The 44317-nt window shown below is 55.9% G+C and carries 41 protein-coding genes; 16 read left to right on the top strand and 25 right to left on the bottom strand.

All coding sequences use genetic code 11. From position 1 onward, the window contains the following. On the top strand, positions 1 to 1592 hold a 1592-nt coding region (locus RDV48_01000; GenBank protein MDQ7821348.1), incomplete at its 5' end, for a hypothetical protein. Positions 1593 to 1615: 23 nt separating this feature from the next. Continuing rightward, the gene (locus tag RDV48_00995; protein ID MDQ7821347.1) at positions 1616 to 2278 is read left to right on the top strand and encodes a zinc ribbon domain-containing protein; all 663 of its coding nucleotides are present in this window, start codon (positions 1616 to 1618) and stop codon (positions 2276 to 2278) included. 231 nt (positions 2279 to 2509) lie between these two features. Here the strand turns inward: RDV48_00995 and RDV48_00990 are convergent, their stop codons facing one another. After that, positions 2510 to 2689, bottom strand: a complete 180-nt coding sequence (locus RDV48_00990) for a hypothetical protein (GenBank protein ID MDQ7821346.1) — start codon at positions 2687 to 2689, stop codon at positions 2510 to 2512. 664 nt (positions 2690 to 3353) lie between these two features. On the opposite strand from RDV48_00990, the gene RDV48_00985 reads away from it, so the two are divergent. The 4 genes from RDV48_00985 to RDV48_00970 all read left to right on the top strand — a co-directional run bounded on the left by RDV48_00985 (position 3354) and on the right by RDV48_00970 (position 6563). Continuing rightward, the gene (locus RDV48_00985) at positions 3354 to 4145 is read left to right on the top strand and encodes a hypothetical protein (GenBank protein ID MDQ7821345.1); all 792 of its coding nucleotides are present in this window, start codon (positions 3354 to 3356) and stop codon (positions 4143 to 4145) included. Between the two features lie 90 nt (positions 4146 to 4235). Then, on the top strand, positions 4236 to 4559 hold the full coding sequence (locus RDV48_00980) for a hypothetical protein (protein ID MDQ7821344.1): 324 nt from the start codon (positions 4236 to 4238) through the stop codon (positions 4557 to 4559). Positions 4560 to 4565: 6 nt separating this feature from the next. Then, a complete protein-coding gene (locus RDV48_00975; GenBank protein ID MDQ7821343.1) occupies positions 4566 to 5078 on the top strand; it encodes a hypothetical protein in 513 nt (170 codons plus the stop codon). Between the two features lie 432 nt (positions 5079 to 5510). After that, the gene (locus tag RDV48_00970) at positions 5511 to 6563 is read left to right on the top strand and encodes a hypothetical protein (protein MDQ7821342.1); all 1053 of its coding nucleotides are present in this window, start codon (positions 5511 to 5513) and stop codon (positions 6561 to 6563) included. A gap of 257 nt (positions 6564 to 6820) precedes the next feature. Here the strand turns inward: RDV48_00970 and RDV48_00965 are convergent, their stop codons facing one another. The 6 genes from RDV48_00965 to RDV48_00940 form a co-directional block, all read right to left on the bottom strand. Then, the gene (locus tag RDV48_00965) at positions 6821 to 7534 is read right to left on the bottom strand and encodes an ankyrin repeat domain-containing protein (protein MDQ7821341.1); all 714 of its coding nucleotides are present in this window, start codon (positions 7532 to 7534) and stop codon (positions 6821 to 6823) included. Positions 7535 to 7809: 275 nt separating this feature from the next. Continuing rightward, entirely contained in the window at positions 7810 to 9027 is a 1218-nt protein-coding gene (locus tag RDV48_00960; GenBank protein ID MDQ7821340.1) for an ABC transporter permease, read from the bottom strand. Further along, positions 9024 to 9785, bottom strand: coding sequence for an ABC transporter ATP-binding protein (locus RDV48_00955; GenBank protein ID MDQ7821339.1), 762 nt, complete (start codon positions 9783 to 9785; stop codon positions 9024 to 9026). The genes RDV48_00960 and RDV48_00955 overlap by 4 nt, the downstream gene beginning before the upstream one ends. A gap of 40 nt (positions 9786 to 9825) precedes the next feature. Further along, the gene (locus RDV48_00950; protein ID MDQ7821338.1) at positions 9826 to 11409 is read right to left on the bottom strand and encodes an efflux RND transporter periplasmic adaptor subunit; all 1584 of its coding nucleotides are present in this window, start codon (positions 11407 to 11409) and stop codon (positions 9826 to 9828) included. A gap of 22 nt (positions 11410 to 11431) precedes the next feature. Then, entirely contained in the window at positions 11432 to 12985 is a 1554-nt protein-coding gene (locus RDV48_00945; protein ID MDQ7821337.1) for a TolC family protein, read from the bottom strand. Positions 12986 to 13118: 133 nt separating this feature from the next. After that, positions 13119 to 14756, bottom strand: a complete 1638-nt coding sequence (locus RDV48_00940; protein ID MDQ7821336.1) for an IPT/TIG domain-containing protein — start codon at positions 14754 to 14756, stop codon at positions 13119 to 13121. A 171-nt stretch (positions 14757 to 14927) separates the two neighbouring features. On the opposite strand from RDV48_00940, the gene RDV48_00935 reads away from it, so the two are divergent. Next, a complete protein-coding gene (locus tag RDV48_00935; GenBank protein MDQ7821335.1) occupies positions 14928 to 15626 on the top strand; it encodes a rhomboid family intramembrane serine protease in 699 nt (232 codons plus the stop codon). A gap of 16 nt (positions 15627 to 15642) precedes the next feature. Continuing rightward, positions 15643 to 17715 carry a CFI-box-CTERM domain-containing protein gene (locus RDV48_00930; GenBank protein MDQ7821334.1) on the top strand — a complete coding sequence of 691 codons (2073 nt, stop codon included), beginning with the start codon at positions 15643 to 15645 and terminating at the stop codon, positions 17713 to 17715. Here RDV48_00930 and RDV48_00925 read toward each other — a convergent pair. Together RDV48_00925 and RDV48_00920 are read right to left on the bottom strand one after the other, a co-directional pair. Further along, positions 17633 to 17923 carry a hypothetical protein gene (locus RDV48_00925; protein ID MDQ7821333.1) on the bottom strand — a complete coding sequence of 97 codons (291 nt, stop codon included), beginning with the start codon at positions 17921 to 17923 and terminating at the stop codon, positions 17633 to 17635. The two genes, RDV48_00930 and RDV48_00925, sit on opposite strands and share 83 nt — an antisense overlap. Before the next feature lie 101 nt (positions 17924 to 18024). Next, positions 18025 to 19029 carry a protein-glutamine glutaminase family protein gene (locus RDV48_00920; GenBank protein MDQ7821332.1) on the bottom strand — a complete coding sequence of 335 codons (1005 nt, stop codon included), beginning with the start codon at positions 19027 to 19029 and terminating at the stop codon, positions 18025 to 18027. Between the two features lie 310 nt (positions 19030 to 19339). On the opposite strand from RDV48_00920, the gene RDV48_00915 reads away from it, so the two are divergent. Continuing rightward, the gene (locus tag RDV48_00915; GenBank protein ID MDQ7821331.1) at positions 19340 to 20575 is read left to right on the top strand and encodes an amidohydrolase family protein; all 1236 of its coding nucleotides are present in this window, start codon (positions 19340 to 19342) and stop codon (positions 20573 to 20575) included. A 69-nt stretch (positions 20576 to 20644) separates the two neighbouring features. On the opposite strand, the gene RDV48_00910 is transcribed toward RDV48_00915, so the two are convergent. The 3 genes from RDV48_00910 to RDV48_00900 all read right to left on the bottom strand — a co-directional run bounded on the left by RDV48_00910 (position 20645) and on the right by RDV48_00900 (position 23751). Continuing rightward, positions 20645 to 22297, bottom strand: a complete 1653-nt coding sequence (locus RDV48_00910) for a M48 family metalloprotease (protein MDQ7821330.1) — start codon at positions 22295 to 22297, stop codon at positions 20645 to 20647. A 98-nt stretch (positions 22298 to 22395) separates the two neighbouring features. Beyond that, positions 22396 to 23559 carry a M20 family metallopeptidase gene (locus RDV48_00905; protein MDQ7821329.1) on the bottom strand — a complete coding sequence of 388 codons (1164 nt, stop codon included), beginning with the start codon at positions 23557 to 23559 and terminating at the stop codon, positions 22396 to 22398. 69 nt (positions 23560 to 23628) lie between these two features. Beyond that, positions 23629 to 23751, bottom strand: coding sequence for a hypothetical protein (locus RDV48_00900; GenBank protein ID MDQ7821328.1), 123 nt, complete (start codon positions 23749 to 23751; stop codon positions 23629 to 23631). A 108-nt stretch (positions 23752 to 23859) separates the two neighbouring features. On the opposite strand from RDV48_00900, the gene RDV48_00895 reads away from it, so the two are divergent. Together RDV48_00895 and RDV48_00890 are read left to right on the top strand one after the other, a co-directional pair. After that, entirely contained in the window at positions 23860 to 23982 is a 123-nt protein-coding gene (locus tag RDV48_00895; protein ID MDQ7821327.1) for a hypothetical protein, read from the top strand. Between the two features lie 36 nt (positions 23983 to 24018). Beyond that, complete coding sequence (locus tag RDV48_00890) at positions 24019 to 24654, top strand: PHP domain-containing protein (GenBank protein ID MDQ7821326.1); 636 nt, start codon at positions 24019 to 24021, stop codon at positions 24652 to 24654. On the opposite strand, the gene RDV48_00885 is transcribed toward RDV48_00890, so the two are convergent. Then, positions 24564 to 26777 (bottom strand): FHIPEP family type III secretion protein, encoded by a 2214-nt coding sequence (locus tag RDV48_00885; GenBank protein MDQ7821325.1) that lies wholly within the window; start codon positions 26775 to 26777, stop codon positions 24564 to 24566. The two genes, RDV48_00890 and RDV48_00885, sit on opposite strands and share 91 nt — an antisense overlap. A gap of 617 nt (positions 26778 to 27394) precedes the next feature. On the opposite strand from RDV48_00885, the gene RDV48_00880 reads away from it, so the two are divergent. Next, positions 27395 to 28123, top strand: a complete 729-nt coding sequence (locus RDV48_00880; protein MDQ7821324.1) for an HNH endonuclease signature motif containing protein — start codon at positions 27395 to 27397, stop codon at positions 28121 to 28123. A gap of 71 nt (positions 28124 to 28194) precedes the next feature. Then, the gene (locus RDV48_00875; GenBank protein MDQ7821323.1) at positions 28195 to 28644 is read left to right on the top strand and encodes a YrhA family protein; all 450 of its coding nucleotides are present in this window, start codon (positions 28195 to 28197) and stop codon (positions 28642 to 28644) included. A 16-nt stretch (positions 28645 to 28660) separates the two neighbouring features. Here RDV48_00875 and RDV48_00870 read toward each other — a convergent pair whose 3' ends face one another. From RDV48_00870 to RDV48_00860, 3 genes are read right to left on the bottom strand one after another with little or no spacing between them, the layout of a single operon-like run. Further along, complete coding sequence (locus RDV48_00870; GenBank protein ID MDQ7821322.1) at positions 28661 to 30199, bottom strand: glycosyltransferase family 39 protein; 1539 nt, start codon at positions 30197 to 30199, stop codon at positions 28661 to 28663. Further along, positions 30196 to 30918: a class I SAM-dependent methyltransferase gene (locus RDV48_00865; GenBank protein ID MDQ7821321.1), complete on the bottom strand. Its 723-nt coding sequence runs from the start codon at positions 30916 to 30918 to the stop codon at positions 30196 to 30198. The genes RDV48_00870 and RDV48_00865 overlap by 4 nt, the downstream gene beginning before the upstream one ends. Further along, positions 30915 to 31868 (bottom strand): glycosyltransferase, encoded by a 954-nt coding sequence (locus tag RDV48_00860; GenBank protein ID MDQ7821320.1) that lies wholly within the window; start codon positions 31866 to 31868, stop codon positions 30915 to 30917. The genes RDV48_00865 and RDV48_00860 overlap by 4 nt, the downstream gene beginning before the upstream one ends. Before the next feature lie 384 nt (positions 31869 to 32252). Here RDV48_00860 and RDV48_00855 point away from each other — a divergent pair, with 384 nt between their 5' ends. After that, a complete protein-coding gene (locus RDV48_00855; GenBank protein MDQ7821319.1) occupies positions 32253 to 33008 on the top strand; it encodes a YrhA family protein in 756 nt (251 codons plus the stop codon). Between the two features lie 80 nt (positions 33009 to 33088). On the opposite strand, the gene RDV48_00850 is transcribed toward RDV48_00855, so the two are convergent. After that, positions 33089 to 33457, bottom strand: a complete 369-nt coding sequence (locus RDV48_00850; protein MDQ7821318.1) for a hypothetical protein — start codon at positions 33455 to 33457, stop codon at positions 33089 to 33091. Between the two features lie 196 nt (positions 33458 to 33653). Between RDV48_00850 and RDV48_00845 the strand changes: the two genes are divergently transcribed. Then, positions 33654 to 34355: an NUDIX hydrolase gene (locus RDV48_00845; GenBank protein MDQ7821317.1), complete on the top strand. Its 702-nt coding sequence runs from the start codon at positions 33654 to 33656 to the stop codon at positions 34353 to 34355. Further along, the gene (locus RDV48_00840) at positions 34352 to 35239 is read left to right on the top strand and encodes an ROK family protein (protein ID MDQ7821316.1); all 888 of its coding nucleotides are present in this window, start codon (positions 34352 to 34354) and stop codon (positions 35237 to 35239) included. The genes RDV48_00845 and RDV48_00840 overlap by 4 nt, the downstream gene beginning before the upstream one ends. Here the strand turns inward: RDV48_00840 and RDV48_00835 are convergent. From RDV48_00835 to RDV48_00800, 8 genes are read right to left on the bottom strand one after another with little or no spacing between them, the layout of a single operon-like run. Further along, a complete protein-coding gene (locus tag RDV48_00835) occupies positions 35204 to 36514 on the bottom strand; it encodes a hypothetical protein (protein ID MDQ7821315.1) in 1311 nt (436 codons plus the stop codon). The genes RDV48_00840 and RDV48_00835 overlap by 36 nt on opposite strands. A 1-nt stretch (position 36515) precedes the next feature. Continuing rightward, positions 36516 to 38345, bottom strand: coding sequence for a V-type ATP synthase subunit A (locus tag RDV48_00830; GenBank protein ID MDQ7821314.1), 1830 nt, complete (start codon positions 38343 to 38345; stop codon positions 36516 to 36518). Continuing rightward, positions 38314 to 39003, bottom strand: a complete 690-nt coding sequence (locus RDV48_00825) for a DUF2764 family protein (GenBank protein ID MDQ7821313.1) — start codon at positions 39001 to 39003, stop codon at positions 38314 to 38316. Before RDV48_00825 ends, RDV48_00830 begins: the two co-directional genes overlap by 32 nt. A gap of 1 nt (position 39004) precedes the next feature. After that, positions 39005 to 39670, bottom strand: a complete 666-nt coding sequence (locus RDV48_00820; protein MDQ7821312.1) for a hypothetical protein — start codon at positions 39668 to 39670, stop codon at positions 39005 to 39007. Positions 39671 to 39726: 56 nt separating this feature from the next. Further along, positions 39727 to 40173 carry an ATP synthase subunit C gene (locus RDV48_00815; protein ID MDQ7821311.1) on the bottom strand — a complete coding sequence of 149 codons (447 nt, stop codon included), beginning with the start codon at positions 40171 to 40173 and terminating at the stop codon, positions 39727 to 39729. Further along, entirely contained in the window at positions 40174 to 41949 is a 1776-nt protein-coding gene (locus RDV48_00810; protein ID MDQ7821310.1) for a hypothetical protein, read from the bottom strand. It lies immediately after the preceding gene. Continuing rightward, complete coding sequence (locus RDV48_00805; protein MDQ7821309.1) at positions 41946 to 42563, bottom strand: V-type ATP synthase subunit D; 618 nt, start codon at positions 42561 to 42563, stop codon at positions 41946 to 41948. Before RDV48_00805 ends, RDV48_00810 begins: the two co-directional genes overlap by 4 nt. Positions 42564 to 42569: 6 nt before the next feature. Further along, positions 42570 to 43904 (bottom strand): V-type ATP synthase subunit B, encoded by a 1335-nt coding sequence (locus RDV48_00800; GenBank protein ID MDQ7821308.1) that lies wholly within the window; start codon positions 43902 to 43904, stop codon positions 42570 to 42572. Positions 43905 to 44317 lie beyond the last annotated feature (413 nt).

Below are 44317 nucleotides of genomic sequence, written 5' to 3'. Positions count from 1 at the left end.
AGGAGAAGGCCGAGAAGGAGAAGGCCGAGAAGGAGAAGGCCGAGAAGGAGAAGGCCGAGAAGGAGAAGGCTGACAAGGAGAAGGCCGACAAGGAGAAGGCCGACAAGGAGAAGGCCGACAAGGAGAAGACGAAAACTGAGAAAGAAAAGACTGACAAGGAGAAGAAGACTCCCAAAGAAGAATATAATGACAAAATCAAGGAGACCAAAGAAAAGTCCAGGAGCAAGGCTGACGACATCATAGAGAACACCAGGGACAAGGTGGACAAGCCCCAGAAGGAGGCTTTCGAGAGAGGCCGGGAGGTGGGAGAGAAAAAGGTCAAGAATCTCGAGGAGGCTTATGAGAGGTTAAAAAAGAATCCAAATGATCCCGAGGCAAAGAAAGCTTTTGATGATGCATCGGAAGCAGTGCAGAAGGACAAGCATGCAATGCATGTCATCAATGACATCGATCCCGGGAAGCCCCACCCGCTCAGGGAGGCTTTCAACAAGAACTGGCGCGACACCTATGATGTGGCCGATAAGGGCGCAAAGCAGCGGATAGCCGACAAGATGAACCAGGAATACTACGAGAAGCACTCTAAAAGCGAGGTTCCACGCTTCGAGGATGGAAGAGTGGACCAGGGAGCAGTCAATGATTTCTGCGAGAAGAAGGGGCAGCGCCGCACCGCCGATGATATCGAGGTCCTCAAGATCTCCAATACTCCCGTCACCGACGTGGTGCCAAGCGAAAAGTCAACCTATGACCGCGATGTCACCTACCGTGACAAGAAGACGGGAAGCGACGTGCCCACGGAGATCTCGAAGGACATTTATCATGAGGAATTCTACAAGGCTCGCCACGACGGCGAACTGCCCCGCCGCCCTGACGGCTCCATTGACAGAGAGGCCATAAATAAATATGCAAAGGAAACAGATCAGACCGTCACGGACCTCCATGCACCCGATGCCTACGGGGCAAGCAAGAAAGATGGCAAGACGGCCCTGACGCCGGAGCTGAAAGGGAGGGCTTTCGACGACATCGAGGCCACCACCAAGGCGATGGAGTTCAAGACAAAAGAATGGTATGAGCAGGCGGATCACTGCGAGGCCAATGCAAAGAAAGCCGAATCGAGCGGCAACCCCAGGGAAGCGGCAGAGCAGAGATCAAAGGCCGAAGGCCTCAAGGAGGAGGGGATGCGCCAGCTCACCAAGCAGTTCGGTAACCAGGTTGAAGCGCTGGTGAACAAGGTGAATGAGATAACAGGGTACCCGGAGCCTTCCACTGCCCATGTCCCCGAGGACCTGAGGGTGGCCGTGGACATCATGAACAGGGTGGGGAAGAAGGGCCCGGACGGAAAAACCTTTACCACCGCCGATGCCGAGGCGGCGCTGAAGAGAATGCAGGGCCGGACGCCTGAAGATGTGGCTCACCAGATGTCGGGAGTCGTCGAAAGCCTCCAGAAGCATCTCCCTTCAGAGGTGAAGAAGAAAGTGGACGCCCACTTCAAGAAGATCGAGGCCGAGATGGCGGCAAAAGAGGCAGCCGAGGCGATGGCGAGAGAGCAGGCCGGGTTCGCGGCTGAGAGGAAGCGACGCTATACCCCTGAATAATTCAGGATTTTAGGAGGTCTCCCATGGCAGCACCATTGAAATTCTGCCCCAGGTGCGGTGCGGGGCGCGAAGGCCAGCGGCCCTTCTGCACCAAGTGCGGCTTCAGGTTCGACGAGAAGGCCGATGGCGCTGATTCAGCGAAGAAGGCTGCCGAGACTGTGCAGAAAGTGGCCTCAACGGTCGCCTCGGTGCAGTCAACCGTTGCTTCCGTCTCTTCTGCAGTCAGGTCCGCGGAGAGCATTGCAAAGATTGTCGTGGACGGCACGCCGCCGCCGGTCTGGCACGTTGTCGTGGGAGAGACCCTTCCCCCTGTGCAGCAGATCCTTGCGCAGAAGGTCGTTGAGGCTGTCCAGCAGAAAGTGATCTCCACGGTGCAGCAGAAAGTGGTGGACGAGGCATCGAGGCAGGTGGGGAAGCTCGTCTCGGGCCCTGGGAGCGGCGCTCCTCATGGGCATGAAATGCCGCCGCAGGCACCGTCTTCATCGGCAGAAAGCCTGCCCTGCTCCTCATGCAAAGCTCCCATCCCTTCAGGCAGCAAGTTCTGCCCCAAGTGCGGCACCAGGGTGGGCCCCCGGCAGCAGGCCCCGGCGCCTGCCCCGCCTCCTGAGGGGCTCACCTGCGGCAAATGCGGCACCAGTCAGGAGCAGGGGAGAAAGTTCTGCACGAAGTGCGGCACCAGGCTTTGACTCCATGGCTATTCATGGCGGAGCGCCTCGATGGGATCGAGCCTGGAAATCTCCCGGCGAAAAGCGATGAAAGGGGGCAGAGAAAGATTTCGGCAAGCGGTGCGCCAGTGCGGGGAAAATGGCGGGATATCGGATTGAAAGCCCTGATGCTGTTCGCGCAGAACCAGATCTCATCAGCCTCCACGAAGTATAGATCGCCTGCCGAGTGGCAGCTTAACATTCCTGCTTGTCTTATCTTCCCCCTGCACTGCTCCTGGTATCTTCACCCTGGGTGCCGCCGGAGGGTGTGGATATTATCACTGTAACTGCTGCAGTATTTACATTGGGAGGGAGGTTGGGATAGGCATACCAGGTCCCGGCCTTGAGAAAGGTGCCGACTGCTTTGCTCGCAGGGGAGAACCTTACAACCATACTGCTTACTTTAATATAATAAATGACAGCACAGAGAATATCAATGAGCCTGATTGACTCATCGAGCAGGAGCCCAAAGAGAGAGGAATTACTGGAAGCGTTGTGTCAGAGCGCCGAAAAGGTGGGGAAATGATTGGAACCCCAGACGACCCTCCCTTTGTCACACTTAACCGATGCTGTAGGGCGGCGAATTATCTCATGGAAGGTTCAAAGACTATGTTTTCAGTATGCAGCAGGCCACTGTGTGGAGATAGCGAATGAGTGATGAAAGCCGCCTTCCGCCTGGAGCCAGCACCCTGGACAGCTCAGGTGCCAGCGCCTGTTGGAATAATCTCGCTCTGGTGAACCATAAGGCGCTTGAGAAAACCTCCATAAATCATGTGCTGATGTATTGAGCCAGGAACTCTCCTGTGTTACAATCTGCATGATATATGTAAAGAAGAGGTGAGGGCCTGAAATTGCAGAAGGTGGTGATGAGATGAAGAGAACCTGCGGGCATCTGTGCTTATGCCTTACGAAGTCACTGGTGATAGCTCTTCTATGCTGCTGTGTCAGGGTGTGTGCAGCCACTGAGTGGAAGATTCCCTTCGGTCCCCCCGAAAGCCACGGGGTATCCCGATGTGGCCAGAATTTCAATGGAAGAATTGCCGTGGGGATCACAGCAATGAAGGCTCTGGATGATGGCAGTGTGCTGCTTCTTGACAGCACCTATGAAAGGATCGTGGTACTGACACCTCAGGGCTCCTGGAAAGAGGCGGTGCCTATTCCGAGGCCTGTCTCTGAGTGGATAAGCTGGATAGATCTGGTCCCGCTGCAGGATGGAAGGTACCTGGTGCTCAACTGCCAGGGGAAACTCTATCTGCTCGAGCCCGGAAAGCCTGCACTGGAAAAATTCCCTGATGACAACTTTGATCTGGAAAGTGCTCGGTTCATAGCTGCCGGCTCGTCGGCAGATGACTTCTTTATCAGCTGCCCGGGATATTATTACTGGGCGGACATCAAGGGCAATGTACTGGGTATGGTTGATCATGTTTTGAATTACCCCGCCTTCTACCCCGAGGCGCACGCCCTTTTTGGGGTAGGCGAGAAGAATCTGTCCAGCAGCCAGGGAGCCATTTTGGTCATCTCCTTTGATGACAAGGGGAAGAATGTAAGGAAAATCATATGGAAGAAGCGTAATCAGAATCTTACTCTGCAATCCCTCTCAGTGTTGAATATTGAATACTCCGGCTCCCTTTGGATTGTCGCCGCCGAGGGAAAAACGGGCAACTATGAGGGGATGGTCCGCTATGTCGCGAGGATTGACGGCAATGGGAAGGCATCCACCACTTTTGCCATTCCCCTTTCCTATGAGATGAACAATAACTGGAAAGAAGATGTAATCGCCAACAGGAAGGGGAATGTGTACAGATTTCATACTGACGACAGGAACCTGTACATCGTCAAATACAGGTAACTCAGAAGGATATTGAATTCAATAGTACCATTCCTCTCTGCTTTGCCGCTTGGTTATAAGAGACTTTTGCGAGTAAGGGAGTTGAAAGCCATGAAAAAAAGTACCCGGTTGCCGCTTTGCCTCATGATGTGCGGCTTCGTATTAATTGTAGTGCTGACAGGAGTTTTGGATTCCGGAGCAGCCGCTGCCGGGGATCCCGGGAAATCGGGCCCGGAAGACCTTCTCATAGCACAGCGCATGTCCAGGAGCACTACTGCCTGCTCTGTCTATAAGTTCAAAGCCAGTGAGCTTTACGCGGTACCCAGCTCAACACAGCCAGCGTTTCTGAAGTTTGAAAACAGCTGGAGCGACCTCCCCGACGAGCTTATCCCCGGTCAGCCTTTCAACATCAGGCTCGCTGTCGATATGCTGTAGCGCCAGGTGCCTGACAAATTAATCCCCATCGGGGAGATGCGGTGGACCACGGGAGTCATGGTCACCGCGGGAAAGGAGTGGGTTACCAGGATCATCACCGAAGTCAGTCCATTGAGGATAGAGGGAGGCACCTACAGCATCCCCACCCCGTCTTCCCAGCTCCTGATCACAAAGGAAGTCTCCGCGGGATACCTCATCGAAGACTCAGGGAGGGAGAGAACGACAAAATGGGTCTCTGCAGGCAAGGGGACCTTCACCGAGCCAGTCCCTGATAAGATCCCCGACAAGAACACCTTTGTGAAGCCAGCGGAAAATGTCAAGAATGAGCTGATGCTGATCATTATTTACGCCCTGGGTCTGAACGCAAGGGTCTACGTGGATTCGAATTATCTTTACCTCTACACGAAGAACGCAGGCGGCAGGGCGGTGTGGAAGCTGAAAACCCAGTTTAATACGAGCAATTTCGTCTTTGACGACAAAACAAACGAGGGCTCCTGCACCTTGGAGCTGGCGAAGTAAGGATTTCGCGGGAGCGAAGGGCATCGCCCCTGGCGGTAGAGAATAAAAGGCTTTCTCAATGGACTTCCCGTGGATCAAATATAATTCAATCCCCTCGAGAGCCTCTTGAATCCTCACTCTCGGCAGCGACCCGATTTTTCGTCAAGATTTGATTTATTGGTAGTGAAGACCTGAGAGATGTTCACCACGCTTCTTGCGGGGAGAGAGGCCGCTCCACGTCCAAGAGCGCGTCTCCGGGTGCCAGGGCCCTTTTCAGATTCGATGTCGGAGTGCATATTGCCGCGGTTGAGAAAGCAGACTGCTATCCATCAGGGAAAAGGAAGTATGGAATTTTCATCGAAATCCTGTTGCATGCCGGCTAAAACAAGAACCCTATAAGAGTTTGGTGACATTTGTTGCGTTGGATAAAGAGATAGTCTGAGGAGGTGTAACATGGCTTCTACAACAGTAAAGATTCTGGCAACTACATTGCTTGTGCTTGTCCTTACCTCATGGGCATACGCAGGGTACTGGGAACGGCAGGGGGGAGGAGTGGTGACCGACCGTCCGACGGATCAGAAATTTCCCAGCGGAACGGCACTCAAGGTAGATGATGCTTCACAGAATGTCTACTCTGCAACCCTTATATCAGGCAATTGGGGAACCACAAAGGCGGTTATGAAATGGTCAGATCCCCCGAAGATAATTATTCCCGGACAGGTTGTTCCGGTGAGTGCCCAATCAGCCTGTCAGTCTACAGGAAACCCCTACAATCCTTCCCTTACCATTGCCATTGATATGCCAGGGATGAACGCCTACAGCGCTACAGGCTCAATTATAAGGCTTTTGACTATTTCAGGAACTACTTCTGCCACAAACAGGAGTGTAAAGTCTGATCTTACCGGCAGCGGCGACCGGTGTGTTTATGTCCGGGCAGGATGGGGAGAAGGATCAATGCTCCAGGTGGCTTATAAATATATATGGAAAGAGGGTACCCCTCCTGCATCGGTCTCGACGACGACCACCTCAGGAACCAGTACCCAGGGAACAAGCACCGGTTCAACAGCCACAGGGAATACTGCGCAAACTGCCGGCGCCAGTAACGCTCCCAGCCAGAAAGTGGCCGAGCAGGCCATGGCCATGGAGATGGGAGCTCCCGAAACAAACACGATATTTTATAACGGCAACCTTGGCGGAGTCAGCAATGGGGGAAGGCCACCCTCATTTACCATCAACCGGGCGGCACAGATCCATTTTCTCTGGACCTACCACTATAACTCCGGCAGAGGGACAAATGCCGGCACTCTTGCCCTCAAAAGCTCCACCGGGCAAGTGTACGGGCCGTGGAAGGTGGCTTGTGTCAGAACTGTCTATTGGGTGACGATTCCCAATGTGACCATACCCCCGGGACGCTATACGGTTATTGACTCTGATTCTTCCACATGGTCGCAGAACAGTGAGTCAGGGGGAAACGGCCATACCATGGTTAAGGGCACGTATAAATAGATCTCAACCTTTCAGCCTTCGGGCTGAAATTCCTGATGCTTTACACACAGAACCAGAGCCAATCCTGATACATGAATACTATTGCCGTGCCCCTCTTCATCGGCCATGGGAAATGCTTCTTGCAGCGGAATGAAACATTTCATTTCTGCCTGCCGGGAGAGCTGCCTTGCCCTGCGCCCGATGCTCCTGCAATGAATTGCTCAGGCTCCCCCGGATTCCCCAGGACATGCAGGCAGATGATGTGATTCATGTGACGCTTAGTGTGCTCCTTGGCGTTTGAGGAGCTCAACGATTTCCTTGTAATCTCTCTTTTTTGCTACTTTCAGAGGTGTGTCGCCGTTCATGCCTTTGGCATTGACATTGGCGCCCTTAGAGATCAGAAATGTAGCGAGTTTCTTGTTGCCACTCGAAATTGCTGCGAGCAGAGGTGTTGTGCCGTCAGCACTTTTCATATTGACATCGGCACCCTTTGAGATGAGTAACTGAGCAAACGCATAATGGCCATCAGAATCTGTTGCATCAATTGCCGCAGTGAGGAGAGGTGTATGGCCGATGATATCCTTTGCGTTGACATCGGCGCCTTTGGAGATGAGTAATTTTGCCATTTCCAGAAGGCTGTTCTGAGCTGTCCAATGTAACGGCGTCCACCCATTGTCGTCACGGGCGTTGACTTGAGAGCCCTTTGATATGAGAAGTTTCGCGATTTCCAGATAACCTTTGCTTGCTGCATAATGGAGAGGCGTCTGCATCAAGTCATTCTCGGTATTGACAAGCGAGGGAGTCCTGTTCACCATGGCTTCCACGGCCTTATAATCATTTGCCTCCACTGCTTTGAAGATGTCAGAATATTTTTTTTCGTTGCTTCCCGCACTGGATAACTGAGAAAGCGCAATCAGGAAGATCAATGTGAGCACAAGGGAAGTCGTACCCCGCCGAATGCAATCCGGCCTGTTCTTTTTCTCGTTTTTCATGGCAATCCCCCCACTTTCCTATGATGCAGAATATTTCTTCCACACTGAGAAAGGGTCCTGCAATTCATCCAGATTCATATTGCCACGTAACGAGACGATTTTATTGATAAGGATCCCAGTCTCATATTAACACCAAAAGGCCGGGGCCTCTCAGAACAGCGGAGCGCCGCCTGCTCGGGAGGCTGAATGGCTGTGGCGGGATAAAGGGCCTGGCAAAATGCGATCCGGTCCATGAAGTTCTGCACGAAGTGCGGCACCAGGCTTTGACTCCATGGCTATTCATGGCGGAGCGCCTCGATGGGATCGAGCCTGGAAGCCTTGTACGCGGGGTAGAAGCCGAAAAAAATTCCCACTGCCGCCGAGAAAAGGAATGCAAGCAGTATTGACTGCACCGTGATGAGGGTGTTCCATTTTGCAAAGTACGCGATAGCCCTGGAGAGCGCTATGCCCAGCATGATTCCTGTAAGGCCGCCCAGCAGGGAGAGCACCATTGACTCGGTGAGAAACTGCATGAGGATATCATTTCCCCGGGCCCCCAGCGCAAGCCTGATGCCGATTTCCCTGATTCGCTCCGTCACCGATACGAGCATGATGTTCATGATGCCTATGCCCCCCACCAGAAGTGATACTGCAGCAATGGCGGAGAGAAATATGGTGAAGATCCCCGTCGTTTTGGCGGCGACGTCGGCAAGGTCTGCCTGCGTGCGGATAGTGAAATTGTCCTCCTCTTTATTCAGCAGGTTATGGCGCTGCCTCAGGAGAGCCGTCAGCTCCCGCGTCGCCCGATCGGTTCTTTCCTTGGAGACTGCCGAGCAAAGAATCATATTCAGGTGGTTGACCCGCGCAATCCTTGTCATTGCCGTCGTGTAGGGAATAAAGACGGAATCGTCCTGGTCGCCGCCGAAACCGGACTGCCCCTTGGCAGAGAGGACGCCTATGACGCGGAAGGGGATGTTCTTGAGGCGCACTGTTTCTCCCAGGGGGTTCTGGCTGCCGAAAAGGTTGTTCACTACGGTCTGCCCCAGCACGCAGACCTTGGCGCCCGAGCTGATTTCCTGGTGGGTAAAGTAGCTTCCTGACAGGACGGGCCAGTTTCTTATCTTTTCAAAATCCTCGTTGACCCCCATGCACGTGGTGCTCCAGTTCTGGTTGCCGAACACGGCCTGCACCATCCTGCGCACCAGGGGTGACACGTATTCTACCGAGGGACACTCCGCGGCAATGGCCTTGAAATCCTCAACGGTGAGAGTCTGGGAATCAAGGGCGCCCTGGCGCACACCGCCCACTGCCATCTGGCCCGGCATGATGATGAGGGCATTGGTGCCCATGGAATTGATGCTGTCCGATACTGAAGCCGAAACACCCTGGCCGATGCTCAGCATGGTAATCACCGAGGCCACGCCTATTATGATGCCCAGCATGGTGAGTATGGTGCGGAGCTTGCTGCTGTTCAATGCTTTGAGGGCTATCCTTATGGTGGCAAGAAAGCTCATGACTCCTCCTCTTCCTCATCTACAGGCATTTCCTTGAGGGCCTCTTCGGCAATGAGGCGGTCCGGCACCGGCCGGTCATCCCTGATCCTCCCGTCACGGAAGACTACCAGCCTCTTGGCAAAAATGGATATCTCATCACTGTGGGTTACCAGCACAATAGTGATGCCTTTCACCCTGTTCAGGTCCTGGAATATCTTTATTATCTCGAGGCTCGTGCGCGTATCCAGATTTCCCGTCGGCTCGTCGGCCAGTATCAGCGAAGGGTTGTTGACAAGAGACCTGGCGATGGCCACGCGCTGCTGCTGGCCTCCCGAGAGCTGGTGGGGCTGATGATGAGACCTGTCTTTGAGGCCCACGGCGTCGAGAGCCTGAGAGGCCATCTCGTATTTTTCCTTCGTGGAGTAATTATGCTCCCTGTTGTAATAAAGAGGGAGCTCCACATTCTCGAGGGCTGTCGTCTTGGCCAGCAGGTTGAATCCCTGGAATACAAAGCCTATTTTCTTGTTGCGCATATCGGCCAGCTCGTCGCCCGCGAGCTTTGACACATCATTTCCCTCAATGAGGTACTGCCCTTTGGTGGGGCGGTCCAGGCATCCCAGGATGTTCATGAATGTTGATTTTCCAGAGCCCGAGGGGCCCATGATGGCGACGAACTCGCCCTCGCCGATTGACAGCGATACCCCGCGGAGCGCATGGACATGCACCTCGCCGAGAAAATAGGTTTTCTCAAGATGGACGACTTCCAGGAGTCTGTTCATTCTCTGGCCACACTCATTTTCTGCCGGCCTGCGCCGTTCACTAGAAGCGCATGCGGCCCCCGCCCGGCCCCCCTCCCGGCATTCCCGGCGGGCGCATGCCCGGTGCTGACGACGATGTCTTGGTTTTTCCATCTGCCCCTGTGATGACAGACTCTCCCTCGACGACGGAGCCTTTCGCTATCTCCGTGAAGCGCCCGTCAGTAATGCCCAGGATCACTTTTTCAGGGCGCACTTTTTCATCGCTTTCCCATATCCACACGGTGTTGTATCTCTCAGTGTCATCCTGAGGCCCTCCGGGCCTCTCCCTCTTCATATTCGGGCCGCCTTTCCCGCGGAACTCCTTAGGGAAAGGGAAATTATCCACCGAGTCGGGGCGGAAGCGGATGGCGCCGTTCGGCAGCTTCAGGCAGTCATCCTTTACCTCCGAGGTGATGGTCACGTTTGCCGTCATGCCGGGCATGAGCTTCAGGCCCGGGTTGCGGGCCGAGATGATGACCTGGTATTTTACCACTCCCTGGTCCAGTATGGAGGCCTTGCGGACCTGCCTCACGGTGCCCTTGAATTTCTCCTGCTGGAAGGCATCAACGGTGAAGACGGCCTTCATGCCCTCCTTCACTTTCCCGATATCGGCCTCGTCCACGTTGGCATAGACCTCCATCTCGCGGAGGTCCCTGGCGACGGTGAAAAGCTTGGGCGCCTGGAACGAAGCTGCCACTGTCTGCCCCACATCGACTGCCCTGGAGACCACGACGCCGTCTATGGGGGAGAAGATATCAGTGTAGCTCAGGTTCACCATCGCTCCCTTGAGCTTGCTGGTGGCATTCATCACCTGGGCCCGGCTCTGCTTGACCTGGGCCTGTATGGCCTTTACGAGGGCCTTCTGGGACTCCTCGGCTATTCTGGCCGATTCATGATTCGCCTTGGCCGCGTCAAGCTGCATCTGGGACGATTTCACCGTTGACGAGGACTGCTCGTAGCCGGCCCTTGCCACATCGACCGATGCAAGCGAGACCTTGTATTTCGTCTCGGCGGCATCCATTTCGGAGCGCGAGATGAAGTCTTTTTTCATAAGCTCCTCGGCGCGCTTGAATTCCACGCGGTCATTCTCAAGCTGTGCCTGAGCCTTCGCGAGGTTTGCCTTGGCTGACTTCTGACTGTTGAGGGCGCCGGCATAGTTCGCCCTGTTCACCTCCACCTGGGCGGCGAAGTTTTTCTCAGCAGCCTGGGCTTCTCTCACCTTGGAGAGACCATTCTGATACTGTGCCAGGAAATTTGCATTGGTGGCCTTGGCGCTTTCAAGGTTGGCAGTGGCCTCATCGGCCTGGGACCTGTAAATGAGGGGATCAATCTGGGCGAGGAGCTGGCCTTTCTTCACCTGGGAGTTGTAATCGGCGTACATCTTGATTATCTTCCCCGACACCTGGCACCCGATGTCCACGGAGGTGACGGCATTCAATGTCCCTGTCGTGTTGACCGTCGAGATGATGGTGCCCCTTTCAATCTTCTCCGTCTCAAAGCGGAGCTTTTTCTTTTCCGCCTGGACTCTGGTCCAATAGAAGAGAGCACCTGCTGCAACTATGATCAGGATAATCACAAACCTGAAGCGTTTTAAATGTTTCCACATAACCTTTTTCCTTGCCTTGCTGTCATTTCTTACCGGCTTTTGCTGCGGAGAGATCGACACCCATCGACTTTTCCAGGTCCGCCACGGCGTTGAAATACTGCACCAGTGCGGTAATATAGTCTGTCTTTGCCTGGAGAAGCAGCACCTGGGCATCGCTGTATTCAAGGTTTGAGCCCACGCCGACGGCATAACGGCCCTGGGCGAGCCTGAAGTTCTCCTCGGCCTGCTGCAGGGACTTCTGGGAGACCTTTATCTTCTCGCCTGCCGCTATTATGGCGAGATAGGCCTGCTCGATCTCCAGGGCGATGTTCTGCCAGAGGCGGTCCTTCTGCTTCACGAGGCTGTCAAGCTGTGCCAGGTTCTCCCTCACCCTGTACACCATCCAGTTACCGTCGGTAATGGGCACTGCGAGCGTCACGCCGAGCTGCCAGTAACGGTCCAGGGGATATTTATTCCCCCGCCAGTTGTACTGGGCGTTTCCCACGATCTCGGGGTAGAAGTCGGCTTTTGCCGCGGAGAGCTTTGCCTGCTGCCCTCTTATCTGGGCATCCAGCTTGAGAAGCTCGGGGCGTTGAATGGCCGCGACGCTCTTCACCTGATCAAGACCGAGAGGCACCTCGGGGAGCGTGAGGTCCCGGGCGAGCTCAAAACTGAAGGGCCTGTCAAAGCCCATGGCATTTACGAGTGTCACGAGGGTCACCTTGTAACCGTTGTCGGCATTTATCATGTCCAGGCGGGCTGCCGCGAGGTCCACCTCGGACTTGGTGACCTCTATCTTGGATTTTCTCCCGGTATCATAGAAGGCCTGGGACTGCCTGAGGTGGATCTCCAGCACGGCGACATTCTCCTGCTTGGCCTTCAGCAGCTCCTGAGCCGCAATGCAGTTGTAGTATGATTTTTTCACGCTGTTGATGATGGTGTTCTTGAGAGTGATAAGGTCAAAGAGGGTCATCACGTACGACTGCTGAGAGGCCGTCACGAGATACGGTGTTTTCCCGAAATCGGTGATATACTGGGAGAGGGTGAGGCTGTCGGTGTAGTTGGTGCCCACGGTGCTCACGGTGGTGTTCACAATGGTGTTATAGGTGTTTATGCCTGTAATGTTGCCAAGGCTGCTGGAGCTTGTTGAGGAGACGCGGTCGGGGCCGCCGCTCCTCTGCCATGATGAGGTGAAGCTGATCTGCGGGTAATAGGCGGACATGGTCTCTCCCACGACAGCCTGCGCAGCCTTTATCTGGTCTTCGGCGCTCTTCAGGTCAGGGCGGTTCTCAATCGCCAGGGAAAGGCACTCCGCCAGGGTCAGGGGCCTTGCAGGCCCTCCAGGAACAGGGGGAGGCTTGATTGAAGGCACAGTTATGGGCGCTGTATCAAGCCTGGATTCCGGCGGTTTTTTCGGCTGTGCCGAAGGCAGGGGCTGCGGTGATGGATCCTGCTGAGCTGAAACCGACGGGGCGCCTGCGAGAAATGCCATGGCGGCAATGATGAAAAGGAAAAATGTTATTACACGCACCACGTTTACAAGCTTTCGGGCCGGGCTTAGTCTTGCATTGCAGGACGAGAGGGTATTCTCAGTCACCAAGTGAAACTCCTGCTTCTGCCTCATTTGCTGCAATATTTTACAGGGCCTTATTCCTCTTTCGGGTAAAGAAAAGAAGACAGGGGGGCTGCCCCTGTCTTAATGCATGGCCCGTTTTGAGTGATGAGCCTCGCTAATCGCGGAATATGACTGTCTTTACGGGGAGATGTTTATAGCCCGCATAGCCGTCGGGGTCCCTGTCAGGCGCCACGTTGCCCGGCGCGCGGTGGTAATAGTAGATATAGGCATTCAGGTCGGAGGTGGTGTAGGTGGAGCTGCTTTTTGCATAATAATAATTCATCACCGAGTACTCAAGCTTGGGATTTGTGACGCCAAGCGAGGCAAAAGGATGGGTGAATCCCGTTGCGTGGCCCATTTCGTGGCGGAGGGCCTCCTGGAGGTCCATGGTGCGGCCTGCGTTCCTTATATGGGCGAAGCCCCCCACTATGACATTTCCCTGGCCGCTCCATCCACCTTCGCCCTGGGTGGTGCCCGTGATAGTGTCGCTCCAGTATATGGCGATAGTGTTCTGGCCGATGATCCCCGCATCCGATACGGTATTGCGAGGGTCATCCTCAGGCCTTCCGTTGTACACCTCGACGGTTGTGCCGGAAAAATAGCTGTTTGCAAGGGTGAAGAACTCGTTCTGGAGCCAGCTCTGCGTGGTGGTGATATCAGCCTGGCTCACTGCCGATGTGCCTCTTGAGAGGGTATTATAGATCACGATGGCAGTGGGTTTTGTGTTCCAGCGCATCGACGACTGCCCCTGGCCCCAGCAATATGCTCTGAGCATGTCCGTATTGTACGTTGAAGCCACTACCGATACATCCTGGGAGGCGTTGGTCACATTCACCGGGAAGCTCCTGGTGACAATTGAACCCGATGAGACGGTCATCCTTGACTCACCTGTCCCCCCGGGGGTCATGGAATAAACTCCCGAGGTGTTGCTCTCGGTGCTCACGCTGTTGACGTTTACTGTGGCAGCGCTCATCGAGGTTCCCGAGAAGATATCATAGACTCTCCCCGTGAGGGTGCCCGTTGCAGCCGTATAGATGTTGAGGGAGGCGGAGTTACTTGATGTCCCTGCCGCCGTCACCACTTTCACACCCACCGTTCCCGAGGCCAGAGCAGTAGGTACGGCGCAGGTGATCTGGGTATCTGCCCATGTGAGCGTCGTTGTCTGCGAGACAGAGCCGAAGGTTACAGAGCCCTTGGTGGTCCCGAAGCCTGACCCTGTAATGGTCACCGTTGTTCCTGCTCCCTGCTGCACGGAGTTCGGCGTAACTGTCGTGATGGTGACGCCGGTCTGCTGCTGCTGCTGGGGCGTGATGGTATTTGCCGTAGACTGTGTCGATGATGAGCTTACGGTACCCGCAGCGGAGACGACATTCACCATGGTGACATAATTCTGCCCCACCGTGAGAGCGGGCACGATGCACTTTATCTGGCTGTCGCTCCAGGAGTTGTAAATTGTGGCGTCAGTCGATGTGCCTCCATCGGCGGTGCTTACGAATCTCACAGTGCTCTTGTCGCTGTCCCTGGCGCCTTTCGAGGCGCCGAAGCCGCTTCCTGATATGGTGCATTCTGATCCCACGGGTGGGTTCGCCGGCGTTATCGAGGTGATAGTCGGTGTAGCCGTAGTGGTTCCGCCTCCGCCGATGTATCCGCCGGAGGCGCTGCTCCCGCCTCCCCCCCCGCCGCAGCCGGGGAGGGCAAAGACCGCCAGAAGCACCAGGGCAAGAATGAAGAGAGTGACGCGCTTTGAGATCATGTTCTTCCTCCTTGGCATTACTGATGAGGGAAGCTTTACGAAGGCGCTCCAGGCCCGCTGCTTCCCACACCTTTAAGATTTTACATCTTCGGCTCACTTCCTTCTCCAGGAAAAGAGATTCATCGTCATCTCAAGAGAGGAAATTAACGATTTCCCTCAAATCACTCATGTATGATTGTCCCCATCGGCGACATCAACGAGAGAAACCGCACTCCCTATGTGAACTGCACTTTCATCGCGGTGAACGTGCTTGTGTACCTCTTCTTCATCGCCGGCCCCGAGCTCCGCCTGTGCCCCGATTATGAGACAGTGGTCAAAACCTGGGGCTTCATCCCGGCCCACGCCGCGCTTCTCAATGCCTTCACAAGCTGTTTCCTTCACGGGGGCTTTTTTCATCTGCTGGGAAACATGATCTTTCTCTGGATTTTCGGCGATAATGTGGAAGATGCCATCGGCCATATCGGCTACGCCCTTTTCTACCTGGCCGGGGGAATTGGCGCCGCTTATTTCCATGGGGCCCTCGTGGCCGGGACCGCTGCCGCGGGACTGCCTGCCATCGGCGCCTCGGGCGCCATCTCTGCCGTGATGGGCGCTTACCTGGTGTTCTTCCCCAGGAATAAAATCGTTTACTGGTACCTTATCTGGTATACTTCCGGGACCTTCAAGGTGGCCTCAGGGTGGGCCATAGGGTTCTGGTTTGTCATGCAGTTCGTGTCCAATTATTTTGAGAATGACAGAACCTTTTCCGGAGTGGCATACGGAGCCCACCTGGGAGGGTTCATCCTGGGGGCAGTCGTGGGGGGAGTGCTCCTCATCTCAGGGATTGTGAAGGGAAAGTGGGACCGCAACGAAGATCCCCAGTACTGGTAAAAAAGGAGCCCATGCCATGAGAGCTATTATCAGAGCATGCCATTTCAGGTTTTTCCCGGTGATGGTGATTTTCAGCGCCATATTCATGGTGTCCCTTGCCGGGCAGGCCTCTGCAGGATCAGGGACCGTGGACAAAGGCGTTATGAATTTCTCCATTCTCGTCGATGACGCCGTGCCCTATGACAGCACCGTGGGAAACACTTCGCTTGACAGGATAAAAACCTGCATCAAAAACACTTCAGACTATCTCTATACCGCCACTTACAAGCAGAATCGCCTCGGGAGCGTCACCATAATTGTGCCGGCCTCGTGGCCTTCCATAGCGGGGGCTCTTGACGTGGGCACCTTTGCCCTGGATAAAGTGGATATCAAGATGCCCGACAGCGACATAGGCGATGCCGTTCCCGATGGCTTCGGCGCCGCGGGGCACATCAATTTTGGCTACAAGAACATCACTGATTCCTCGGCCAGGGTGGTGGCCTCCATGCTCACCCATGAGTTCGGTCACTATGCCTACGGGCTTTACGATGAATATACGAATATTGTCCAGAAGGGTAATCCGCCCAAATGGTACCTGGTCTTCTGCGACAGCAACGGGAAATGGCTGAAGTGCACGAAAGAGGCGGAATGGGAGACCAGCGTGAAGGAAGTTCTTTACGACAGTGCGAGCTACTCTGTCAAAAAAGCCACAAGCCCCGACACCAACCATTCCTCCATCATGTGGTATCCCTATCTCAGCCCCATCACCTCATTCTGCTACGGTGATCACTACCCGGAGCCCAATAATGATCAGAACCTCAATCACAAGAGGCAGTCCTGCTGGCATGTCATGGCAACGAAGACCAAGTTCTCCCTGAAGCTTCCCGATGACAAGACTCTCACGGCCATTACCTATCAGGAGCCCACCTTCACGGTGCTCCAGCAGAAGAAGAAAAGGGCAGCGGGATTTTCCCTTGAAGGGGCTACCGATCTTCAGCTTTATGAGTATCCAAGGCCGGTGCGCATCGTAGCCTGCCTTTACAGAAATGGAACGCCGGTGTCGGGAGCCTCGGTGAGTGCCACAGTCACCGCGCCGGACAGCACTGCATCGACTCTCCCCCTGGGCGACGGCGGCCTCATGGGAGATTCTTTTCCCCTTGACGGAACTTATGAAGGCTACTTTGTGGATTTCAAAGGAGATGGCGCTTACCAGGTCTCCATAAAGGCGAATAACGATCAGCACAGTGCTTACGAGGGCATTGCTTTCTCCGATGTGAAGCCGCCGATTTCTTCCTCCGTGAGCCTGAAAGAGCGCCTGACGCCAATCACCGACGACTTTTCATGCGAGGTCCAGGCCGATCCCTTCAATGTGTCAGGCTATCTCACCAAGGACCTTATTCCTCCCGGACCGGTGGAGAATTTCAACGGCCAGGGCCTCTCCGACGGCACGGTGAAGCTTGCCTGGATTGCGCCGGGAAACAACATGTATGAAGGCAGGGCTTCATCCTATGAAATGCGCTACTCATCGGCGCCCATCTCGACTGATGCCGAATGGGCAGGCGCCGCGCCTCTTGCGGGTCTCCCCGTGCCGGGGAACCCCGGCGACACCCAGGAGTACACCACGCCCCTCTTTGCCGGCGGCTCGTATTACTTTGCCCTCAAGGCCTCAGACTCCACAGGGGCTTCTTCAGAGATGGCCGTACTGGCCGTCGATGTGACCGCATCCTCCGAGTGGGGCACCAATATGCCTGTGTTTACCCAGCCGGCATCATCGTCAGGGGGCTCATGCTTCATCGCCACGGCCGCCTACGGGTCACCTCAGGAGCCTCACGTGACGGCGCTCCGGCAGTTTCGCGACAGGGTCCTGCTGAAAAATGCCCCCGGGAGGCTCTTTGTGGCATTTTATTATGCATTGTCACCGCCGGCAGCGCGCATTGTCGCCTCTTCTCCTATGCTCAGAGCTTTTGTGCGCTGGCATCTCGGTCCCATTGTGGCAGCCGTGCGGCATCCCTGGGCTGCTCTTGTTCTCATGTCCGCAGGGAGTCTCTGTCTTGGAGCGGTGATAGCGGTGAAAAGGAAGACGGGTCCCCGGCCAGCTCGGCGCCGGTGATGCGCATCGTGATGGCGTTGTGATTTACCGACACAGTGAGCCTTTCTCTTTTTGCCCTTTTCAGGGTCTCACTGATGGCCTCGTCGCCCGGCATGAGCCAGTACCATGAGGCTCTCCTGCTGAAAGCCACGGCGGTGCGCTTTTCGCCGGGGCGCTCCACCATGCTTCTCACCGTGTCATGAAAATTTACCGAGATATCGTGAACCATGGTATTTTATCCTCCCTGCCATAAGGTTTTTTGCTGAAAGACACAGATATTATGGATCCTGGAATCCCCAGGTCGTCAGGACTGAAAAGGGGAAAGCCAACTTAAGACGCAAGGGCGCCTTCCGCTCTCTGACCCGCCTGGTGATTCCCGCGATACCCGTCCTTTATCTGTTTCAGAGCCTTGAGATATATGCGGTTGACCCGCCGGGCGTCAAAAAGGTTCTTTTCAAAGGCCTCCCGTGAGAATTCCCTCGGTCCTGGCGGTGAAATGGCATCATGGAAAGGGATGCCGTATTCATCGGCATAGGTAAGGTCAGCATTCACGGGGAAGGTTCCGTCCCAGAAGGAGGCGAGCCACTCATCCGGGGCCAGGGGCTTTGCAGGGTTCACCGCGGGGTCGATTACCCAGGCTTTTACTTCTCCGGAGCTTTCGTCAGCGGCAAAAGAGAGTGCAGCCACGTGATACCACCAGGCTCCGGCGGTGAATTTACCCTGCGCCTTGAAGGAGTTCCATCCGTCTCCATCATCGGCGACAGAGATGAAGAGCTTCCCGCAGTTATAGCCCTTTTTCATGATCATATCGCATGCGGCATGGGCCCTGGCGTAGCACCCGTCAGGGAGATACTCCCAGGGGATGCTCTTCTCCCCTGCAACCGATAGAAATGCTTTCTGGAGGGCTTTTGCTGAGGGGACTTCGCCGTCAAGCCCCGTCACCTCGCTGCGGTTTACAAGGACCAGCATCGATGGGGCGCTTTCTGCCAGGGATTCCTCGCATGCCCTGATGTCTGCAGCTCCCGGCGCATTGATGCCCTGGGGTCTGCCTTTCCCGCGAAGGAGGGAGAAAAGATTCCCCTCCTCGAAAGAGAGAGATTCTTCCCGGGGGCAGAGCGCCCTTCCCTGTTTTTCTGAAGAGACATCACCGTTGTTTTCCGGGCCTGAGGCTGCCGGAAGTGATTGAGAGCATTTCAGTGACCTGGTGCTCTCCAGCGTGACTGAGTCATGCTCCCCTGGAACAGAAATCTCCTCTTCCCCATGGCATTCCCGGGGTACCCATCTTTCAGGACCGGGCGGAGGGAGGATTTTCGTCGGTGCAGTGCTTATTCTCATAGGATCTTCCCCTTTCATCGAGTGGTGCCTTCACCTCTTACGATACCACTGCCATGTTAAGGGAGGTGGCTTAAAAATGTTACTAATCTTGGAGAAAGTCTTAACAATTTGTGAACGGCAGGGCCGGGCCTCTCCGGAGGATGGACACGGAATGGCCCATCAAATCTCAATTTCCAGTTGAGCCCGCAGAGCGTCCATTTGGGGTTTTAGTATTCCATCTGGTAGGAATCGGAGGGAAAAGAACGAAGCATTCATGAGACAAATATCACGATGGCAGCAGCCAGAGAAGAAAAATCAGGAGGTGGACAGTATGGATCTGATCATTACCAACGGGCGCCTGCGCCACAGGGAGGGGAAATACGACATAGGCATAGAGAAGGGCGTGATAAAGAAGATTGCCAAGAGCGGCACCCTCAAGCAGGAAAAAAAGACAGAAGTCATTGATGCCCGGGGAAACCTTGTCACGGAGTCATTCTGCAATGCCCACCTTCACCTCTGCAAGGTGTACACCCTCCAGATGCTCGACGAGAAGGCCCTGAAGTCCTATCATGGCTCCGACATGGGAAGCGCCATGACGGCCATCGAGCTTGCAGCCCGTGTGAAGGAGAAGTACGATGAAAAATGGATCATAAAAAATGTCCGCCAGTGCCTGAAGCATGCGGCAAGAAACGGCAACCTGCATATAAGGGCCTTTGCAGATGTTGACTCCAAGGCGAAGCTGGAAGGAATCAAGGCCCTTCTCAAGGCCAAAGAGGAGTTCAAGGGAGTGGTGGACCTCCAGGTCGTGGCATTTCCCCAGGACGGCGTGGTCCGTGAGCCCGGCACCGTGAAGCTCATTGATGAGGCGATGAAGATGGGCGCCGATGTAGTCGGCGGTATCCCCTGGATAGAGTTCACCGAAGCTGATGAGCAGACCCATATTGACGAGATGATGAAGCTCGCGAAAAAATACAAGACCGATATCTCCATGCTTCTCGATGATGCCGGCGATCCCGGCCTGAGAACCCTCGAGATGCTCGCCGTAAGCGCTCTCAAGAACGGGTGGGAGGGCCGTTGCCTGGCCCATCACTGCAGGGCCATGGCACTTTACCACACTCCCTATTTCAAGAAGATCTCGGCCCTTCTCAAGAAGGCGCAGATGGGCGTCGTGAGCGATCCCCACACGGGCCCCCTCCATGCGAAGGTGAAGGAGCTCCTCGAGGAAGGGAACCTCGTGTGCCTCGGCCAGGATGACGTGGCCGATGCCTACTATCCCTTCGGCCAGAACAGCATGCTGGAAGTGGCGTTCCTTAACGTGCACCTTCTCTGGATGACCACTTTCCCCGAAATGGAGAAGATCTATGACATGGTCACCATCGACGCCGCAAAGTGCATGAATGTAAAGAATTTCGGCCTTGCCGAGGGGAAGGACGCGCACCTGGTGGTGCTCAACGGCGAGAGCGTCTATGAGGCCCTCTGGTACCACAGGGAGCCTCTCCACGTCATAAGCCACGGCAAGCTTGTCGCCAAGGAGGAGGCTCATGGCAAAGTGAAGGTCATGGCATAAAGACTGGCTTTCCTGAAGACAGTGAGGTGCACAGGGCCGTTCCATCAGCCCTGTGCACTTTTTTTATTGCTATTTCATCATCATGAGCACCGTAAGGGCGGCCCCTATAAGAGTCACGATGGCGCCGCCGCCAATGGCCCAGAAGAGCGTATAGCTCACCATCACGTTTCCCTCATAGGTGAAGCTCTGGAGGTCGATGAGCTGCGAGATGGACCGCCTGAACCATCCCCTGGCGATGCCCTCCTTGTCAACAAGCTTTCCCGTTTTCGTCATGCCCACTATCAGGTTTCCGATTGGTCCCCAGATGCTCTCATAGTTGAGCATGATGAGGCACCCGGACCTGTCCTGGATGGTGAAATCCTCGGATACCTGGCTCCCCGAGTCAGCGCGGCCAATGACCCTGCCTTCGACCTCGACGGCGATGCCTCTGAGGGGGCTCGCGTAGGGATTGCACATGAGATCATAGACAGTGGTTTTCTCGAAAGAGGATCCCGAAGGGAAGCGGTAGAGGCCCTTGATTATAAACCCGATGCCTAAGCCCGCGATAAAGAGAAAGACGAGCTTCTCATTGAAGAACATGGGGATGAAGCCGAGAAGGAGGCCGATGAAGGGAGCGAAATAGATGAGGACCTCGAAGGCGAAGTTGCTGTAGAGGCGCTGCTTGTCAATGGCTTTCCCGTAGAGGTCCACGGCCTCGAAGTTGTAGGCGGGTGCGAGGCCGAACTCCCGGGCCGACTCGTTGAGGACCTTTATTCTCTTGCCCGTGAGGGGGTGGGTGGAGTTGATCTCCGCCACGGCGGCCCATGGGTTGTAAAGGTCGAATAAAAATACTTTTTCCACGCCGATTATCCTCGTGGCTTCTTTTTCCGCCACAGCCGTCGCCGAGGCTTTCTGGACGCCGCCCAGGGAGTCGGCGGCTTTGAAATCGTAAATGCCAAGGGCTCTTGTGCTCGCAAGGAGCCTTTTTGTCTGCTCCGTGTCGGGCTGCTCGGCGATGCCGTATGCAATCTTGACGAGGGCTGACGAGAGGGCGTTGGGATTTTTCGTCTCCTCGGCGGCGAACCTGTCAGCAAGGTACTCGCGGGTCCTCGAGAGGTAGAGGAGAAGGTATGAGCCTATGAAGTAGAAGACATAAGCGACGAGGCCTATGAGGGGGAGAAAACTTTTGTCATTGCTGCTGCTCCGCGAGCGGCTCCTGGCGAGGATCACATAGAGCTCGTAAAGGATCTGCAGCAGCGTCGAGGCCACCGTCATCACGATGAAGTCCCTGTTGACTATGTGCCCCATCTCGTGGGCGAAGACCGTCTTTGACTCCTCGGTGTCCAGGTAGTTGAAGATGCCTTCGGAGACGACGAGCCTTGAGTTGTTCGGCACGGAGCCGTAGCAGAACGCCGTGGGATTGAGGTCATTGATGATGCGCAGCGACGGGATTTTCACCTTGTGCCTCTCGCAGACTTCCCTCAGGAACTGCGCCACGCCTTCATTTTTCCCTGCAAGGTCATCGAGAGAGATGACCTTCGATTTATAAACCCAGGAGAGCATCAGGTCCTGGAGCGTCGGGGCCAGGAGCCACATGATGAAATTGATGGCAATCGTGAGGCCGATCATGAGCCAGGCGTTGAGTGACCCTGAGAAATAAAGTGCCGCGAGCACGATGCTCGCCACGAAACCGACGAGGACGGTGAGCGTCACCGTTGAAGCGAGAACAAGCCGAGCCTTCATAAGAACCCCCCCTTTTTGTGATATACTATGATTCTACATGAGAGGCGCCCCGGAAGTCAAGGCAGAGAAAAGGGGAAAGGCTTCTCATCTCCGCCTGATCAAAAGAGGCTGTGCCAGAAGGAGATGAAGAGCTCCATCCTTTTTTTCAGCGAGGCGATCTCCAGGTATTCCTTATCGGTGTGCCAGTTGTCGCCGACGGGGCCCACTCCGTCGAGGGTAGGGATGCCGAGGGCAGCAGTGAAGCAGCCGTCGCTCCCGCCCCCTCTTGTCTTCTCCACTATGGGATGGTCAATCTCCCGGGCGAGGCCCTCCAGGATCGAGGCAAACCTGAGGCACTGGGCATTGGGGACCATGGGAGGCCTCATTATTCTCACGTCAAGATCCGTTTTTGCCGTTTCGCCGTAACGGTTCCGCACGTAGGGGGTCGCGGCGATCTTTTTGAATTGTTCAATGAGCCTTTCGGCCTCGCCTGGAGTCTTGAAGCGGAAGTCCACATTGAAGCGCACCCACCCGGGGACGACATTTTTCCTTGTATCCCGGAACTCCAGGTCGCCTGCGGCGCTTACTGTCGTCCCCTCGTCGTAGTCCGTAAGCTTCTGAAGCTCTATGACCTTGTATCCCAGCTCTTCGAGGGCATTGACGCCCTTTTCGTGATCGGTGCCGGCATGGGATGACTTTCCCGTCACCGTGAAGGTGGCAAGCCCCGCCCCTCTGCGCTGGTATACGTAAGTGGTGGTTTTCTCATCGACACGCTTCCCTCCCTCGAAGACCATCACGAGGTCGTGGGAGCGTGCCTGCTCCTCGATGGCATGCCGGGAGCTCTGCGAGTGGATTTCCTCGTCTGAGTTGAAAAGGACAGTGACAGTGCGGTCATCAAGTTTTCCCAGCTCGGCAAGGTAGCGGAGGGCAAAGGTCACGAGAGCAATTCCCCCCTTCATGTCGCTCACGCCAGGCCCCCTGAGCCTCTCTCCCTCATAGAAGACCTCCTTGAAGGGATGTGTCACGTCAAAGGCGGTATCCATGTGGCCCAGGATCATCACTCTTGGCCTCAGGAATCCCCTGCGTGAAGCAAGAAAATGATTGCCCTCGAGCTTCTGCGTGGTGAAGCCCGCTTCCCCGAGGGAAGAGGCGCAGGCCTCCATGACCTGAGAGATGCCCTCCCTGTTGAAGCTGCCGCTGTTAATGCCGGCAATCCTGACGAGGAACGAGAGGGCCTCATGGTGGTAAAGATCAAGTTTTTCAAGGCGGGGGACGGTGAGCATGGGGGCACCTCCTTGTACAAAAAAACCCGGGCATGCCGGGATTACTTGATGCACTATAGGTAAATACCTTTAAGCCTTTTTTTCGCTTTTCGCTTTTTTGTCCTTGGTCTTTGGCTTCTTTTTCTCTTTCTTAGCAGGACCCTTTTCCTTTGCCATGGCCTCAACTCCTTTCTCAAGAGTAGTTCTGTGCATCTCAGAGAATCCCTTCTCCCGTGCCTGCCATGCCTCTCCAACTGTTAACTTTTCTGCAATACCTGCCTGCGCTTTTTGTGGTATAATACTGTCCGAGGTGATATGTACATGGATTCACTGCAGCGCATTACCAGCCCGTCACAGCCAAAGCCTCAGACAGGGACCCCTGCCTTTCCCGGGAGGAAGATGATCTACCACCATTATCACAAGGATAAAGGCCACGGCTCATAGAATACGCAAGGGCTTCTTCTTCGAAAGGTATCCCCCATGAGAATCGATCTCCATGTGCATACCACGGCGTCATCCTGTTCCGCCTTTACGCCTCTGCAGCTTGTCCATGGTGCGCGCTCGGAAGAGGCTGCCGTCGTGGTCACGACCAATCATGGCGATTCCCTGGGTGACAGCGACTACCTCAGGGAGGAGCTCGGCAAACACGGGATCCTTTACTTCCCTGCAATGGAGATTACCACCGAATGGGGCGATTTTCTCCTCTTTTCTGAGCACCTTGACGAGTTCCAGCATATCATGCGCTTTCCCGTCGTATCTCTTCCCGATCCCGCGGTGGCCGTCATCTGGGCCCATCCCTTCGAGTTTTTCACGGAAGAGCATGTGCATGAGATCAAATACGACGTAGCCCCTTATATTGATGCCATCGAGGCGATCAACGGGAAGTGCCTGCGAAGCCCCTGGATGAACCAGATGGCCATGGATCTCTCCAGGGAGCTTGAAAAGCCCATGACGGCAGGCTCTGATGCCCATTCGGCAAAAAATTTCTTTCTGGTCTGGACAGAATTTCCTACTCCCATAGAAACTTACGCGGACTTTGTGAAAGCCCTCAAGCAGGGGAGTTTTTCCATCCCCCGGGAGGCCAGGGGCTCCGGGAAGTCATTCGGCAGGGAGTGAGGCTCCTTTACCCTCCCGCTGTCATTGAGAGAGACCAGGCCGGAATATACTACGAGGCTGTCAACAGTCATTTCGTCGCTGGAAAGGACCGGGAGGTCCGGCATGAGCTGGTCGGTGAGGCGCTTCAACGAGGGCCTGAGGGCTGGCTCAGTGATGAGCACCACGGGGTGCCCTGCTTGTGCGAGCTTTCTGACCGCGCCTGCCAGTGCGAGCAGGAGGTCCCCCTTTGTTTCAGGGTCCAGCGCGAGGTATGAGCCTTCGCAGGTCCTGCAGAGATGGTGAAGGAGGTAGTCCTTGATTTCATCATCAAGGAAAAGGGCATGGAGCGTGCCGTCGCTGTCCCGGCAGCTGCAGCAGACAGCCTTCTTCATGGCGAGCCGGCCGAGCTCGGCAAGAGTTTCGGGATCTTCCATCCTGTTACAGGCGATGATGTTCATGAGGGGCTTGATTTCTGCTATGGGGAGCCCTTCCCAGAGGAGGTTCTGAAGAGTCTTCTCCACCTTTTCCACCGTGATACTGTCTCTTTTTACGGCCCTGGCCAGCTCGGGCCACTCGTTGCTCCCATTGCTGATAAGATCTGTCACATGTGACCGGTCCAGAAGGTAGGGGGCATGGAGCAGAATGGCTTTTTCAAGCCTCTTCACAAGGACATCGGCGGGCTCGAGAAGGGTGAGCCCGGCATTGAGGGCTTCATCTTTCCCGGAGCGTTCAATCCAGAGGCCCGGCGAGCTGTCGCAGTGCTCCACCATTCTTATCCCGTCACGCTCCGCCAGGACTTGCACCGGCCCTTTCGCAAGGAGGCGCTCCCCTTCGAGAAAGCCCGCTGCCGCGGTGATACCGTGAATTCTTATTACAAAGGTCTTCTCGGAGAGGGAGCTGCAAGGCAGGAATTGCGCTGCCGGGACAGGGAAGCCCAGCTTCCCTGAAAGCGTTTTAGAGGCCTCGACTGCTTTTGCGGCAAGGCACTGCTGATCCAGGGTAAGGTAAAGATCGGGGTGAAACTCGATGGAGAGAGGCGGCGCCTGAGGTGCGGAAAACTCCTGCACCGCTTTTCCCTGAGGCTCGGAAGGGCCTTTTTCGCTTTGCCCGCCGGTGGCGACATAGGTGGTCACTTTGTCAAGAGCCGCCTTTTTCTCCACCATCTTTCCCATCAGCACGCAGACTTCAGCGGCAAGAAACCAGGGGAGCCTCGAGAATTTCAATATGCCTGTAAGGTCAAGCAGGCCGAGGACGCCGAAGATCACCGCCAGTGAGTAAAACGCACCTGGTGCCGCTTTGGTCTGTTGCTTCACGATGTCCTCACCGAAATTTGCCTTCTCGCACTCTCTTGCTCCCACCACGTTCATGGCGGTGGAAACCAGCAGGGACGATGCCGTGGCAAGCGCCCCGTTACCGATAATATAGGGGATGAGATTATGCAGTGCCGAATGCCACTCCATGTGAGCCAGAACGCCTTTTACTGTGCCTGCCAGGGCTGCGAGCGCCATCACTGCAAGCTCGGCAATCACTGCATATCTCTTGATGTTTGCAAGGCCGTCCATGGATCCGTAAAAATCAGCCAGGCTCTCGATGGCTCTCCTCCTTGCCTTTGCCGCCTCGGCGGTGGCGAGCCCCGAGTGAAAGTCCGCGTCAACGGCCATCTGAAAGCCCGGCATTGCGTCGAGAGTAAACCTCGCGGCCATTTGGCTGATGCGCTCTGAGTGTGACATGATGAAAAGGATTTGTATGGCGGCAAGGGCAATGAACATCAAAAGGCCCGTCAGGGAGTTCCCGGACACGATAAGGTTTCCGCATGAGGGGATTATGGTGCCTGCCGGGCTGGAGCCTCCATGGCCGCAGATGATAGCCCCGGACAGGATTTTCGCGGTTCCTGTCAGGAATACCGTGACCTGGAAAAAGGTGACCAGGAGGGCTGCCGTAGGGAAAAACCTGGTGAAAGCCTGCCACCCCGAGGAAGCGAGGAGCGTAAGGAGCAGAGAGAGGGCAAGGCTTACGAAGATGAGGCTGTCAACAGGGGCCATGTAAATCAGGGCCGGAATGAGCAGAATCAATGCCGTGCAGCATAGGAGCGTCAGAAGAGAGGGGCAGCCGGGGGAGCGGGATGGCGGCATGTGCTTGCGCATTCGTCAAAGAACCTCCTGTGAAATAATGGGGACAGGCTTTCGGCCTCGCAGCAGGTCAGGATCCGGTGTTCAGCCTCTCGCGGAATCTTCATGAGCAAAGGGTTTCATCGTTGAAATATCTGGAGGAATCGATTTTATGAGGCTCTGTCAATTCCGGGAGCCCGGGGCAGTCCCTGAAACAGGGGGAACTCTGCGAAAGGGCACTCCCGGAAGGCCCCCGGAATCCTGAGGCTCAGGGCGTGTTCTGGTGTGTTGAGGCCGGCACGGGAACGGAACCTGCGCACGCCTGCCTGCCTGTGAGGCGTGATTGTTCAGGATGAATAGTACCGCTCAGGAGATAAAGTCTTTGCGGGGCTTCGGGAGGGCTCCCTGGCAGTGAGGGAGGAGCGGGCCTCCCCCGCTTTATTATCTCATAGAGACATTGCCATTTTGTTGCCTCGAGGTAAAAATTCCCTTTCCTGATGTTAAATCTTTGTGAACCGCCATGGGTGGCTCCGGCGCGCCGGAGCGTGAAAACCTTGAAGTGCCGGGATTCCGGGCCGGGCCCTTTACTTTTTTCATAATGTAGTGATAAGTGATTAAGAAGAAGTGTGTACAGAAGAAAGCGAGGGAGTGGCATGGATGTCTATGGAAATGTCACAAGGGTAATCGGCTCGTCAGATGCATCACCCCTCAAAGGCAAGAAGGAGCCTGATGCTGCCGGAAGCGCAACGGGGGCCGAAGCCTCGGATGTCGAGGAACAGCAGTCTTCAGAGGGGATTAAACAGCCCCATGTGAAGGGGAAAGCCCTCCAGGCATCGCAGCAGTTCGAGGAAAAGCTTATGGACATCGCGGGGCCCGGTGAGCGTGAAGGCAGTGGCGGCGCCGACGAGATCACCCTTCCCATGGGAAACAAGAATGTGACTCTCAAAGGAGTCGATATCATCGACCTTGCCTACAAGAAGCGGGACGAGGAAGAGCAGGCGGCACTGCGCAAGCAGTTCAACAACAGGGTCCGCCGATCGTTCATGAAGGATCTTGGCAACGATCCTGAAAAGCTCGATGCCCTCAGGCAGGCAGGCCTCAATGACACCGACATCCAGATGATGCAGAACGGCAAGGTGCCCCCGGGATTCCAGGTGCACCACAAGCTCCCTCTCGATGACGGCGGTACCAATGATTTTTCCAACTTTGTGCTCATCAGGAATAAGCCGGCCCACCAGGCGATAACCAACTACCAGACGCAGCAGATAGAAGGCATGCCCGACGGCACTGACGAGGTGAGGCACATGGAGTGGCCCATGCCCAGGGGCTTCATCTATCCCCCCGACCCCTCCTACGTGACGGAAAGTCCCCGCTCCCGGTAGGGAATATGGATCTGCGCGGAGTATATTAAAAGTATCGCCCCGGCGATACTTTTACTTTTAAGGAGAAGGCCATGTATGAGGAACTGCTCACGCCTATAAAAAAGGATCTCGAGAAATACGGCTACAGGCTCCAGCAGCCTGCCATGGAGGCCGAGATAAAGCTCCTGGAGAGCAATGCAAAGAAGGAGCTCGGCGCCGCGCTCCCGCCTGAATATATCTCGCTGCTCTGCGAGGTGAACGGCCTGGACTATAACGGCTTCGTGTTTTACGCGACCCACACGCTGAATATCACCGGCTTCGAAGACCGTACCATCGAAGGCTTTGTCGAGGCCAACATGGCCTTCCGTGATGTGGACCGCTTCAGAGATTTCCTGGTCTTCGGCGGCGACGGCGAGGTCCTATACGTGTACCGGCTGAGCGCCAAAAAGTATCTCTCCATCGACGCCGTGGCCCTTGACGAGGCCGATCCCTACGGATCCTTCAGGGAGATGCTCCAGGGAGCCATAGATACCCACGCGTGAAGGAGAATTCCAGAAATCAGCGCTGCGACGGGATGGGTTTCTTTCTGTAAATGAAGATATCCAGCCCTTTAAACTCTGCTTTTTCCTCGAGCCTTCCATATTCCGAGAGCCTCTCCAGGACTTCGGGCGCCGCTTCTCCCGCTTCCTTGCTGGGGATCTGGGTTTTCATCGGAACCGAGTGAACAAGGAAAATCCTTGGCGAGGAGCAATAGCGCGGGATCTCTTCAGGGAAGCTCAGCATGTGGAGCTGTGCCCGGGCGGGAGTGCAGTAATAGAGGAGAGGCATAAAAACGAAATTGTCGTCAATAAGCACCGTGTCCTGTGCCTCCAGGCGTGAATCCAGGTATCCGCGGATCCCCCTGAAATCCTTGATCCCTTTCATGCTCTGCAGAAAATAGTTCTTATATCCGGGCTCGGTATATTTCCCGTAATACTGGGCAAGGGAGAGCCCATAGACAAGAAGGATCAGGCCAAAGACAGATGCCTGCAGGGATGAGGGCTTCAATGAGCTCAGCGCAAGAGAGGCCAGCAGAATGAGAGCAGGGATGATGCTTATGAAATAACGGTCCACCAGCATGCTGCGGCTCAGAGACATCACTATGGCAATGGAAAAAGGAATGGCAAACCATGCAATTACAAAAGCTCCCTTTTTCCCCCTCCTGAGCGCCTGGATTACTCCCACGATGATGATAAGCAGGATGAATGGCGCGCACCACTCACGGTTTATCCAGGGATAAAGCAGGTTATTGTGAAGCTGAAGGACGGTGAAGTTCCAGTTCACAAAGAGCGTGGCCAGGTGTGGAAGGGTCAATGCCGGCATCCAGTCCGCTATCCCCCCGGAAACGACAAGCGCCCTCTGATGGAGCAGCAGAGGCAGCATGGCAAAAGCCCATAGAAGCAAAAGTGCCTGTATGGTGAGCCACCGCTTTACCTTCTCCGTGTTCTGCCGGTAGTAGAGGAAAAAAAACAGATTCTCAAAGAGTATCAGGAAAAATGAGTAATAGTGGCTGTTCATGTTAAGGAGGGTGGAGAATCCATAGAGAACTGACCACACCCGCTCCTCTCTCTTCTCTTCAGCTTCACAGAAGCGCCAGAAGCAGTAGAGTGAGAGAAGGGAAAAAAGGAGATGAAAGCTGTAGTTGCGGGCTTCCTGGGAATACGCGACAAGAAAGGGTGAAATGGCGGCAAGCGCCGAGGCATAAAGCCCTGCTCTGGATCCGAAAAGTGAGCGCGCAAGGAGAAAGAGGACATAGACGGAAGCGGCTCCCGCCACTACCGAAGGGAGCCTTACCATTGCCTCGTCCCTCCCGAGCCTGAGCCATGCTTTCATAAAAAGGGGATAGAGAAGAGGGTGGGGATCGGGAGCAATCTGCGAGAGCGAATCATTGAGGATATTGGGGATGGAAAGGAGTCCCTTGAGAAGGCTGAGAGCCTCGTCAAACCAGAAATCCTTGGTGCCCAGATCATAAAGTCTCAGGGCTGCCGCGGCAATCACAATGACTGCGAGAAAGAGGCCCTCTCTGCGCGATGCAGTCCCGGTATTCTGGGTATTCATATCGTGAGATTCTCCGTATTCTGCCATATGCCAAGCAGCGAGCGGCCGAAGGAATAGCGAAACAATGGGTCAAGAGCCTTTGAGAGAGGCACAAAAAATCTGTCCCAGGTCCTCACCTGCTTTTCTGATGGCATTTTCTGCCTCGCGAGCAGCCTGTTTCCCAGCAGGAGCAGCACGCCGGTACAATCCAGATATTTCTCCATGAGGCATTTCATCCCCGGGGGCAGCAGCGACCTCATCATTTTTCTGTCATAGCGCCTGAAATGCCCTATCTCCCTGTCAAATGGCGAGTACAGCCATTGCAGGGCAGGGGCAAGGATGATGAGAGATCCGCCGGGTGCGAGGTGAGAGAGTGCCAGGCCGACCTCCTCCTGGTCATTATCAATGTGTTCAATCACGTCAATATATAATATGGTGTCAAAGGTTTCTTCGGGCTTCAGATCCGCCAGGATGCCCTCTTTCACCTGGCAGACAGGGGGAATTTCACCTCTCCCGATGGTTTCCCTGAGGAGAGCTGACAGCGAGGGATCGGGCTCAAGGCACATCCAGCTTTTCTGCGTTCCATCGCAGAGGTATCTCGTGGTGCCACCCATACCGGCGCCCACTTCCAGGACCCTGCCCCGCAGGTGAGGGCCTGCAAAGCCCTTCAGGTAGAGTTTCCAGTTCCTGGCGGCACTGAACAGCGCGAGTTCCTGGCCTGTATAGTCTGGTGAAGTCATTTCCTGAAAAGTGTTTCCCTGGCAAGAATAAAAGACTGGTATTCCCTTTTTGGAAGAAAGCATGCCAGATTCCTGCTGTGCAATATCATGAACACGAAAAACATGGTCATGGTAAGTGACTGCAGCAGAATCACCGAAAAGGTGGCTGCAAGGTATGAGGCCCATCCAGGGATCGCCAGGTCGGTGCAAAGCCTGATGAAAATGACGATGATAATGGCAAGAAAGCTGAGCAATGCGACTATAAGCATGGCGATAAGGGCGCGGATACCGATAATTTCCCCGTGCACCGAGATTGCGCTGAGCCCATGCAGCATCAGCGATACGAAGTTCATCTGGGAGCTGCCCCTGTAGCGCCGCCCCCTGGCGGTTTTTACTGTCCTGTAAGGAAACCTGGCCTTTATCACGCTCGCAGGATAGTTGTTCCAGAGCTCCGCGACATTCACGAGGCGCTCGAGGGCTTTACGGGGAATTACGCTGAAGTTCCCGAAGCTCAAGGCTGTTCCAGTCAGGAGGAAATATATCTTCTTGAAGAGATGGTAAAAGATTTTGAAATGGAGGCCTTCAGAGCGCTTCCCCCGTGCCGCGAACAGTATCGTCTCCCCCGCTGCCGCTTTTTGTTCAGCAATAAGCTTTGGCACCTCTGCCGGATCGTCCTCGCCGTCGCCATCCATGACTACTACGGAAGTATAATCTTTTCTTTCGCTCACAAAGGAGAGGGCTATGGCCAGGGCGCGCTGGTGCCCGAGGTTGCGGTTCAGCCTGAGAATATCCACCTGTTCCAGAGCGTAATAAGTCGTATCTTTGGTAAAAAAAGCCCCGCTTGCGAGAGAGGATCCGTCATCAACAAGGAGGACCTCGGCGGAAATGCCCTCCCCTGCAAAGGTATCATCGAGTTTTTTAAGGAGAATTGCCACAGACTCCCAGTCATTGTAGACAGGGATGACGACCACACAAAGCTCTTTTTGAGCTTCGGGAGCTTTCGGCTGATTCATATCAAGATTATATCAGATATTTCCCCTGAGATCCAATTGCCCGCTTTCTTCAGGGCGCTCCCCCCGGGGACTGCTTTCACCGGGAAGAATGCCCGCCAGAAAGGAGTTGCCTGTGCAAGCCCGTCCATGTTGTGCCGGAAAGTTCACAATTTGTTTACAGAGCTCCCTGGACTGCCATGCTATAATATAAGCAGGATAATCTATCTCTTTGAAGGGCTTATGGATCCACTTAAAAGCTCCTCGTTATCTTATCTTTCAGCAGGCAGAATTGCAGAAGGGCAGGGGACAGCCGGACCTCCTGCAGTGAAGGCGCCTCCGCCAGAGAGCGCGCCTCCTTTGCCGGTGCAGGGTGATGATGTTTCCCTCTCCGCTCCCGTGCCCGAAAAGAGGGAACATCAGGCGGCTCCGCAGAAGAAAAGCGCCCCCCCGCCGGAGCGCAAGGCTCCCGCGGCAGACATCTTTGCCCTCACTCCCGGTGTTTCCGAAGGGAAAGTGGCGGCCTCGCCGCACCAGACCTCCCCGTCCGGCAACGCCCCGATGACTCTATTCATGGAAGATCCCTCGCTTGCGGGCCATCTGGCTCAAGGGACCGAGATCCCAGCACCCCATGGACACCCTGCAAAGGATAAGAAGCCTGCCGGCGAGGCGAGAATGCAGAGACTCCTTACCAAGGTGGAAAAGGAAAAAAGCGAGTACGGACTCTCCATGCAGGCGCCCTGTCCCGATGATGCCGTTTCACATCTCAGGTCGCAGGTGGAGAATGATCTGGGTACCGCCCTTCCTGACGATTATGCAAGGTTCCTTTCCAGGACCAACGGCCTCGATCACAACGGCCTCACCATTTTCGGGAGCCGGACGGCTCCCATTGCAGGTTATGATGACAGGGAGATCGAGGGGGTCGTGGAGGCGAACCGTGACCGCCGCGACGTGGATTCAATGAAGAAGTACCTGGTGGTCGGGGAGTCAGGCGATATGGTGTATGCCTTTGACCCTGAAAAGTCCCGTTATGTGGGCCTTGATTCCTGCTCGCTTGATCACTGCGAATCATACGCATCCTTTGACACGATGCTCAAGGCGGCTTTCGAAGCCAACGCATAAGACAAAAACACCCTCTCCCGGAGAAAGGGTGTTTTTTATTTTCTCTTCTGCCGTCCACACGGGCGGCTTCTCTTCTAGCCTCAGCCGCCGCCTCCTCCGCTGCAGCCTCCGGCCTGCTGCTGGTCGTCGCCGCCGCCTTCCTGGCCTCCCCCGCCACCGCCGCCAAGGATCTTTCCAAGGATTGACAGCCCGAGGTTTATTCCGAAGGCGGCCCACATGGCGCCCGAGCCATCGCCGCCCTGCTGCTGCTGCATTTGCTGCTGCTGGGCAGCCTGGTTGTTCTTCTGCATCTCGTTGGTGAGCGAGAGGCCGTCCTGGCCAAGGCTCGAGGGCTGGGCCTGCGTCCCGCCTGCCGCCTGGGTCTGGGCGCCCGTCTCCCCGATGCCCGCTATATCATACTTATTCCTTAGAGCATTCAGCTTGTCTATGCTGGAAATCAAGTCGCTCATGACGTTACCTCCTGAAGGTGAGTTCCCTTTTTATTATCCCAGATTTTAATGCCCGGTGTAAGAGCCTTCTTGTTAAAATTTCCTGCAGATGTTGAAAAATTGTAAATGGGGACAGACTCTTTTATTAACATGTGCAGGGTCAGGGCCTCCTCTGGTAGAAAGGAGACTCAGACCATGCACCGAAGGGAGAAAGCCCATGAAACACCGCCTCGTCACCTGGAAAGACATTGAAAAACTTGTGCCCCCCTGGAGGCGCGGCGAACCTGAGAAAATTGGCGACGCGCGGATTTTCTCCCTCGAAAGAGTGCCTTCGTGGTCTCCCCACACGGGGCAGCCCCATGACTTCTTCAGGCTCAAGGCGCCCCACTGGGTAAACGTCATAGCTCTCACTCCCGACGGGGGCATAATCCTTGTAGTGCAGCAGCGCCATGGGATTGCCATGGCAACCCTTGAGATCCCGGCAGGCCTCGTGGACCCGGGGGAGGACCCTGAAAAGGCAGCCCTGAGGGAGCTTGAGGAAGAGACGGGATATATCCCCCGTGAAGTGATCCACCTTGGCACCTGCTATCCCAACCCTGCATTTCTCACCAACCTCTGCTATACTTTCCTTGCCAAGGACTGCACTCACACAGGGAGGCTGAGCAGGGATACCACCGAGGAGCTTGAAGTGCTCGTGGTGCCTGCCGAAGAAATTAATTCACTTCTCACTTCAGGGATGCTGGGGAACGCCATGGGCATCGTAGGATTATTCTGGTATGATCTTTACCTCCGCGGAATACCGTGGTGCGGCGACAGGAACATGAGAAACCCCGGCGGAGCAGATGAGTCCGCCAGTGAGCCCGGCAAGAGAGAGTACCATGAAGGGAGCGCTCCCCGCAGGAAGGAGAAGAAACAGTGAGACTTTTTGGCGGCATAGAGGCGGGAGGCACCAAGTTCAACTGTATCGTGGCGGCAGCGCCAGATGATATCAGGGCCGAGCTCAGGATACCGACGACGCTCCCCGGCGAGACGATGAAGCATGTCGCTGATTTTTTCGAGCCGTACCGCGAGGGAATTGCCGCACTAGGCATAGGCTCCTTCGGCCCCCTCGACGCTCACCGGAGCTCTCCAGCCTATGGCTCCATCACTTCAACACCCAAGCCGGGATGGAAGGACGTGAATATCCGCGCCATGCTCCAGCAGCGCTTTCCCGTGCCGGTAGGTTTTGATACCGACGTGAATGCTGCCGCACTCGGCGAAAAGCGCTGGGGTGCCGCTCAAGGCAAAGAGAATTTCATATATCTCACGGTGGGAACAGGGATCGGCGGCGGGGTCTTTGCGGGCGGCACCGTTGTCCACGGCCTCATCCACCCCGAGATGGGCCATATATACATTCCCCACGAGAGAGGCCTCGATCCTTTCGAGGGAGTATGCCCTTTTCACAAAGACTGCCTCGAAGGCCTTGCAACCGGCCCCGCCATGGAGAAGCGCTGGGGACTTCCCGCGGAAAAGCTCCCCGATGGGCATCCCGCCTGGGACCTGGAAGCGGGCTACCTTGCATGCGCCCTGGTGAACTATATAGCCATCCTCTCGCCGGAGCTCATCATCCTGGGAGGAGGCGTCATGCAGAGGGAGAGCCTTTTTCCCCTCATAAGGAGAAAAGTGAGGGAGCTTCTTAACGGCTACATAAGGACGCCCCTTATTGTTGATGAGAACGAGGATTTCATAGTTTCCCCCGGCCTGGGGACCCGTTCGGGCGCCCTGGGCTCACTGGCCCTCGCCATGGAGGCGCTGGGCCTCTAAGTGCTCCCGGTCTTTGACCACGTATTCAGGGAACTTCGGCGGGTAGGGATTCCCGTATTCCGAGCAGCAATACATATGCATGGCGTTTCCGGGGCAGAGGTTTATGCAGCCCAGGCAGAGGGCGCAGGTGCCCCGGGGGAAGGGGTAGCCGTCTTCCCTGGCGCCGAGGCGCTCTGCAGGGCAGAAGCGGATGCAGAGCCCGCACTTCATGCAGCGCCTTTTCCACACATAGTTCCTGTAAATTATGGCGTTGAGCCAGGGGTTATCCAGGAGCATCCCGAGAAAGACCAGGGGGAAAGGGAAAATGGTGACCGCGTTCCCTGCAGGCATACCCCGGGAGAATTCCCCGGCGGCCGTCTCTGCCATTGCCAGGTCTGCCCTGCGGGGGAGAAGGCTGTCGAGGAACCTGTACATGCCCCTCGGGCCAATCCTGAAGGGCACCACATTGAGGGGATAGACTCCCCAGCAGCACCCTTTCACCGTGTAACCCTTGAGCGACAACAGAAGCCATGCAAGGAATCCGGCATTCTCGGGGCCGCCGCCGGCAGTGGAGAGTATGAAGGCCGTCTTGCCTTCGCTGCGCGGAAGGCCTTTGATAAGGTAGGCGAGCAGGGGCCAAGGCATGCGCCACCCGATGACAGGGAAGGCGAGCACCAGGCCCTGGCCGTTGAATTTTGCCCTGAAGCTCTTGTAGTAGTGGAAGCGGTGCACAATCACCTTGATGCCCTTGAGGCTGTCAGTGAACTGCCGTGCAAAATGCCCCGTGTTCCCCGAGTATGAGCACAGGAGCACATCCACTTTCTTCAGGGAAGAGAGGCCGCGGGGCTTATGAATGGCAGTGCACAGGTCAACGGCGAGCATAAAAGCTGAAGCGGCAGTGAAGATATGGTGAAGAAGAGTGAGGCCGCTCCAATACCCTGCCAGGCGGACAATCACCACCATTATAAGGGAGGCCACGGGGACCAGCCTGGCGCCGGTGCGGTGGCCTGTCGTCACCAGGATCATCGCGAGGAGGGGGAGATAAAGGGTCACGTCATCTTGGAAAAAGTATTCCCTGAATATAAGGCACAGCATCACCATGAGGGAGTAGTCAAGCATCACCGAGGGGATGAAGCACGTCATGACAAGGGGTATGAGCCCGAGAGCCATGATGAGAGGGAAAGCCCAGGGGAAGCGGACGAGCGTCGGTGTGCAGCCGCAGATGATGAGGGCAAGGACCCAGGCACACCAGGCCCAAGGTCTTTTCTTCTCTAAGGTGCCGGAAGAAGCCATCATTCTAACTCTTCGTATGCTCGTCTGCCAGTTTCTTTATCTCGCTCTCATATTTCTCATACTCCGGCGAGCCTTCCCTGCTGTAATTGAAATTCTTGTAGAGGCCCGTGAGCCTGGTAAAGAAGTCCCTCGCCTGGTCCTTGTCAGGGAAATCATAACGGCGGGCAATGAGGTCTCTCACCAGGCTGAAGCTCTTAAGCTGCCGATCCCGCTTCATTGCCGCGTCCACTTCATCAAAGGCGTCCTGCTGAAGATAGACCATGTCCAGGAACGTGGATTTCTGCCACGTGATGAAGTCTTCAAGCGTGATTCCCTCTTCGCCGGTGACCTGCATCATCTGGTAGATGGAGTCTCCCTTTACCAGGAGGCCGTGCATCTCCTTGACGCTTTTTGTCCAGTCAGCGCCAAGGTTGGTCCCATACCAGGTTTCAAGCTGGTCAAGGTAGCGGGACCAGGAGATGAGGGGATCAATGGCGGGATAGCAGCGCTTGTATGCCCGATCATAAGAGAGGCCCAGGAAAGTTTTCACCGTGGCCATGGTGGCCTGTGTCACCGGCTCCTCGAAGTTGCCTCCCGCAGGCGACACGGTGCCGATCATCGTGAGGCTGCCGACGGAATTGTCGGGGCAGCGTATCACCCCTGCGCGCTCATAGACGGTCTTGATATTGGACTCCAGGTACGCGGGAAAGGCCTCTTCGCCCGGGATCTCCTCGAGGCGTCCCGAGGTCTCGCGCATCGCCTGGGCCCACCGGGAAGTGGAATCGGCAATCAGCAGGACCTGGTAGCCCATCTGCCGGTAATATTCTCCCATGGTGATGCCGGTGTAGATCGATGATTCCCTGGCGGCGACAGGCATTGACGAGGTGTTGCAGATAATGATGGTCCGGTCCATCAGGGACCCTCCCGTTTTGGGATCGACCATCGTGGGGAACTCCTTGATGGTCTCCACCACCTCGCCAGCGCGCTCGCCGCAGGCCACGATTATCACTATGTCCACGGTCGAATAGCGGGATATGAGGCTCTGGAGCACCGTCTTGCCCGCGCCGAAAGGTCCCGGGATGCATGCGGTCCCTCCCAGGGCGATGGGGAAGAACGTGTCGATTATTCTCTGCGTGGTCGTGAGGGGCTCGGAGGGATAAAGCCTTTCTGCAAAGCGCCGCTTGAGCATGCCGGCCGGCAGCGGTCTTCTCACGGGCCATCTCTGCACAAGGGTGACCTCCTGGTCTTTTCCAGAAGCCTTCCTGATGGAGGCCACGGCGTCATCGAGGGTGATCGTGCCGGGGCGGACCCAGAGCACCTCCACCTCCCCATGCTCTCCAAAGGGCACCATTATCTTGTGAGAGAAATTACCTTCCCTTACCGTGCCTATCGCCTGGCCGGCCACAAGCCTTGCTCCCGAGGTGACGGAGGGTTTGAACTCCCATTTCCTGGCCTTGTCGAGAGGAAAGAGGTCGGTGCCGCGCTTGAGGAAAAAGCCGTGCTTTTCCGCAAGCACCGAGAGGGGGTTCTGGAGGCCGTCAAAGACCTGTCCCAGAAGCCCCGGACCGAGCTCCACCGAGAGGAGGTCGCCGGTGAGCTCCACGGTGTCGCCAAGCCGCAGGCCGTCGGTGTCCTCAAAGACCTGCATGTCCGCCGTGCGGCCACGTATTCTCAAAATCTCCGCCTTCAGGCGCTCTTCGCCCAGGCAGATGAACCCCACCTCGTTCATTACCAGGGGGCCATCGGCTATCTCGACGGTCACGAGGCTTTCCTGCGCCGCGATGATTCTGGCGCTCCTGCGGGCCCTGCTTCCCCCGGGGGCCTCATCCGATGCTGAAGAGCTGTTCCTGTCCATGGGTAACCTCCATAATCAGTGAATTGAAGCGCTTTTCCGCCGCCTGGTTGTCATATCCGAGCCACACGCTGATAATGGCCCACTTGGAGATATAGGCAAGCACCGCTTCAAAAGAAAAAGGATCATCCCATGAGAGGCCGTCGGCGGTATCCCAGTTCTCCTTGAAGAGAAGCCTTGAAAGCTCCAGAGCTTCGCCCCCTTCAAGCAATGACCTCGCTTTCGGTATCCATGGGAATGTGAAGCCCATCATGAAATCAGGGTTGTTCCAGTGCAGCTCTATGTGCTCAACCCAGGGACCGACACCCCAGGTTTCCCATTTTCCCGGCGGCCCCTGGCCTTTCTTGCGCCGCCGGAGAGCCGCCATGATTGTACGCTGGCTTATCTCCTTCACTATCATGCTCCAGGCGCCGGGAAGATGCCTTGTGAGTCTTTCCATCTGCTCATAGAGCGTCACCACTTCCCTGTCGGTCCTTTCAAGAGGCTGCTGCTTCCATGCGAGGAACTCAATCAATTTTCTTGTGACGGCCCTGTCATCATCCTCAAGCATCTCCAGTCTTTTCCTGAGGCGCACCTCGTTGATGGGAAGGCGGGACGCGCGCTCGAAATAAGGGAGAGCGGGAAGGCTTGCCATGAGAGTATAGTATTCCCTGCCGGCCATATCAGCGGTGCGCTCCTTCAATCTTATGGCGAATCCGGGGCGTCAGGTGGGAAAGAATAAGCTCCGAGAGAGCCCCGTCTGAAAGATCGACCTCCACATCGGTCCCCCTGAGCCTGATCCTTATCCCCGCCTCATCGCGCGAAGAGGGGGTAACGGCAAGTCCCTGGCGCAGTGTTTCCCTGAGAATCTCGGCGATGAAGGAGTCCATCTTTTCCGACTGCCCGGCCGCGATTCCGCCGTTCTCTGCAATGATTCCCTTGCGGGAGAACAGGATCTCGATCTCTTCATCTTTCGGCGGGGCGGCGTGCCCGGCGATCACCAGGATCAGCTTCTTCAGGAAATCCCTGTCCAGAAGCTCCGCCTCCACGAGCTTTCCCAGCTGTACCTTGAAGCGCGTGGTAAGCCTTTCCCTGAGCTCGATTATGGCGTCACGGAGCCCAAGCTGAAGTGACTCAAGGGCTCCCTGCTTCTCCCTTTCAATTTCCGCATGGGCTTTTGAGAAAAGCTCGTCGGCCTCGGCCTTTGCCTTCGCCATGAGCTCCGCCGATTTTTTCTCCGCCTCGCTCACAAGCCTCTGCGCCTCTTCTTCGCCGGCCTTCACCCCTTCGCTGCGGAGCTTTTCTATCAGTTTCTCCACGCCCGAGGATGTCTTAAGTTGCTCGGTCATAGCAAGTTCCTCCATGTCTCTGCAAGTAGTGGGTTCCGCCCCTTCGGCCAGGTATCTCAGCCTTTTATCGAGCCCGAAAGCACCAGGGCGAAGACCAGGATGAAGACGGCGAAACCTTCGATAATGCCCGCGGGGGCTATTGAGATGCCAAAGATCTCGGGCTTGCTTTTCGAGGCCTGGATCGAGGAGGCGCAGGCCTGGCCCTGGCACATGCCGCAGATGAGGAGGCCCAGCCCCGAGAGAACTCCCACGGCGAAGAGCCCCGGCCCGTGGACCGCGTCCACTTTCATGTTGAGCGAGAGCATTATCACGATCCCGAATATTGAATGCGTCGAAGGCATGGCGCTGAGGCCGATGTATTTCCCATAGCCGCTCTCCACGTCAAGGAGGGCGCCTATGGCGGCCTGCCCCGCCCTGGCGCACCCGATTATGCTCCCCATCGAGCCAAGCGCCACAGGAGCATAAATTCCTATCCAGCCCAGTGTGACATACAGAAGATCCACCTATGTATCCCCCTTTCTAGTAAATGCCCGGAAGGGGTACCCCTCTTCCGGTGTGCTCCAGTTCAGAAACTCTATCACGTTGAGGCGGAGCCCATGGACCACTCCGCCCATGATGCCGAGAACAAGGTTCACGCTGTGGCCTGTCAGAATGACGAACAGTGAGAGGAGCATGCCGATGCCGACCTCCGGAATGGCATGGGATGCCTGGCGGGCAAGATTGTTGAAGGCAACGGCGAGCGAAGCCGAGGCGAGGCCAAGGGCAAAGATCCTGAGGTAGCTCATCACGTCGCCGAATGCAGAGGTGACCTTCGTGAGCCGCTCCAGGCCATGGAGGAGCCTTGCCCCGAGAGGATGGCCCACTCCTGAAAAAAGGAATACGGCGAGCAGCCCCGCCGCCATGAGGCAGACTCCGCACTTTCCCTCGAGCGGTTTTACGCTGCCCGTGAGTCCCAGCATCAGGCCGCCGCCAATGAAAAGTATCCACCCGAGAGGGGCCAGGGCTGCCGCCTTCCAGCCCTTGCGCAGTATATCCATGAGATTGGCGAGCATCACGTGGCATGCGCCCATAGAGATGCAGATTGTCATCATGGTATTGTAGTCATTGAGATCCAGGATTTTAAGGCGCGCGAGGAAAGAGCTTTTTTCGGGCTCCATGCCGAAATAGCTCCCTATCATGACGCCCCAGATGGCTGAAGTCACGACAATGGCGAAAAAAAGGACCCTGAGGCGCCTGCCAGATTCAGTTTTCCCCATCTGCCCTTCTATCAGCAGGAGCCCGAGGCCCAGAAAAAGGGCGTACCCCGCATCGGCCAGGATCATGGAAAAGAAGATCACAAAAGAGAAAAAGATGATGATCGAGGGGTCGGAAAGCCAGTACCCCGGCGTGATATAGAAGGTGAGGAGGTCCTGCCCTCCCGCGAGGAGCGGGGGATTGTGAAGGAGCGTGGGCGGCGTCTCGCTGCGGTCGGGCTCTCTTATCTCAATTGCAGCATTATGCTCCTCCGAATAAGCCTTGAGGCTCCCGGCGCTCGAGCGGGGCGCCCATCCTTCAAGGGCGAAGAGGGGAGAGATGTCAAGGGTTTTCTGGTACGCCCTTCTGAGCTCCTCGATATCTTCAAGCCTGTTGAGATTCTTTGAGTAAAGCTCGCACCACCGTGTCATGCTGTAGCGCTCGGCCTCAAGGTCTTCTATCTCGTTTTCCACGTCGATGAGGCGCTGCTCCAGGTCCGTAAGGGATCTGTTCCCCGTCAGTGAGCGCGCCACAGGCATCCCTACGGGCTCCTTCTCTGACACGACGACGAAGTAATCCATGTGCTCACCGCTGTTCACAAGGGCCCATGCGAGGCCTGAGGCTTCTACTTTCTCCCGGAGGTGGCGGGGAACGAGGTAGAACCAGAGCTTCAGGTTTCTCATGGCCTCGGGAGACGGAAAGGAAAAGTCACCCCAGGGCTTCAGGTTCTTGATTTTGTCCTGGAGCCGGTCACGCTCATCCCTCAGGGAGAGGAGCCTCTCTTCCACCTCAATGGCCCGCATCTTTATCTTCTCAGCGTCAAAGACTTTGGAGGCATGCACCTGCGTTCTTCTGTGGGGGCAGCTTGTGAGGAACGCCAGTGCCCTCCGTGCATCAGCCGAGACGGCGGCAGAGGACCCTGTCTCGCCCGGGGTCTTTGCGGATATGATATGAATGCAGCCCAGCTCCTGGAGATCTGCCATGACTGCTTCCTTCTCGCTCAGGAGCCCTATGATTGTCACTTTGACGAGGGGGACTATGCTCATGGCTCCAGTGTCTCCTCCATGGCCGACGGCTGCTTCCTTTTCGCAAGCTTTGAGCGCACCACCGACGTTCTCTCCAGGTCTCCCAGGTAGGTCACGATGCGCTTGATATCGTTTTTCACGCCGGGTATCAGCACTTTCTCGAAGAGGTTGACGCGCTGGGTGATGCGGCGCTTGGCCTGCTCCAGGATGGCCACCCTTTTTTCCGCCGTGTAAATGACGGCGGAAAGCTCTGCCGCCTCTCTGAGGCGCTCCACCAGGATGTCAACCCAGAAGGGCCTGGCAAACATCGAATACTGGCGGATCGAGCACTTTACCTCCCGCACCACCGGCAGTTTCACCCCTACGATATTCTCCGTCTCCACCTTCACTGATTCCAGCATTACAAGCCCCGTGAGAGCCAGGTCTTCGACGGCCAGCATGGGGAGCTGCTCCCTTGTCTCGCTTTTGAGGGTTTCCAGGCGTGACTTGATCTTCTCATGCTCCTCCCTTGCCTTCCCGAGCTCAAGCGTCAACTGCTGGCGCTTGAGGTCAAGGGAGGGAAGCATCTTCTGGTAGAGCTTGAGCTGAGTGCGCTCCTTCTGAAGGGAGCTCTTGCTCAGAGTCACTTTTCCCATCGGCGGTTATCCTGCCTTTTCCTTGGCATCTTTCGGGTAATACTTGTCAATAAAGCTCTGCTTCATAAGGAGCTCCTGGGGCTCAAAGCATTCCGCGAGGGTCTGCCAGCAAAGATCGAGAGCCTCTATGACAGGCAGCGACACGTTGATATCCATGAAGCGGCTGCGGAAGAGCTTGCCGAATCTCAGGAGCTTCTCGTCAAAGGGCGAGAGGTCAAAGGCCATGGCCTGCTTCTTGTCGGCTTCCACGCTTCCCGAGTATAAGCGTATCATCGTGTTCATAATCTGGGAGTGGTCGTCGCGGGTCTCCTTGCCTATCACATGCTGCTTGAGCCTCGAGAGGGAGCCGAAGGGATCGATGACGCTGTCATGGAGATAGAACTGCCCTTCGGTGATGTACCCCGTGTTGTCAGGAACGGGGTGGGTCAGGTCATTGCCCGGCATGGTGGTGACGGTGAGTATCGTCACCGAGCCCGCTCCCCTGTAATCACAGGCTTTTTCGTAGCGCCGCGCAAGCTGTGTGTAGAGATCGCCCATGTAGCCGCGGAGCGCCGGAATGCGCTCGAGGGAGATCCCTATCTCTTTCATCGCGTCGGCATAAGAGGTCATATCGGTGAGGAGCACCAGCACCCGCTTATGCTCCAGAACGGCAAACTTCTCGGCCACGGCCAGCGCAAGGTCGGGCACCAGCAGCCTCTCCACGACGGGATCGGAAGCCTGGTTTACAAACATTATCGTGCGGCCGAACACGCCATGCTCCTCGAAGCTGTTCCTGAAGAAATGGTAATCGTCAAAGGCCAGGCCCATACCGCCGAAGACCACTATCTCCGCGTCTGCCTGGAAGCCGATGCGGGCGAGGAGGGCATTGTAGGGCTCCCCCGCGATGGAAAAAATCGGTATCTTCTGGCTCTCCACGAGGCAGTTGAAGAGGTCGATCATGGGGACGTTCGTCCTGATCATCCTGTGGGGCATCTCGCGCATCATGGGGTTTACCGTGGCGCTCGACACCGGTATCCTGGGGTCTGAGTTGAGTGAGGGCCCTCCGTCTATGGGCTCGCCCGTTCCCCCAAATATCCTGCCCAGGATGTTGGGAGAATAGAGGACCTCCATGAAGTGGCGCAGGAACCTCACCGAGGCGCCGGTGGAGATGCCCTTCCCCCCCGAGAAGACCTGGAGACTCGCAAGGTCTTTCTTGAACTCCACCACCCTGGCCTGTGATTCTTCGCCGTCGGGATTTTCCACCATGGCAAGCTCGCCGAGTGCGACATTTTCAGCCTGCACACGGATCATATTGCCTACAATGTCGTTAATACGGGTGTGCTGAATAAGCTCCGGGATCATAGGGCCTCACCTCTTTCAGGTAAAGAGATTTGTTTGCCAGAGAGGGCTCAATGGCGCTTCCTCCATAGTGGCTCTATCGTTTTGTCTGGGAGAGCGGGAGAAATTACCGAGTTTATCTGTAATGATAAATTATACAGAAGGGAGGAATTGTCCTTTTCAAGGGTCACCTGGGAGGGAGCACCGATAAGTGCGAGCCTGCCTGGAAGACCGGCGGAGCGGCCTTCCAGGCATTGGCTTGTCTGGTCATGTTTCTGAAACTCAAGGAGAGAGCGGCACTGGGGTTATTTTTTAGCCTTCCCCTTAGCTGCGGGTGCCTTTGGTGCGGGTGCCTTTGGTGCGGGTGCCTTTGGTGCGGGAGCCTTTGGTGCGGGAGCCTTTGGTGCGGGAGCCTTTGGCGCGGGAGCTTTTGGCGC

Source organism: Candidatus Eremiobacterota bacterium (assembly GCA_031082125.1).
In the GTDB taxonomy this organism is placed as follows: domain Bacteria; phylum Vulcanimicrobiota; class CADAWZ01; order CADAWZ01; family Ess09-12; genus Ess09-12.
This window is presented reverse-complemented; position numbering and strand designations above follow the sequence as displayed.

Bases quoted from the DNA above. Each gene is read 5' to 3' on its own strand.
- RDV48_00985 (MDQ7821345.1), top strand. From the start codon at position 3,354: ATGAAGGCTCTGGATGATGGCAGTGTGCTGCTTCTTGACAGCACCTAT.
- RDV48_00990 (MDQ7821346.1), bottom strand. From the start codon at position 2,689: ATGGTTGTAAGGTTCTCCCCTGCGAGCAAAGCAGTCGGCACCTTTCTC.
- RDV48_00930 (MDQ7821334.1), top strand. From the start codon at position 15,643: ATGAGAGCTATTATCAGAGCATGCCATTTCAGGTTTTTCCCGGTGATG.
- RDV48_00810 (MDQ7821310.1), bottom strand. From the start codon at position 41,949: ATGAGCATAGTCCCCCTCGTCAAAGTGACAATCATAGGGCTCCTGAGC.
- RDV48_00950 (MDQ7821338.1), bottom strand. From the start codon at position 11,409: ATGTGGAAACATTTAAAACGCTTCAGGTTTGTGATTATCCTGATCATA.
- RDV48_00910 (MDQ7821330.1), bottom strand. From the start codon at position 22,297: ATGAAGGCTCGGCTTGTTCTCGCTTCAACGGTGACGCTCACCGTCCTC.
- RDV48_00895 (MDQ7821327.1), top strand. From the start codon at position 23,860: ATGGATTCACTGCAGCGCATTACCAGCCCGTCACAGCCAAAGCCTCAG.
- RDV48_00850 (MDQ7821318.1), bottom strand. From the start codon at position 33,457: ATGAGCGACTTGATTTCCAGCATAGACAAGCTGAATGCTCTAAGGAAT.
- RDV48_00845 (MDQ7821317.1), top strand. From the start codon at position 33,654: ATGAAACACCGCCTCGTCACCTGGAAAGACATTGAAAAACTTGTGCCC.
- RDV48_00805 (MDQ7821309.1), bottom strand. From the start codon at position 42,563: ATGGGAAAAGTGACTCTGAGCAAGAGCTCCCTTCAGAAGGAGCGCACT.
- RDV48_00800 (MDQ7821308.1), bottom strand. From the start codon at position 43,904: ATGATCCCGGAGCTTATTCAGCACACCCGTATTAACGACATTGTAGGC.
- RDV48_00960 (MDQ7821340.1), bottom strand. From the start codon at position 9,027: ATGAGCTTTCTTGCCACCATAAGGATAGCCCTCAAAGCATTGAACAGC.
- RDV48_00965 (MDQ7821341.1), bottom strand. From the start codon at position 7,534: ATGAAAAACGAGAAAAAGAACAGGCCGGATTGCATTCGGCGGGGTACG.
- RDV48_00875 (MDQ7821323.1), top strand. From the start codon at position 28,195: ATGTATGAGGAACTGCTCACGCCTATAAAAAAGGATCTCGAGAAATAC.
- RDV48_00935 (MDQ7821335.1), top strand. From the start codon at position 14,928: ATGATTGTCCCCATCGGCGACATCAACGAGAGAAACCGCACTCCCTAT.
- RDV48_00925 (MDQ7821333.1), bottom strand. From the start codon at position 17,923: ATGGTTCACGATATCTCGGTAAATTTTCATGACACGGTGAGAAGCATG.
- RDV48_00820 (MDQ7821312.1), bottom strand. From the start codon at position 39,670: ATGACCGAGCAACTTAAGACATCCTCGGGCGTGGAGAAACTGATAGAA.
- RDV48_00865 (MDQ7821321.1), bottom strand. From the start codon at position 30,918: ATGACTTCACCAGACTATACAGGCCAGGAACTCGCGCTGTTCAGTGCC.
- RDV48_00825 (MDQ7821313.1), bottom strand. From the start codon at position 39,003: ATGGCCGGCAGGGAATACTATACTCTCATGGCAAGCCTTCCCGCTCTC.
- RDV48_00870 (MDQ7821322.1), bottom strand. From the start codon at position 30,199: ATGAATACCCAGAATACCGGGACTGCATCGCGCAGAGAGGGCCTCTTT.
- RDV48_00980 (MDQ7821344.1), top strand. From the start codon at position 4,236: ATGAAAAAAAGTACCCGGTTGCCGCTTTGCCTCATGATGTGCGGCTTC.
- RDV48_00835 (MDQ7821315.1), bottom strand. From the start codon at position 36,514: ATGATGGCTTCTTCCGGCACCTTAGAGAAGAAAAGACCTTGGGCCTGG.
- RDV48_00900 (MDQ7821328.1), bottom strand. From the start codon at position 23,751: ATGCACAGAACTACTCTTGAGAAAGGAGTTGAGGCCATGGCAAAGGAA.
- RDV48_00905 (MDQ7821329.1), bottom strand. From the start codon at position 23,559: ATGCTCACCGTCCCCCGCCTTGAAAAACTTGATCTTTACCACCATGAG.
- RDV48_00885 (MDQ7821325.1), bottom strand. From the start codon at position 26,777: ATGCGCAAGCACATGCCGCCATCCCGCTCCCCCGGCTGCCCCTCTCTT.
- RDV48_00940 (MDQ7821336.1), bottom strand. From the start codon at position 14,756: ATGATCTCAAAGCGCGTCACTCTCTTCATTCTTGCCCTGGTGCTTCTG.
- RDV48_00995 (MDQ7821347.1), top strand. From the start codon at position 1,616: ATGGCAGCACCATTGAAATTCTGCCCCAGGTGCGGTGCGGGGCGCGAA.
- RDV48_00955 (MDQ7821339.1), bottom strand. From the start codon at position 9,785: ATGAACAGACTCCTGGAAGTCGTCCATCTTGAGAAAACCTATTTTCTC.
- RDV48_00890 (MDQ7821326.1), top strand. From the start codon at position 24,019: ATGAGAATCGATCTCCATGTGCATACCACGGCGTCATCCTGTTCCGCC.
- RDV48_00830 (MDQ7821314.1), bottom strand. From the start codon at position 38,345: ATGGACAGGAACAGCTCTTCAGCATCGGATGAGGCCCCCGGGGGAAGC.
- RDV48_00880 (MDQ7821324.1), top strand. From the start codon at position 27,395: ATGGATGTCTATGGAAATGTCACAAGGGTAATCGGCTCGTCAGATGCA.
- RDV48_00920 (MDQ7821332.1), bottom strand. From the start codon at position 19,029: ATGAGAATAAGCACTGCACCGACGAAAATCCTCCCTCCGCCCGGTCCT.
- RDV48_00915 (MDQ7821331.1), top strand. From the start codon at position 19,340: ATGGATCTGATCATTACCAACGGGCGCCTGCGCCACAGGGAGGGGAAA.
- RDV48_00970 (MDQ7821342.1), top strand. From the start codon at position 5,511: ATGGCTTCTACAACAGTAAAGATTCTGGCAACTACATTGCTTGTGCTT.